Below are 55327 nucleotides of genomic sequence, written 5' to 3'. Positions count from 1 at the left end.
CGCGCGGCCCAGCGGGCTGGTGTCGTCCTCGGCGATGGCGGCGGCCCGGATCATCTCGAACCGTGCAGCCATGGCTGCGTCCCGCTCGGCCTGCTGCGGGGACATCGCGATCCGGTCCGCGCGCATCTCCTCGCCGACGAACTCGGCGAAGAACCGCAGCGGCAACGCCTTCGCCGTCCAGCGCCGCAAGCCCGCCGCCACGAACCGCGAGTCGATCCCGCTTTCGAGCATCGGCACCACCTCGGCGACCAGCCGCGCCACCACCTGCGGCGGCGCCGCGACACCCAGGGTCGCGACCAGCTCGGCCGCCGGGGCCTGCCAGGGCGAGGTCGGCTTACGCGGACGGCCCCGGCCCCGCCGACCAGCACCAGCGGCTGCGGCCGCCGGATTTTTCCGCGCCGTCCCCCCTTTCTCAGAACCCGAGGTAAGTGAAGGTTCTCCAGTCTCCCGCTCCCTACTCCCTTCTCCCTGGGCCTGCGCCGAAGGGTTCGGCGAGGGGTTCGCGGAAGGGTTCGGCGAGCTCAGGGTCGGTGCGGATGCGTCGTCGGCCGGGGCCGGGTCGACGGGCGGCGGGCTCGCGCGTCGCGGCGTGGCCGGCGGGCGGACGGTGCCACGGATACTCATCGCGGCCTTGACGTCCGCGGGCAGCGTGCGCGCTCCGGCCTCCAGCGCGTCGGCGGCGAACGCCGGAGCCGGGCCGGTGATCTCGTCCGGGAGCCTGCGCAGCTCGGCGGCCAGCGCGGCACGCAGCACCGGCGACTCGATCTCGAACGCCGTCCGCAGCGCGGCCGCCAGCACGTTGGGCTGCTTGTACAGCTCGTCGTTGCGGATGAAGCTCCGGACCAGCAGCTCCTCGGTCTCCTGGTCGAGCACCACGAACCGGGCGGCGTCCAGCTCGTCCAGCGCGGCACCTACCTCAGATGTCGCGAGGTCGGGGTGCGGTCCGGCCCAGCGCTTCATCGTCAGGTCCAGGACCCCGGCGTAGGACAGCTTCTCCTGCGACATCAGCTGCAGGTAGAGCATCTTCGCCGGAAGCGACAGCTCCCGGAAGTCCTTGTCATTCCAGATACGCACGTAGATGCGGGCATGATCGCGCGCCACAGAAACCCCCTACAGGCAACAAAAAGACGGGTCGACAATGACCGCCGCGACCAGGCGCGGCGGGAATCACGAAGAGGTAGAAGGGTGACGGCGATGCGTCAGGATGCGGCTGCCGGGCGCGCGGCGGAATGCTCGCGCAGTGCCTCGACGTCCAAGGTGTACACCGGTTGCAGTTTGCCGACGTTGCGGCCCGCCGAGTCGGTGCTATGCACATAGCGACCCGTAGCGACCAGGATACCGGTGGCGCGCAAGCGGTTCACGGCCGCGCCGACCAACGGCGGATGCACCCAGGCCGGGAGCAGCGGGCGCCAACGGTTCGCCGTGGTCTCGCGGAACGGGTCGGCCAGCGCGTCACGGAAGATCACCGTCACGACGGCCAGCACCCCGGCCTCGTTGCGCGGCTCGGCCGTCAGCAGCGCGGCGACCGTCTGCGCGGTCTCGCCGCCGCTCGCGCTGGGGGCGCTGGCCTGAGAGATCATCTCCCGGGCCAGTACCACGAGCGTGCCGAACGGGATGGTCATGGGTTCAACAGGCGGAACGTCCAGACCTCGGAGATGTCGCTGAACTCCTCGAACAGATCCGGGCGCCGCTCCTTGAGCTGCCCCTGATCGAGCGCGATCCGCGTCGAGCTGGCGAACGACACCACCGGCACGCCGCCGACCGTCCCGACCGACGCACCTCGGGCGACCAGCGCGGCCTTGATCAGCGCCTCGTTGTCCTTGCGCTCCTCGGTGAGCTTCGCCTGCGCGCGCTTGATCCGCCGCAGCGCACCTATGACGCTGGCGAACGAGTCGATCGACGCTCTGACGGCGTCGTCCTCCACAACGGCGGGCACAGCGGTGCCCCGGCCGGAATTCGGCATGACAAAAATCGCCTCCTCAGCGAAAGAAATAAATCGGTCGATCGACCGGAAGAAATGCGCGGCGTATCCGCGCTCAGCTAGAGCTGCTGCAGGTGGTGTGGCGTTGGACGTAGGCCTTGATCGACGAGTCGGGCACCCGCGGCAGACCTCGCCCCTGGCCGATTCGGACGATGTTGAGCTCACCGCTCTTGATCAAGCGTCGGACCGTGGGCACGCTGCAGCGCAACTTTGCCGCAGTCTCCGCCACCGTGTTCAAGACCGACTGGTTGACCGGCTTGCTCGGTTCCTTCCCGCTTCTGCCGTTGTTGCTCGCCACAACGCTCCCCTTGATTACCGGCGACCCACAACGACTCTCGTCACAGGTGTGAATGCCCCCCTCGGGCGCTCGCGCTCGGTAATGTCCAACTTGGCTCTCAGCAGTGAGATCGTCAAGGGAATACGTGAAACATGGTCATCTCTGATCACCCGTGATCACTTGTTCCCGACATCCACGTGATCTGCGTCTCTTCTCGGACTGCCCGATCGGCACTGGTCGCCCTCAGTATCGACTCAGTACGCTTCCCGTACACTCCCTTCGCGACTACGCCGAACGGGTGTAAGAGGTGCGGCGAAGTAGCCGCCCGAGACGCCGGGCTGACCATTGGGGGGATGGACGTGTCCGAGGGGAACGGCTCGTCAAGCCGATCGGTCGAGAACGTGGCCGCGCTGATCCGCGGGTACGCCGCTCCGCGCACCGTCGCCGAGGTCGAGCGCGATGCCGGCCTCAAACCCGGCTCACTCGCCAACTACGTGAAGCCCTCGACCGCACCAGCTCGGATGCCGCTCGCACCGGTCATGGAACGCATCGCCGACGCGCTCGGCGCCCCGGTCACCGAGGTCTCCCGTGCCTTCGCCGCAGACTTCGAGCTCCCGGTCTACGACGGCGAGCCGCTGCCGGAAGACGAGACCGAGCTGCTGGCCCAATACCGGATGCTGCCGCCGAACCTGCGACGCTTCGCGCGCAAAACCGTCGCGAGCCTGGTCGCCGAGGTGGGCGCCTCCCGCACCTCTGGCGAAATCGACGAATTCGACGTGAGCCAAGGTTGGCCACCTTCTGAACTCCGGTAACGCCGGCCGCCACACGCCAGATGATCTCTGTTGAGGTTCGGACCACCACCAGGTAGGCCCGAACCACGCGCGGACGACTGGGCGAAAACCAGGCACCCAGCGTCTCAGCGCGACGGCCGCCAGGGAGAGCGACCGCAACGGGGAGGAACCGTCATGCTGCACGCCATCGAATTCGGCTCGGACATCGTCCGACCTTGCGAACTCGAACACGACGACCAACAGCGCCTCGTCCTCCTGGTCCGCGACCGCAAGATCACCCCAGGCATCGCAGGGCTCATCCGCTACATCGGCGTCGCCGAAGACGCCCAGATCACCTGTGTACCTCAGCCTGGCGAGATACCGGTCCCGCGCGACGACAACGACCGCCTTCGTCCGACGCTGGCGCCTGCGAAGTGCACGGGCACCTCGACGCAGTGATCGACACCTCCGGGTTCGTGCCACGCGAGACCCTGGACTTCGGGGTGGGCGACCCCGCCACCGGCTGAAGCCTTGACTGCTACGACGAGTCCTCCGTCGAGTCGCTGGGCCGCATCGTTGTTCTCTCGTCCCGCAGCTGGTTGAAGGCGTCCACGACGAGTGCGCGCGCGGCGGCGCCTTTAACGGACTGTTTGACGAGTTCGTCAAACGCCTTGACATACAGGGCGATCTCTCGCGGCTGCGTGATGGACAACTCTGCGGATATTGTCTCTACCTGCACGAGGCGACTGTCGTACATGATGAACTGATTGGTCGGGACTAAGTACTGTGCGCGAGTGGGGATAATTCCAAAACTGACGCGCGGCATTGACGTGACTGCCAGAAGTCTGTCAAGCTGCCCGATCATCACGTCCGTATTTCCTACGGTCGTGAGCAGTGCCTGATGAGCTATGATGAAATGAAAACGCCTGTCACCACGATATAGGACCTGCTGGCGCTCCATTCGTTCGGCTACGCCCGCGTCGAGATCGTCTGGGATATCGTAGAAGTCGATCACGCGGCGCATGACGGCTTCGGCATATTCGGCCGTGTGCAAAAGGCCCGGAATAAGCTTAGGCTCGTACCAACGCATGAGTCGGGTCTTCGCCTCCAGTGTGCGAGAAGCACGCTGGCGGCGCTTTGTTCCCGTCCCGAGCGTCCGGCGCCATTCCACGTACATCGCTTCGATGTGGCGAGCAGTCGCGATCAAGTCCGGTATCTGCTCGTCTGCCCCGGCATGGTGGCACCATGCGCGTATGTCGTCCTCGGTGGGTGCCTGCTTACCATACTCGATCTTCGAGACTTTGGAGCTGTGCCAACCCGCGAGTGTGGCGAGCCCCCGGCCAGTGAGCCCGGCATCCTTCCGGATGTCGCGCAGACGATGGCCGAGGGCTTCCCGCGCCTGGTGAACCGAGCTTGTCACTGCGTGCGGCTCTACGCAGTGGTGGATTCGTTGTTGTCGACGTACTCCCTGTGAGGGATAGCGGCATGCCATGCTCGATCCCGGGCCGCGCGACAGTGGCCGACGATGACCGGATCGATCGTTACGGCTCCGCCAGCAAATTGACCGCTCGGCTCGAATACGGTGAACGCTACACGCGTGTCGTCGAACAGCCAGAAATCATCCGTAGTCAATTTGTCGGATCCGAGCAGTTGGCGAGGCAGCCAGCGAATATCCTCGCCAGCGTCAATGTTGTGTTCGGCCACAGTGAGACCCCATCGCGTGTAGTCGACGTGAGGCACTGTAACGACCCGCACCCGGCGGATACTCCTACCTGAAGCACTGACCTCTCGGACGAGCTCAAGCCACGGCTGATGCCAGGCGAAGTCGTCGACTTTTCCGCTCAGGAACAGCTGGAAAGGTCCGGTCTCTTCGGAAGTGTGATAGGAGTCTTCCACTTCCAGATGAAAGGCGTCTTGCTCAAAGGTGTGAAACAGGTCGTCGAATGCCTCACCCTGTAGCAGCTCCACCGAACCAAACCTCCCTTTCCTTCGGGACCTCTACGCACGTTTCGTGGCCGGGAATGTCCATGAACGACAAGGCTTCTTCGTCCGTGACCGGCTCGCCCAGCAGTGTGAAGCTGCCACGCCCAGTGTCGACCATCCGTGCGCCTACGTAAGTGCCTGCTTCCACATGCGCGAGAAGGCGGTGAGGGATCTCGACGCTGTCGGGTGCATCGGCCACCTTCCATCCCTGCACGACGTAGGTGTTGCGGTCGGTGGCGAACAGTGTCGGTGAGCCTCCGCCTTGGGTTGCCTTGCCGAGAAACGTTAGCCGCATGATGGACCCTCCTGCTAGCTGCGTGCGTGAGTTTGCTCAAGCAGCTCGATCCTGCATCTAGCAGCGATGATCGGTCAACCAGCCACCTGGCTGAACGAGATCTTCGAGCAAACTCTAGCAAACTTCTGGAGATCGGTAAGCAACCCGCCGTAGCGTCGTGGCAACCCCCAGATGACCCCACGGAGGCTCGTCATGAGCAGCGAGGCACCAACGCCCGTACCGAAGACCGCCATGATCGGGTGGCTCTCCTATCGGATCGGCCTACCGGGTGCGTCTGCTCGGCTGCGGAACGCGCTCGCCGCTTCTTGTACTCCGGCCACCTCTGGGCCGCGTCCGGCGAACTTCGTCGCCGTCGACGCGGTCTCCCCCGCCGAGGTGGCTGGGCCTGACTCACGGCGGGGCCGGGCTGACGACGGCGAATCTGGCGCCCGGTCCCGCCGTGTCCCATCTGCGGCTGCCTCGACGGGCGGCGGGGCCCGATGACGGCATTCGGCCTTGCTCGACGTGTGGTGCCGGAAATGGACGAGCGGCTTCGGGCCTCGGCGGTCGAGTATCCCGCGCACGGGTGGGGTGTCCAGCCCGGGTCAGTCTGGGACGGCGAGCGCTACATCCAGGGACACACGCCGGTGCCCACGGACGGACTGGTGGCGGTGCGGGTGTCGCCCCGGTCGTTGCGGGCCGTGGCCGAAACGTGGTCCTGGTGGTCGGTGGCGCCATATGCGGTGCTGGCTCGCACGGGGGAAGACTTCGATGTGCTGACCGCCCCAGCCGGCATGGTCGAGAAGGCGCTTCACCTGCCAAATTCAGCGCTGCGGTCGTGCCCGATCATGCTGGCGCCGCGTCGGGAATCGGCTCGATTGCTGATCCGCACTGGTTCACGACTGTGGTGGAAGTTGCGCACAGTGCCCGAGGTCGGGCTATTCCCGACTGGTGCACTGATTGCGCTGCCGCCGACCGTGACCAGTGCGGGCGTGTGGTCATGGTGGGTCGCTCCAGCTGACTGCGGTTACAGGCCGGGACTGGCGGACGAGGTCCAAAAGACGCTGGGCGCCGTCTGCGGCCCGACGCCGGGTGGGCGGTGCTGACCATGACCAGGTTGGCGCGGCCGTACATGGCCGGTACGGCACACGAAGTGGTCGGCAAACTCCTACTAGGCAACTGGGTGATCTTCGATCACCAGTGGGGCCGCAGTGGGCCGGACCCTGCCATGTGGCGGGAGATCGTGCAGGCGGCGTGCGAGCAGGAGAACGTGCCGGTCGCATTCATCACGATTCCTCGCCATGACCTCACTGTCGTCGTCAACCCAGCCCGGCAACCGTCATTCGATCAAGTCTGCGAGGCGATCAACGCCATCTTGCACCACCGCTGGACGGACAAACCGATCCCGACTCAAGCGCAGGCTCGGCGCGAAGCCCCCCAGGGCGGGATCGCTCGGGGACGGCACCGGCTCCAACGAGGCTGACCGAGCGGCTACGAGGCGTCCGACTGAAAGAGGTTAGTTCATGCATCAGGTAATCGCCACCCCGTTTCAGGGATCATTCCTTCTCCTGAGTCCTGGCAAACCTCAAGGGTTGAAGATTCCTCAGGTCAAGTTCGATCAGTTGAGCGCCCTGTCGGCGGATGATCCGTGCCCGGAGTGGCTTACTGGCGTCGTGCATCGAACCTGGAAATTGGATGCCAGCGGACGCAAGGCTGCCGACGTGATGATAGTCCGGTCTCCTTCATTCTTGAACTACGGTCGAGCCAGCTATGAGCTGAACCTCGGCTGCAACTACGACTGCAAGCATTGCTACCTGGGCGTAAAGGAGTTTGAGGGACTCCCCTGGAATGACCGCGTAGAAGTGTTGCACGCCTTGCGTGATGCCGGCGTCGTCTGGCTTCAATTGACTGGCGGCGAGCCGATGATCGACAAGCAGTTCGCGGCAACCTACTCATATGCCTTTGCCCTTGGCATGATGATTGAAGTGCTGACCAACGGCTCACGCTTGTTCAACCCGGTCATGCTCGACATGCTAACGCAGAGGCGCCCGCACAAGCTCACGCTCAGCGTGTACGGCGCCACGGAAGAGACCTACGACGGGCTAACGCAGCGACGCGGCGCTCACAAAGCATTTTCGCGCGGGCTCGCCGCGGCACACGAAGCCGGATTGCCTCTGGAGCTAAGTATCATCATCACAAAGGACAACGCTCACGAGGTCGATGCAATGCGCGCACTGGCGGAGAGATATGGGATTCCTTCCGCCGACTTCGCAAATATTTCCCCTACCATCTACGGCGGAGCCGATGTACTGGCCACGCAATCACCCGAGCACCTTACCAAGCGCGCTCAGTTCAACGGGTGCGATGCCGGAAGTACGTTCTTTCATGTTGATCCGCACGGGAATGCAAGTACCTGCAAAGTTGCGCGCGACCCCAAGATCTCGCTGGTGGAAGAAGGCATCCAGGGTTTGCGTCGTCTAGCGGGTATCGCAGACGGACTGCTGGCTCGTCAGGGCGGATGCACAGGCTGCCAGCTCAGCGGTACGTGCGGAACCTGTATGCCCCTGGCCTCGCTGTTCCGCAAGGCGAAGGCACCGCTGGCCAACTACTGCCAGCACACCGAGGAAAGGAAGGTAGCCAACTAATGGCCGCAATTGCACTCACTCTCGAACCGCCGCCCCGGACCGACCCCGAGGAGGTGGACATCCAGATCATTGCTGACCTGGAGGGATTCACCTCGAACACGATCGTCTGCGGCTGCAACGACGACAACCCGTACCGGTAAGTAGCCCGCGCCTCGGGGCTGGCCTCGGTCAGCCCCGAGGCGCCGCCGACCGTAAGGTGCCACCGTGGTCACGACCCGAGTCACCTGGGACTCACTCCCCGACAGCATCCGCCGCGACATCGAAGCGCGAACCGGACCGCTCAGCAGCGTCGAGCCAGTGTCGAGCGGCTTCAACTCCGAGCTCGCCGTAGTGCTCCGCTCGGCGGACGGAGCGACGTTCGTCAAGGGGTTGCGTGCTGATCACCCACGTGTGTGGACTCAAAACCGCGAGAAGGCCGTCAACCCCCATGTCCGGCCCGTCACCGCCGCGCTGCGATGGTCGATCGACAACGACGAGTGGAACCTCCTGGCGTTCGAGCACACACCCGGTCGGCACATCGACTATTCGCCCGGATCACTCGACCTGGCGAAGTTTGTCCAGTCGCTGCGGACGCTCCAAGAGCTACCGTGCCCGGACATCGAGCTCAAGCTCGCCGAGAAGCGGTGGGCGAGCTACACCGACAGTCCGGAGCTGTTCGCGGGTGACTACGTCCTGCACACCGAGTGGAGCCCGAGCAACGTCCTCGTCGGCGACGCGGCGTTGTTCGTCGACTGGGCTTGGGCAACCCGCGGAGCGGCCTGGATCGACCCGGCATGCTGGGTGGTCTGGCTCATCGCGTCGGGCCACTCGCCGCAAGACGCCGAAAGCTGGGCTGCTCAGATCCCGTCATGGAACGACGCGCCGGCGGACGCCGTGGCCGCGTTCGCGGCCGCTCAGGCCGCGATGTGGAGCGCCATCGCCGAGGCCGATCCGGAGCCCTGGATCAAGGACATGGCGGCAGCTGCGCAACGGTGGTCCGAAAGCCGTCGCATCGGAGCCAGGAGTCAGACGGCCCGTTGAGCGCGTGGAGGCACCGGACTGGTGCCTCCACGCTGCCCTAAGGGTCCTGACCAGGCAAAACACCCCTTGTTGCTTGGGTACCTAAGTCGGAACTTGACTTTGGGTGCGTTGGACGCACCGAACGCCACATTGGGGCGCTTGAGAACCCGGGTCAGACCAGCCAGGCGGCCGAATCCGCGGGCAGCTTGCCCTCCACCAGCGGACTGCTCGACAGCAGCACCTCACCCGGCGGCAACGCGATGGGTGAGGCGGAGGTGTTCAACGCACAAACCAGCCCGCCCCCGCGCCGCCGGAACGCGAAACATCCCGCGGGCGCGCCGTACCACTCCAGTTCGTCGCCGCCGAACGCCGGATGCGTCTTCCGCAGCTCGATCGCCTGCCGGTACAGCGAGAGCGTCGATTCCGGGTCCTCGATCTGCTTCTCCACCGTCAGCCCGGCCCACTCCGACGGCATCGGCAGCCACGTGCGCGGGTTCCGCGAAAACCCGAACGGCGGCAGGTCGCCCTCCCACGGCAGCGGGACCCGCGAAACGTCCCGCCCGAACTCCGCCCCGCTCGTCTTCGCCCGCGGGTCGGCCATGTCCGAAGGCGACAGCTCGACGTTGGCCAGGCCCAGTTCCTCGCCGTTGTACAGGTACACCGCCCCCGGCAGAGCCAGCTCCACGAGAGCCATCGCCCGCGCACGGCGCACCCCGGAAATACCGCCGCCGTAGCGGCTGACCTGCCGCCAGACGTCGTGGTTGCCCAGCGTCCACGTCGCCGGGGCACCCGAGCGAGCCGGCACCGTCAGGGAGCGCTCGATGGCCGTGCGCATCGCGTCGGCGTCGAAGTGGGTCAGCACCAGCCGGAAGTTGAACGCCAGGTGCAGCTCGTCGGGCCGCAGGTAGCGCGACAGCCGCTCCTCGTCGGTCACCCAGATCTCGCCGACCGCCATCGCGTCCGGGAACTCGTCGAGCACCTTGCGGATCATCTGGTGGATCTCGTGGACGCCGTCGTGGTCCCACCGCGGGTCGTAGTAGAGGCTCGGCCCCAGCGGGTCCGCGCGCGGGTCCATGTCCGGCAAGCCGGGCGGCTTCGCCATGCCGTGCGCGACGTCGATGCGGAAGCCGTCGACGCCGCGTTCGAGCCAGAACCGCAGCGTCCGCTCCAGATCGGCGGCGACCTCCGGGTTGGTCCAGTTGAGGTCCGGCTGCTGCGGTGCGAACAGGTGCAGGTACCACTGCCCGTCCGGCACCCGCGTCCAGGCCGGGCCGCCGAACGCGCTGATCCAGTTGTTCGGCGGGTCCTCGCCCTTCGGCCCGACGCCGTCGCGGAAGATGTAGCGCTCGCGCTCCGGGCTGCCCGGAGCGGCCGCCATCGCCGACTTGAACCAGGCGTGCTGGTTGCTGGTGTGGTTCGGCACCACGTCGACGGTGACCTTGATGTTCCGCTTGTGGGCCTCGGTGAGCAGCACGTCGAAGTCGCCGAGGGTGCCGAACATCGGGTCGACGTCGCGCGGGTCGGCGATGTCGTAGCCGTGGTCGGCCATGGGGGAGCGGTAGAACGGCGTCAGCCACAGCGCGTCGACGCCCAGCAGCTCCAGGTAACCGAGCCGGGAGTGGATGCCTTCCAGGTCCCCGACGCCGTCACCGTCCGAGTCGGCGAACGAGCGGACGTAGACCTGGTAGAAGACGGCATCGCGCCACCAGGCGGCCGATCTCATCGGGGGCTCCGGGTGGCGGAGCCCCCGGCTCGGGGCGAAGCCCCTGATGTCACAGCCACTAGACGAAGCTGTTCATCATGCTGTGCGCGGCCATCTCCAGGTAGGCCCAGAGCTGCTGCCGGTAGGGCTCTTCGAGGTTCTCCTCGTCGACCGCGATCCGGATGCAGCGCAGCCAGGCGTCCCGCTCGATCGGCCCGATCTTGAACGGCGCGTGCCGCATCCGCAGCCGCGGGTGGCCGCGCTGGTCGGAGTAGGTGTGCGGGCCGCCCCAGTACTGCATGAGGAACAGCCGGAAGCGCTCTTCGGCCGGGCCGAGGTCTTCCTCGGGGTAGAGGGGGCGGAGGATCTCGTCGCGCGCGACCTCTTCGTAGAACCGCCCGACGATCCGGCGGAACGTCGGTTCGCCGCCGATCGCTTCGTAGAGGTTCACCGGTTCGCTCACTGCAGACACGCCTTCCATTTTGCCCTGGGGGTGCGGGTTCCCGATGCCCGGTCCCGTTCCTGCCGGAGGAGTCGCGAACCCGCTTCCCAGCGTAACGACGCCGCCGGTGCTACTTCTCGACCGCCGGGGCCGCGGGCGGGAACAGCCTGCCGAGCGGCGGGTCGAAGCCCGCCACCTCCAGCGCCGCCAGCAGCTGGGCGCGCAGGGCCCGCTGCACGGCCCACTGCTTGCCCGGCCGCACCTTCACCGTCAGGCGCAGCTGGAGACCCTCCGCTGTGACGCTTTCCACACCCAGCATCTCCGGCGGCTCGAGGATGTTGTCCTTCAGCGCGTCACTCTCGGTGGCCGTCGAGGCTGCTTTCGCGAGCACCATGGTGGCGCGCTCGACGTCGGCGGTGTAGCCGAGCGGGACGTCCACGACCGCCACGGCGAAGCCCTGGCTCGAGTTGCCGACGCGCAGCACCTCGCCGTTGCGGACGTACCAGACCGTGCCCTTGAGGTCGCGCAGCGTGGTGATCCGCAGGCCGACGGCCTCGACCGTGCCGGTCGCCTCGCCGATGTCGACGACGTCGCCGACGCCGTACTGGTCCTCGATCATCATGAAGATGCCGGACAGGAAGTCCTTGACGAGGTTCTGCGCGCCGAACCCGATCGCGACGCCGATGATGCCGGCCGACGCGATGATCGGGCCGAGGTCGATGCCGAGCTCGCCCAGCACGAGGATGAACGCGAGGCCGTAGACCAGGAAGGTCGCCACCGACTTCATCACCGAGCCGATGGTCTGCGCGCGCTGGCGCCGCCGTTCGAAGACGGCGGAGCCGAGCACCTCGGGGGCGCGCTCACGCAGCGGACGCAGCAGCGCCGGCAGCTTGCCGCCGGTCTTCGGGAACGTCGTGATGCGGTTGATCATCCGTCTCAACAGCAGCCGCACGACGAAAGCGATCACGATGATCATCAGGATCTTCAGCGGCTTGGTCAGCAACCAGTTCGCCGAGCCCGCCAGCCACTCGTTGTTCGTCACCTTGAACACCTGGTAACAGAACGTGCTGGCATCACCGGTGCACGGTGTCTTGTCGGTGGTGAGCAGGGGAAGCACGGGGTTCGCTGGTCCTTCCGATCGGTCTGTCATCCCAACTCGAAGTGGATGTTGGGTCGCGCGGATGTGACACGTCGTGTAACACACGTGCGCTGGGGGGCTGTTCTGTGGTCGACTATGCCTACGCCCCTGGAGGTGGTCGAGTGCCAGACCGACAACCCAGCCCCCGCGGCGTCTCCGGCCAAGCCATGGCCGACGAGACGCCAGAGGTGGTTCTGCGTGCCTATCCGGGGGGTTCCGCATCCGGCGGAACCGTCCCGGCCGGGCCGGGGACCCGCCCAGGGGGAGTGACCCGCCCGCCCGGACAGCGTAGTAGAGGCCGGGATCCGGCCGCCCCGGCCTGGGGCCGGCGCCGGGTGCTCCTGCTCAACGCCACTTTCGAGCCGCTGACCGCGCTGCCGCTGCGGCGCGCTGTCGTGCTCGTGATGTGTGGCAAGGCCGAAGTGGTCCACGGTGACCCCGGCGGGACCGAACTGCATTCGGCGAAGGTTTCGCTGCCGGTGCCTTCGGTGATCCGCCTCAGCACGTACGTGCGGGTACCCTACCGGGCCAAGGTGCCGCTCACGCGCGCCGGGCTCATGCACCGCGACCGGTACCGCTGCGCCTACTGCGGAGGGCGGGCCGAGACGATCGACCACGTCGTCCCGCGCAGCCGGGGTGGCCCCCACAGCTGGACGAACTGCGTCGCCTGCTGCGCCAAGTGCAACCACCGCAAGGCGGACCGGCTGCTCTCGGAGATCGGCTGGCGGCTGCGCGTCGTCCCGCGGGCCCCGCACGGCCCGCACTGGCGGCTGCTCGCGCACTCCAAGGAGGCCGATCCGCTCTGGCGGCCGTATCTCGGCTCCGCTGCCTAGTCCTTCGGGGGTTCGGGTGGCGGAGCCCCCGGCTCGGGGCGGAGCCCCGGACAACGCCGCCTGGCTCTTCGGGGTCCGGGTGGCGGAGCCCGGACAACGCTGCTTGACGCTCTGACGGCCCGGGCGGCGACCCCCGGACAAGCCGGCGCCCCGGCTGCCTTGCGGCGGCCGGGGCGAGCCGGGTGCTTGCGCGATGTTTTCAGGTAGTGCGCGCGGCCCTGGAGTACGGGGTCAGGCAGCCAGGGCGTAGTCGCTCTGGCAGGTGACGCGGGTGCCCATCGTGACTCGCGTGCCCCGGGTGACCCGAGTGCCTCGCGTGACGCGGATGCCGCAGGTGACCCGTGTCCCCGCCGTCACCCGCGTGCCCATCGTGACCCGCGTGCCACGGGTGACCCGGGTACCGCGCGTGACCCGCGTCCCCGCCGTCACCCGGGTGCCCGCCGTCACCCGCGTGCCTGCCGTGACGCGTGTACCGCGAGTGACACGTGTACCGCGGGTAACCCTTGTGCCCGCCGTCACACGCGTTCCGGGGAGGAATTCGGTTTCGCTGGGTGACGAAAGGGTCGCGGTGATCGCCTGAGCGGGGGTCTGGACGCTGTTCATGGCAAGGCCTCCTGGGACCGATGCGTTACCTGCTGGGGCTGAGGAGCGGGGCGCAAGGCCCGTATAGGTGAAAAAGCTACGAGGATTTCAAGGCGGCGACAAGACGACAGCGGCGGGTGCGGCCGCCTGTACGTTGAGTTGCAACCTTTCGGCCCGACGGTCTTCGCCCCAACGTTCCAGTGCCCGCAAGCCAAGCGGCGGACGGCAGTCGGCTTACGACGAACGGTCGAGTGCGGGCGCGCGCGGTGGCTTCAGTGTCTTCGGAGGTCATCCGATACGCTCAGCGCCGTGAACGTTGTCGAGACGATCGTGGTGTTCGCCGTGATCCCGCTGGCCATCTACGGCCTCGCCGGGCTGCTGACGCTCCGGCGCAGGTCGGGGGCCGCCCCGCGGTACCGGTCCGGCCAGGCCTGGGACTACCCGGCCATGTGGTGGAGCGCCAACCCCGAAGGGGTCGGCGAGGGGCACCGGTACGCCGGCGCCGAAAACGCCGCCCAAAACAGCGCGCCCGAGGGCGCCCCGACCGCGGCGGGAGGCGCTCGTGGCAACTGGTGAGCTGACGAAGCGCGTCGACGAGTCCGAGCTGGGCTACGGCGAGGCCATCACGAACAGCGGCCGCCTGTCGGCCGCGAAGATGTACGAGCCGGCCACGCCCGCCGGGCCGTTCAACACGCGGCAGCTGGCCCGCCTCGACGAGGCGCTGACGTTCGCGAGCCGCGAGACCGGCCTGGACTTCAGCCTCTACCTCGGCGAGCTCGGCGAGGACAGCCGGTCGACGGCGGAGAAGCTGCACTCGACGACGGCCGACCCGGCGAACGCGGTCCTGATCGCGGTGTCCCCGGGCGAGCGGAAGATCGAGATCGTCACGGGCAAGACGGCGTACCTGCGCCTCCCGGACCGTGGCGCCAAGCTGGCGGTGGCCAGCATGGTGGCGTCGTTCAAGGAAGGCGACCTGGTCCGCGGACTGGTCAACGGCCTGGTGAACGCGCTGCGCATGCTGTCCGACCAGGCGGGCCCCGCGCCCCGCTGACCCGAGACGCGAAAGAGCCCCGCACCTGCTCGAGGTGCGGGGCTCCTTCGTGTCCTGAGCCGGTCTCAAGCGCCCCAATGTGGCGTTGGTTGCGTCCAGCGCACCCAATGTGGCGTTCGGTGCGTCAGACGCACCGAACGCCACATTGGGGCGGTCGTCAGGCCTGGGCGTCGAAGTCCCGGGCCGCCAACGCGCGCACGATGCCCGCGCGTCCCTCCGAGACCAGCCGCCTCAAGGCCTGCGGGTGCTCGCCGGCCAGCCAGTCGTCGGACGCCGACACCGTCTCCGGGTCCACCGCCCACGACGGGTACAGCCCGATCGCGATCGGCTGCGCGCGCTCGCTCGAGCGCCGCTGCCACACCTCGTCGATCACCTCGAAGTACTTGGCCACGTACGAACCCAGCAGCGCCTTCTGGCCCGGGTGCGAGAAGCCCGAGATGAGCGAGTCGCTGACCGCGTTCGGCAGCTCGTCGTCGTACACCGCGCGCTGCCACGCGTCGGCCTTGGCCTCCGCCGTCGGGCGCAGCGCCCGGGCGCGTTCCGCCTGGCGGCGGCCCGTGGCCGTGTTGTCGCGGGCCAGCTCGGCGTCGATCTCCGCCGCATCCGCCTTGCCGTGGGCCACCAGCGCGTGCAGCAGGCGCCAGCGCAGGTCCGTGTCGACCGTGAGACCTTCCAAAGGCGCGGACCCGTCGAGCCAGCCGGACAGCACCGACAACGTGGGACCGTCCAGCACCGACCCGGCCAGCGAGTTCACGAACGCCAGCTGGTGGTCCGAACCCGGCTCGGCGTCTCGGACCAGCTCCAGCAGCCGCGCGGTGAACGCCGGCCAGCCGGTCGAGGCCGCCCACTCCTGCTCGGCGTAGGAGTTCAGCGCCGTCTGGGCCTGCAGCAGCAGCCGCTGGACGACGCCGACCTCGCTCTCGGTGTGGATGCCGCGCTGCACCAGCGTGACGAAGTCGCGGGCCTTCAGCTCGGCTTCGCGGGTCATCTCCCACGCCGCCGACCAGCACAGCGTGCGCGGCAGCGGCTCGGTGATGTCGGCGATGCGGTCGATCAGCGTGGTCAGCGACGCCGGGTCGAGCCGCATCGTGCAGTAGGTCAGGTCGTCGTCGTTGACCAGCACCAGCTTGCCCGCCGGCTGCCCGACCAGGTCCGGCACCTCGGTGCGCTCGCCGTCGACGTCCAGCTCGACGCGGTGCTTCCGGACGATCTTCCCGGACGAGTCCTCGTCGTAGACGCCGACCGCGACGCGGTGCGTGCGCAGCTCACCCGCGCCCGGCTTCGCGCCGGACTGCACGACGGCGAACGACGTGAACGTCCCGTCCGCGCCGATTTCGTAGCGCGGGCTCAGCGAGTTCAGCCCGGTGGTCTCCAGCCACTGCGCGCTCCACCACGACAGGTCGCGGCCGGACGCCTCCTCCAGCGCGCCCAGCAGGTCGGCCAGGGTGGCGTTGCCCCAGGCGTGCTTGCCGAAGTACACCTTCAGGCCGTCGAGGAAGTGGTCCAGCCCGACGTAGGCGACGAGCTGCTTGAGCACGCTCGCGCCCTTGGCGTAGGTGATGCCGTCGAAGTTGACCTCGACCGCGTGCAGGTCGACGATGTCGGCCGCGATCGGGTGCGTCGAAGGCAGCTGGTCCTGCCGGTAGGCCCACGACTTCTCGATGTTCGCGAAGCTGGTCCACGCGTTCTTGTACTCGGTGGCCTCGGCCTGGGCCAGCACGCTCGCGAAGGTCGCGAACGACTCGTTCAGCCACAGGTCGTCCCACCAGCGCATGGTGACCAGGTCGCCGAACCACATGTGCGCCATCTCGTGCAGCAGCGTCTCGGCGCGCCGCTCGTAGGCGTAGCGGGTGACGCGGCTGCGGAAGACGTAGTCCTCCAGGAACGTCACCGCGCCGGCGTTCTCCATCGCGCCCGCGTTGAACTCCGGCACGAACAGCTGGTCGTACTTGGAGAACGGGTAGGGCGTGCCGAACTTCTCGTGGTAGAAGCCGAAGCCCTGCTTGGTCTCGGTGAACAGCCGGTCGGCGTCCATGTGCTCGGCCAGCGACGCGCGGCAGTAGATGCCGAGCGGGATGGTCTTGTGGGCGTCGGTGTACTCGTCGCGCCACTGGGCGTACGGGCCGGCGATCAGCGCGACCAGGTAGGTCGACAGCCGCTCGGACTCCTTGAACACCGTCCGGACGGCGCCTTCCGGCGTCTCCCCGGATGCTTCCACCATCGTGTTCGAGACGACTTTCCAGTCCTTCGGCGCGACGACGGTGAGCCGGTAGACCGACTTCAGGTCGGGCTGGTCGAAGCAGGCGAACATCCGCTTGGCGTCCGCCGTCTCGAACTGGGTGTACAGGTAGACGCCGTCGTCGACCGGGTCGACGAACCGGTGCAGGCCTTCGCCGGTGTTCATGTACCGGCAGTCGGCGGTCACGGTGAGCTCGTTCGCCTCGGCCAGCCCGGCCAGCGCGATGCCCTTGTCCTCGACGTACGCGGTGACGTCGACGTCCGCGCCGTTCAGGGTGGCCGAGTGCACGCGGTCGGCGACGATGTCGACCCACGTCGATTCGCCGGCCCGGGCGCTGGAGAACCGGACGGTCGTCTTCGACGCGAAGGTCTTCTCCCCGGGTCCGCCGTGGCCGTCGGTCAGATCGAGCTCGATGTCGTAAGCGGTGACTTCGAGCAGATCCGCGCGCAGCTTGGCTTGGTCGCGGGTCAGGTTGGGGGCGGGCACAGGCACCTCTGGTCGTTGGTATCGGTTTTCAACTCCCCGCATCCAATCATGGGGACGGGGTGGGGGGCGATAAGGGAACAACCCCGCGTTTCCCGGTGTTGGCCCGTCGTGTGGGGGTGTGCCCCATCTCGAGACGTGACCCAGGAGTGCCCCGATGACCGCAGCCGAGCAGCCCACGAAGGTCGACTTCTACTTCGACCCGATCTGCCCGTTCGCGTGGATCACCTCCCGCTGGATCCTGGAGGTGGAGAAGCACCGCAACCTCGACCTGCGCTTCCGGATCATGAGCCTGTCGGTGCTGAACGAAGGCCGGGACGAGCTGCCCGAGCAGTACAAGGAACTGCTGTCCCAGGGCTGGGGCCCGGTGCGCGTGGCCGTGGCGCTGTCGCAGCTCAAGGGCGAGGAGATGCTGCGCGAGTACTACACCGAGTTCGGCACCCGCTACCACAACCAGGGCAACAAGGACCGCGACCAGGTCATCAAGGAGGCGCTGGCCGCGATCGGCGCCCCCGCCGAGCTCTTCGACGCCGCGGACTCCACGGAGTACGACGAGGCGCTGAAGAAGAGCCACCACGAGGGCATGGACCCGGTCGGCCAGGACGTCGGCACGCCGACGATCCACATCGACGGCGTGGCGTTCTTCGGCCCGGTGCTGAGCTCGATCCCGCGTGGCGAAGACGCGCTGAAGGTGTTCGACGGCGCGGTGGCGCTGGCGAGCTACCCGGACTTCTTCGAGCTCAAGCGCACCCGGACGGGTGAGCTGAACTTCGGCTGAGCCGTCTTCAGGGGGTCGCGAGGGCGGCCAGGGTGACGTCGCTGGGGTAGCGGGAGGCTGCCACGGCGGCCACCTCGGTCGTCTCGCCGCGGCCCACGCCCGCCTTGAGCGAGATCAGCTCGTGCAAGCCGTCGCGGTGGTGGCGGACGAAGGCCGCGTCGACCGGGTCGCCGTGGCCGGGCACGACGACGCGCGGCTCCAGCGCGAGGATCGCGTCGAGGGCGTCCGGCCAGGCGGTCAGGTCGGTCTCCTCGCTGAAGGAAAACGCGCTGAACCCGGCTTCGGCGTGCTCGACGACGTCGCCGGCGAAGACGACCCCCGCGTCCGGGACGTGCACGACCACGTCGTGGTCGGTGTGCGCGCGGCCGGGGTGCAGCAGGACGGCCGTGCGGCCGCCGAGGTCGAGTTCGACGCGTCCGGTGAACGTGTGGTCCGGGGCCGTGATGGTCGTGCGTGAGATCGCCTCGGCGATCTCCGGCTTGCCTTCGCCGCGGTAGTGGGCCATCCATCTGGCGCGGGCGGCCTCGGTGTCCCCGGTCAGGTCGGCGGCACAGCGCTCGTGCGCCCAGACCTCGCACGGCAGGAACGACTCGGTGCCCCAGGCGTGGTCGAAGTGCGCGTGCGTGCAGACCACGGCCCACGGCAGCGGGGTGATCTCGCGGACGGCGGCGGCCAGCTCGGTGCCCTGCTCGACGTCGCCGCGGGTGTCGACGACCAGGCAGCGCCCGGCGCCCACGACCAGCCCGACCGTCAGGTCCAGCTCCTCGTAGCGGCGCGCGTGCACGCCGTCGGCGACCTCGGTCCAGCGGCCGGTCATGCCTCGGCTCCTTCGCTCGTGATCGTCCCCGGCAGGGACGTGGGTCACACCGGGGAGGCGGGCACCCGCCCGGATCCCCACCCGGAGCATGCCCGAAACCGGGCGTGATGGCAGACTCCCAGCCGTGCGTGTCTACTTGGGATCCGACCATGCCGGTTTCGAGCTGAAGAACCACCTGGTGGCTCACCTGGAGAAGCAGGGCCACGAGGTCACCGACATCGGCCCGCACGTCTACGACGCGGCCGACGACTACCCGGCGTTCTGCGTCGAGACGGCGCTGCGCGTGGTGGCCGACGAAGGCAGCCGCGGCATCGTCGTCGGCGGCTCCGGCAACGGTGAGCAGATCGCCGCGAACAAGGTCCCGGGCGCGCGCTGCGGCCTGGCCTGGAGCGTCGAGACCGCCCAGCTGTGCCGGGAGCACAACCACGCCCAGCTGATCGGCGTCGGCGCCCGGATGCACACCGCCGAGGACGCCACCGAAATCGTCGAAGCGTTCCTGGCGACGGAGGTCTCGCAGGAGGAGCGGCACGCGCGCCGGGTCCAGCAGCTGCTGGACTACGAGCGCACCGGCACCCCGCCGGCGCTGCCGGAGGCCTGATGCCCGAGGGGCACACGCTCCACCGGCTCGCGCGGTTGCACAAGCGCCGGTTCGCCGGCGCCCCGGTGGCGGTCAGCAGCCCGCAGGGCCGGTTCGCCGCCGAAGCGTCCCGTTTGGACGGTCAGGTGTTCGTCGGCGCCGAGGCGCACGGCAAGCACCTGTTCCACGACTACGGCCCGCACGGGATCGTGCACATCCACCTGGGTCTCTACGGCACCTTCGGCGAAGCCCCGCTGCCCGCGTCCGAGCCGGTGGGCCAGGTCCGGCTGCGGCTGGCCGGCCGGACACATTGGACGGACCTGCGCGGGCCCACGAAGTGCGAGCTGCTCGACCCCGCGCAGGCCGACGCGATCAAGGCCCGGCTCGGTCCCGACCCGCTGCGGCGTGACGCGAAACCCGAGCTGGCCTGGGCGCGCGTTTCGCGGTCCAAGACGTCGATCGCCGCGTTGCTGATGGATCAGGCGGTCCTCGCGGGCGTCGGCAACGTCTACCGCGCCGAGGTGCTGTTCCGCCACGGCGTCGCCCCGCTCACGCCGGGGCGGGCGCTGGACCGCACGCTGTGGGACGACCTGTGGGCGGACCTGGTGACCCTGATGCGGGACGGCGTCCGCGTCGGCCGCATCGACACGGTCCGCCCGGAACACCTGCCGGAGGCGATGGGGCGCGCGGCCCGGGTCGACCGCCACGGCGGCGAGGTCTACGTCTACCGCCGCGCCGGCGAACCGTGCCTGGTGTGCGGGACGCCGGTGGCGCACTCGGAACTGGTCGGGCGGAACCTCTACTGGTGCCCGAAGTGCCAGCCCTGACCGGCGCGCCTCAGAAGTCCATCGGCGGCTCCGGTGCCGCCGTCGCGCCGGTTTCGGGCTTGTCGGTGACGACCGCCTCCGTGGTGAGGAACAGCGCCGCGATGGACGCCGCGTTCTGCAGTGCCGAGCGCGTGACCTTCGCCGGGTCGAGGATCCCCGCGGCGATCAGGTCGACGTAGGCGCCGCTCGCCGCGTCGAGCCCGTGCCCGGCCGGCAGGCCGCGGACCTTCTCCGCGACGACGCCGCCCTCAAGCCCGGCGTTGACGGCGATCTGCTTGAGCGGAGCCTCCAGCGCCACCTTGACGATGTTCGCGCCGGTGGCTTCGTCGCCGGTGAGGCCGAGCCCGGCGAACACGCCGCCGGCCTGGGCGAGCGCGACGCCGCCCCCGGCGACGATGCCCTCCTCGACGGCCGCCTTCGCGTTCCGGACGGCGTCCTCGATGCGGTGCTTGCGCTCCTTGAGCTCGACCTCGGTGGCCGCGCCCGCCTTGATCACCGCGACCCCGCCGGACAGCCTGGCCAGCCGCTCCTGCAGCTTCTCCCGGTCGTAGTCCGATTCGCTGCGCTCGATCTCGGACCGGATCTGCGCGGCCCGCCCGGCGATCCGCTCCGGGTCGCCGCCGCCGTCGACGATCGTGGTGTCGTCCTTGGTCACGACCACCCGCCGCGCCCGGCCGAGCACCGGCAGCCCGGCGGTTTCGAGCTTCAGGCCGACCTTTTCGGAGACGACCTCGCCGCCGGTGAGCACGGCCATGTCGGCCAGCATCGCCTCGCGGCGGTCGCCGAACCCGGGTGCCTTGACCGCGACCGAGGAGAACGTGCCCTTGAGCTTGTTGAGGATCAGCGTCGCCAGTGCCTCGCCCTCGACGTCCTCGGCGACGATCACCAGCGGCCTGCTCTGGCGCATGACCTCGTCCAGGATCGGCAGCAGCTCCTTGACCGACCCGATCTTCGCCGCCACGAACAGCAGGTAGGGGTCGTCGAACACCGTCTCCATCCGCTCGGTGTCGGTGGCGAAGTGCGGCGCCAGGTAACCCTTGTCGAACCGCATGCCCTCGGTCAGCTCCAGCTCGAGGCCGAAGGTGTTCGACTCCTCGACCGTGATCACGCCCTCCTTGCCGACCTTGTCCATCGCCTCCGCGATCAGCTCGCCGATGGCCGGGTCGGCGGCGGAGATCGACGCCGTGGCCGCGATCTGCTCCCGGGTTTCGACCTCCTGGGCACCCTTCAGCAGGTGCTGCGCGACGGCGTCGACGGCCTTTTCGATGCCGCGCTTGAGTTCCAGCGGGTTCGCGCCGGCCGCGACGTTGCGCAGGCCTTCGCGGACGAGGGCCTGGGCGAGCACGGTGGCGGTGGTGGTGCCGTCCCCGGCGACGTCGTCGGTCTTCTTGGCGACCTCCTTGACCAGCTCCGCGCCGATCTTCTCCCACGGGTCGTCCAGCTCGATCTCCTTGGCGATCGAGACCCCGTCGTTGGTGATGGTCGGCGCGCCCCACTTCTTGTCGAGCACGACGTTGCGGCCCCGCGGGCCCAGCGTCACCTTCACGGCGTCGGCCAGGGTGTTCATGCCCCGTTCGAGCCCGCGCCGCGCCTGTTCGTCGAAAGCGATCATCTTCGCCATGGCTGTTCCTCTTCCTGGGTCGGCTGGCACTCGTGCCTCCCGAGTGCCAGACCGGAGCATACACAAAAGTGCGTGCACGCAAAATTGCGCACGCGCAAGAAAGCGGTAAGGTGGGGCCATGAGCGAGAACGGTGGGTTGCGTGAGCGCAAGAAGGCCGCGACGCGCGAGGCGCTCAGCGCCGCGGCACTGCGGCTGGCGCTGGAGCGCGGGCCGGAGAACCTGCGGGTCGACGAGATAGCCGAGGCGGCAGGCGTGTCGCCGCGGACCTACAACAACTACTTTTCCAGCCGGGAACAGGCGATCGTGGCCGCGATCGCGGCCGAACGCGCCCTGCGGATCGGTGCGGCGCTGCGGGCCCGGCCGGCCGATGAGCCGCTGGCCGACGCCGTCGTCGAAGCGGTGGCCGGGCAGTACGGGGCCGAACCGCCAGGGGAGGCGCTGGCGCTGTTGAGGGCCGCGCCGAACCTGCGGGCCGAGTTCGTCGACACGATCGGCGGGATCGAAGACCCCCTGGCCGTGGCCATCGCGGACCGCACCGGCCACGACGACCTGACGAACGCCGTGCTCGCGGCGATGGTCTCGGCGGCCGCCCGGGTCGCGGTCAAGCGCTGGATCGAGCCCGTCGGCCAGGGGCTGCTCGTCGTGCCGCGGGGCTCACTGGACGAGCACCTGCGCGAGGCGCTGGCCCACGTCAAACCGGCGCTGCGGGCGGCGGATCCCCGCTCCTGACGCGAAACGGCGGCGGTTTCCGGGAAACCGCCGCCGCCGGGAGTTCAGAAGTCGAAGCCGCCCCCGTCGAAGCCCCCGCCGTCGAACCCGCCGCCGTCGAAGCCGCCGAAGTCGCCGCCGCCGAAGTCCTGGCCGCCGCCGTCTCCGCCGAAGTCGCCTCCGCCGTCGCCACCCATGTCGCCTCCGCCGTCGCCGCCCATGTCACCGGACTCGAGCGCGTCCTGCTGGCCCGCGTCGTAACCGGACTCCCAGGCCGAGGCGCTCGCGATGCCGCCCATGCCGGAGAACATCGCGCTGAACAGGAACATCGACCCGAGACCCCAGGCGCCGGCGACGAGCGCGGGCTTCCACCACGGCTCGCTGTACCAGCCCTGCGGGACCGGACGGCCCGCGACGCGGCCGCCGGGGTAGTAGTACGGCGTGTCCTGGCCCGCGTCGGGGGAGGCGGCGTAGTGCTGGCCCTCGACGTCGACCTCGCGGCGCTCGGTGACCTTGCCGGCGCGCTCGCGCTCGGCCTCCTCCGGCAGCTGCGGGCCGGGGTCCATGCCCATCGCGGTGCGCGCCGCGCGGACGTAGTACAGGCCCTCGATGGCGGTCTCCTTGACCAGCCGGGCCTGCTCGATCGTGCGGGCCTGCTCCATCTGCGAGCCGGCCGCGTTGTAGCGCTCGGCGGCGTCGGCCATCGCCTGCTGCGACGCGGTGTCCGTGCCGTTCAGGTTGAGCACCTGGCCGCCGAGCCGCTCGACGAGGCGCCGGGCGTCGGCCTTGGCGTCGTCGAGCTCGCGCTGCCGGGCCGCGGCGCGCTGCCGCGAGAAGTAGAGGCCGCCACCGACGATCACGACGACGAGCACGATCAGGAAGATCGCGGTGCCCATGGACAACTCCCAGGAAGTTCGCGGCTCGGTGACGAATGGTCACCTTTGATTCGGACAACGCGGACGCTACGCGGTGGGTTCCCGGCGGGTGATCAGGGCCACCGGAAGACCTGGCCGAAAAAACTAGAACACGTTATAGTTCGTCCTCATGAAGTTCACCCTGTCGATCGCGATGAACCCCCTCGATCAGCTGGGCGAGCTCGCCCGGGCCGCCGAAGAGGCCGGCTTCGCCTCCATTGCCCTGCCCGACTCGCTCTTCTACGCCGAGACGGTGGACACGGACTACCCGTACACGCCCGACGGCAGCCGGTTCTGGACCGCGGAGACGCCCTGGGTGGACCCGCTCGTCGCGACGGCGGCGATGGGCGCGGTCACCAGCCGGATCCGCTTCTACACGTCGGTGCTCAAGCTCGGCTCGCGCAACCCGGTGCTGCTGGCGCGTCAGGTCGGCTCGGCCGCGGTGCTCACCGGCGGCCGGTTCGGCCTCGGGCTCGGCGTCGGCTGGCTGCCGCAGGAGTTCGAGTACTGCGGCGTGCCGTTCGAGCGGCGTGGCAAGCGCGTCGACGAGGCGATCGAGGTGCTGCGGCTGATCCTCGGTGGCGGCATGGTCGAGTTCCACGGCGAGTTCTACGACTTCGACAAGATCCAGATGAGCCCCGCGCCGCCGACGCGGGTGCCGTTCTACATCGGTGGCCACACCGAAGTCGCGCTGAAGCGCGCCGCGCGGGTCGCCGACGGCTGGTCGTCGGCGATGATGAAGCTCGACGAGCTGCGCGACACCATCGCCCGGCTCAAGGAGCTGCTGGCCGAGCACGGCCGCGCCGGCGACCCGTTCGAGTACCAGGCCGTCTGCATCGACAAGTTCGGCCTCGACGGCTACCGCGAGCAGGCCGAAGCCGGCGTCACGGACGTCATCACCATGCCGTGGGTGTTCGACGGCGTCGGGTTCGACGCGCCGGTCGGGCCGAAGCTCGAAGCGATCCGCAAGTTCGGGGCCGAAATCATCGCCAAGTTCGAGGAGTGACTTCCATGGGCGTGCAGGTCAGCTGGGACACCACGGCGGAGCAGCCGCCGGCGCGGCGGGCGGCGTTCGCCTCGATGACCGCGGCGACGGCGGGGGACAAGGAGGCCTGGCTGGCGCTCTTCGCGCCCGACGGGGTGGTGGAGGACCCGGTCGGGCCGTCGATGTTCGACGCCGAGGGCAAGGGGCACCACGGCCGCGAGGGGCTCAGCGCGTTCTGGGACATGACCATCGCCAACGTGGAGCGCTTCGAGTTCGTCATCCGCGACTCGCACGCGGCGGGCGACGAGGTGGCCAACGTCGGCACGATCACGACGTACCTGCCGGGCGGCTACCGCGTCGACACCGACGGGGTCTTCGTCTACCGCGTCCGCGAAGACGGCCTGGTGACGTCGATGCGGGCGTTCTGGGAGACCGAACGCGCGATGGCCACGGCCCGGAAGGTGACGGAGTAGGCGTCCCGGCCAGCGGAAACCCGATTTCATATCTGATACATCGTCTCTTGACTCCCGGTTAGGCAGGACTCTTTACTAACTGGTGAAGACCTCTGATGTCTCCACCTCCGGGAGTGCGCATGTCCTTATTTCGACGCATCGCGAGCGCGGCCGCCACGCTCGCGATCGCGGCAAGTGGTCTCGTCGTGTGCCAATCCGAGGCGCTCGCCCTCGAAAACGGCCTGCTGCGCACGCCACCGATGGGCTTCAACAACTGGAACTCCACGCAGTGCCGCGCGGAGTTCAACGAGGCGATGATCAAGGGCATCGCGGACATCTTCGTCTCGAAGGGCCTCAAGGACGCGGGCTACACCTACGTCAACATCGACGACTGCTGGGCGCTGCCGTCGCGCAACTCGGCGGGCAACCTGGTGCCCGACCCGGCACGCTTTCCCAACGGCATCAAGGCACTCGCCGACTACGTGCACGGCAAGGGCCTGAAGTTCGGCATCTACACCAGCGCCGGCACGAAGACCTGCAACAAGGCGGGTTTCCCCGGCGCGCTGGACCACGAGCAGCAGGACGCGAACCTGTTCGCCTCCTGGGGTGTCGACTACCTGAAGTACGACAACTGCAACAACCAGGGCGTCGACGCGCAGCAGCGGTACAAGGCGATGCGGGACGCGCTGGCGAAGTCCGGCCGCGCCATCGCGTACTCGATCTGCGAGTGGGGCCAGAACAAGCCGTGGACCTGGGCCGCGCCGGTCGGCAACCTGTGGCGCACCACCGGCGACATCTCCGACAAGTGGTCGAGCATGATCGGCAAGGCGCAGACCAACCGCGGCCTCGCGCAGTACGCCGGACCCGGGCACTGGAACGACCCGGACATGCTCGAGGTCGGCAACGGCGGGATGACCGCGGCGGAGTACCGCACGCACTTCAGCCTCTGGGCCATGATGGCGGCGCCGCTGCTGATCGGCAGTGACCTGCGGAAGGTGTCGGACGACAACTTCGCGATCCTGAAGAACACCGACGTCATCGCGCTCGACCAGGACACGCTGGGCAAGCAGGCGACCGTGCTGAGCGCGAACTCCGGCCTGGTCGTCTACAGCAAGGTTCTCTCCAACGGCGACCGCGCGGTGGCGCTGTCCAACGAGACGTCCGCGACGGCGACGATCAGCACTTCGGCTTCGGCGACGGGGATCGGCAGCGCGTCCTCTTACACGCTGAAAGACCTGTGGAGCAAGGCGACTCGGACGACCACGGGCACCATCAGCGCCTCGGTGCCTTCGCACGCGACCGTGCTGTACCGCGTGTCCCGTGCCGGTGGCTCGACCCGCTACGAAGCCGAATCCGCTTCCCTGTCGACCGGCGGCACGATCGACGCGAACCACGCGGGTTTCTCGGGAACCGGCTTCGCGAACGGCGCCAACGCCGTCGGCAGCTACGTCGAGTGGCAGGTGAACGGGCCGGCGTCGGCGCTGGCGTTCGGCTACGCGAACGGCACGGCGGCGGCCCGTCCGGTGGACATCTCGGTCGACGGCACGGTGGTGGCCACCGGCGTGCCGTTCCCGGCGACCGGCGCCTGGACGACGTGGAGCACGGTCACCCAGCCGGTGAACCTGGCCGCCGGAACGCACACGGTCCGGCTGACCGCGACGACGGCCGACGGCCCGGCGAACCTCGACTACGTGGACGTGTCGGGCTAGCCGGCTCGGCCGGGGCGGCGTTCGCGGGCGTCGTAGTCCGCGCGCGCCGCCTCGACCCGGCCGAGGTTGGGCGACCACTCGGCGAGGCCGGCGAACAACGGGCCGAGGCTGCGGCCCAGTTCGCTGATCTCGTACTCCACCCGCGGCGGAACCTCGGCGTGGTAGGTGCGCACGACGAGGCCGTCGCGCTCCAGCTGCCGCAGCCGCTGGGTGAGCACCTTCGGCGTGATCGTGGCGATGCGGCGTTCCAGCTCCACGAACCGCTGCCGCCCGAACTCGTTGAGCGTCCACAGGATCGGCGTCGTCCAGCGGCTGAAGACGATGTCGACGACCGGGGCGATCGGGCAGGCCAGCTCGGGTGTGGTCTCGGTCACTTTCGGGGCCTCCAGCCAATACTTTCCTCTAGGTACCTACTATACCCAGGAAGGTAACGTCGTTCCCATGATCATGGTGATGGGAGCGACGGGAAACGTCGGGCAGCCGCTGGTGCGAATCTTGGCCGCGGCAGGAGAAGAAGTGACGGCGGTGTCCCGCCGGATCGAGGAAGTGCCGGCGGGAGTCCTTGCCCGCCAAGGAGATCTGGCCGACCCTTCGACGCTGCCTTTCGAAGGCGTGTCGGCGGTCTTCCTGATGGTGCCGGGAGACTTCCGGGGGACGCTGGAGCCGGTGCTGGCGCGGGCGCGCGCCGCCGGCGTGACGCGGGTGGTGCTGCTGTCGACGCAGGGCGTCGGAACCGGACGGTTCCCGGCGGTGTTCGAGGACGCGGTGCGGGCATCCGGTCTGAAGTGGACAGCGCTGCGCCCGGCGGGCTTCGCGTCGAACGCCTTCCAGTGGGCGGAAAGCGTGCGCACCCGCCGGGAGGTCGCGGCGCCGTTCGGCGAGGTCGCGTTGCCGGTGATCGACCCGGAGGACATCGCCTCGGTGGCGGCGGCCGCGTTGCGCGACGCGTCGCACGAGGGAAAGACATATGTGCTGACGGGCCCGTCCCCGGTGACGCCCCGCGACCAGGCGGAGGCCATCGGCGAGGCCGTGGGCGAGCCGGTGCGGTTCGTGCCTCAGACGCGGGAAGAAGCGCGGTCGGTGCTGCTGGGCTTCATGCCGCCGCACGTGGCGGACGCGACGCTGGACATCCTCGGCACGCCGACGCCCGAGGAACAGCAGGTGAGCCCGGACGTCGAGCGGGTACTGGGTCGCCCGCCGAAGCCGTTCACCGACTGGGCGGCGCGGTTCGCGGGAGCGTTCAAGTGACAGTCCTGGCCTACCGTGAGCAGGGCACCGGCGCACCGGTGGTGTTCCTGCACGGCAACCCGACGTCGTCTTATTTGTGGCGCAACGTGATGCCGTCCCTGCCGGGGCGGCGGCTGGCGCCGGACCTGATCGGCATGGGTGACTCGCCCAAGCCCGGCATCGCGTACACGTTCGAGGACCACGCGCGCTACCTGGACGAGTGGTTCGACGCGCTCGCGCTGGAGGACGTCGTCCTGGTCGGCCACGACTGGGGCGGCGCGCTGGCGGCGGACTGGGCGTCGCGGCACCCGTCGCGTGTGCGGGGCTTGGCGTTCACCGAAGCGGTCTTGAAGCCGATGACGTGGGAGGAGTTCCCGCCGGCGGGCGCGGAGGTGTTCCGCGCGATCAAGACGTCCGGCGAGTCTCTCATCGGGGACTTCCTGTCCGGGCTCCCGCCGGAGTACGCGCGCCCGTATCCGACTCCGGAATCGCGGATCCCGCTGCTGCAGTGGGCGCGTTCACTGCCCCTGGGCGGCGAGCCGGCGTCGGTGGTGGCCCGGATCGAGGCGTTCGGCCAGTGGCTGGGTGTCACCCCGGAGATCCCGAAGCTGCTGGTCACGTTCGAGCCGGGCCCGGACGCGATGTTGACGCCGCCGATGGTGGAGTGGATGGCCGGGACGTTCGCGTCGCTGAAGGTGGTGCACCACCCGGTGGTGGCGGGCCACCACACGCCGGAGGACCAGCCGGAGCTGCTGGCCGGGACGCTGGCCGCCTGGCTGCCCTGAGGTCAGCAATCGGGGACAACCGGCCGCCGGGGCGCGCTCGTACGCTCGATGTCGGCCGGTTTTCCTCCGAGGCAAGGACTCCGCATGGAAGAAGCACGGATGTGGGCCGGAGTGGAGCGTGCCCGGTTGCGGCTGGCGGACCTCCTCGAGAATCTCCCCGAACAGGACTGGGAGCGGCCGTCGTTGTGCACCGGCTGGCGGATCCGCGACGTGGCCGCGCACTTGGCGGGCAACGCCCAGTTCGGCGCGGGGGACTGGTTCCGCGAGGCGCTCCGCGCGAGGGGCAGGTTCAACCGCATGATCAGCGAATCGGCCCGGCGCCTGGCCGCCCAGCCGCCGGGCCCGCTGGTGGCCCAGTTGCGCGACCACGCGGCCTCGCGCAGAGTGCCACCGGCCCCGGGTGCAGGCCCGGATTCGACGATCATGGACGTGCTGACGCATACGCAGGACATCGCGCTGGCCTTGGGCCGCGAGCCGGAGGTGCCCCCGGAGGACGCGGTGGCGGGCCTGGGCAGCCTGTGGAAGCTGCGGTTCCCGTTCAACCCGCGTAAACAATTGGCGGGGTTGCGCTTGATCGCCTCGGACGCGGATTGGGCGGTGGGCACAGGCCCGGAGGTGAGAGGCCCGGCGGCAGGCTTCTTGCTTTTGCTGACCGGCCGCCCGGCGGCGTACGAGCGTTTGAGTGGCCCGGGGCTGGACCTGGCCCGCGCAAAGCAGGCGGCGTAGCGCGCTGACGGCTGACCGGGGCGGCGCGGTGATGCCCGGCTTCTCGGTGCGTTTTGAACCCGCACTACGGCGGGCGAATGACCACGGACAACGGAACCACCGCTCGCAGGGGCGGCACCGTGGGCCTGGGGCTCGGCCCCCGCGATACAACCCGGATTCCGCGAGGGGCCCGGGCGTTCCCTGGGCATGCTTCACCCAAGGAATCTGGTCGGTGATTCAGCACCTCGCTCTGCCGTACGCGGACCGCTCCGGCTACCGCAACGTGTGGCGGTCGTGACCTGCGTCAACTTGCGGCAGTCGAACATGTGTTCTACGCTCGGCCAGGCGTCGGGCAGGTAGGGGAAGTACCTGCCCGACGCCTCGCACGAGGAGCGCGTCATGGTCACGAAGGCGATGAAGTTCGAACCCAAACCCACCCGATATCGCCGGCGGTAGCACGCACATGGATAAGCCCGATCTCACCGAGGCGACCACGTACGTCGTCGCCGGCCAGTCCGGCGCCGTCGACCGCTGGCACGTCCTGCCCGACATGACCGTGATCTACGAGCGTCGACCCGGTGAGTTCGAGGAAGCACGCGTGCTCACGGCGAGCACGCTTCGCGACCGGCCGTCATGGGTTGAAGTCTCGGCTGGTCAGGCTGACGACGGTCGCCTAGGCCGTCTGTAGTCGAAGGTTCGCCGTGCATCCTAAGGATGCGTGTCCGGGGACGACGAGGGACTAATCCGGGCGCCGGCCCCCTGGCGGGCGGGTGGTCGGCGGACCCCGACGACGATGTCAAACCAGTCGAGGAACTCGGCCACGGTGCCGATTTGTCGTACTCGATCATGCATACGTCGAGGAAAGCCGCGGTTACCAGCGCGGCACGGCGACTCGTCCCCGTCAGGCGACCGACGGTCAATCAAGATCAACAGTACCGTCCGCGAAGCACTTCCCGAGCAGGATGAGCGGTCCGCCGAGCGGCATGGCCTGCTTACCTTGGCTAGTCAGATCCTGACCAGCACCGCTCATACCTGCAGGGCAGTGGTCATTTTCGGGGCGCTTGCTGGGCTGGCAGCCGGCACGGTGCTGCTCACCGGAGTTTCCCGCGTCGACCTCGGTCCGATCCACATCACCATTCGCGAGGCGTCCGCAGACGGCGAGCACCGCTAGCGGTCGCGAGGATCCGGGCGATGCTCGGGTTCACGCAGTCGTAGGGGCGGTCGGAACGTGGACCTCGGTTCACGTTCCGGTCCACCAAATGCTGATCGCTCGAGCTAAGTTGCACTGTTCGCGGCCACCTGTGCAGCCTGACGCCCAGGTCGCCGACTATCCACAGGTCGATGCGAAACTAGGGATCAGAAGGTCGTTGCGGTCTGTCATCGTTTTACCCGGGCGCGTACGGCGAGGGCAGCCAGGGCGAGCAGGATCGGGCCGACGAAACGAGCCACCATGACCGTCCAGATTCCTGCTGTTGTCAGTTTCTGGCCGGCGTCGCGGAACACGACCGCTCCCAGCGCGACGCGCACCGAAGTATCGACACGGTCCAGGGTCCACCGGGCATTGCCTGGCGGCAGCTGTGGCGCAACGTCTGTGGAGGTAGTAACGGTCTCCTGGCCGCCGCCAGGGGTTACGCGAGTCACTGTCGTTAACTGCGACGTCGGGCCAGCTGCGGGCAGGCCACAGGTGATCAGTACGACAGCCAGTACGGCGACTACCCCGACGAGCGCGGTGACGGCGCGTGATGCGCGCTGCCCGTACCCGGAGATCAGCCAGTAAGCCCAGAGCACCGCCCGCTCGACGGGGGACGTTCCGGCAGCACGTCGGCGGGCCTCTTGCTCACCGAAGTAGAAGTCCCCGGCGTTGGCCTCGTTCTTGCCGTCCTCCAGCGCCTTACGCAACGAGCGATACAACGCCGCCAGCCGGTTCGGCCCAACCTGCTCCACCTGCTCGGTATCGAACGGCTCAGAAGCAAGCCACCCTGACGTCGGCTTCCATCTAGCTCGCCATGGATGCTCCTCGAATATCACCTGCCGTCTGGGATGCCACAAGGCCCGCACTCGCCGCGGCGACTGCGGGAACGGACTGTCGCCCTCGATGCGCAGCTTGTCCAGGTGATGCGCCCCCGCGAAGCGACACCATCGCAGGTCAACGTCGGTCAGTGCCAGTTCTGACACGTCGGTCCCGCGAAGAGACATCAATACCGGACGGTGGTCAATGGAACTGTTCTTCTCACGCCAGCTCTTGACCTGCGCTTCTGTAGCGAGTGCTGTCGCTGACGGGCCGAGGGAGGAGGCAGCGCCAAACAAGACTTCGGCGAGATCGACCCGGCTATGTCGGAAACGCAGTTCCACGCCTCCGGAAAATCGCGCCCGCTGGCAAGAGACCTCGCCGGCTTCGGCCTCGACGACGACCGCGACCCCGAACTGTGCCCCACGGACGTCCAGCCGGTCGGCCGTCAGTGGGCCCAGGCGCTCGCACCGGGGAAAGATTGTCCCCCTGAAGTAGGCGTTGTTGGTGAAGGTTGTGCGGGCGAAGGAGGCGTTCTCGGTGAACGTCGCGCCGTCGAAGTAGGCGTTGTTGGTGAAGGTCGCGCCAACGAAGTGGGCGTTCTTGGTGAAGGTCGTGCTGGTGAAGTGGGCGTTCTTGGTGAAGGTCGTGCTGGTGAAGTGGGCGTTCTTGGTGAAGGTCGCGTCGCGGAAGTAGGCGTTCTTGGTGAAGGTCGCGTCGTCGAAGGAGGCGTGCAGGGCGAAAGTCGTCCTGCTGAAATAGGCGTTCTCGGTGAAGGTCGCGTCGTCGAAGGAGGTGTTCTTAGTGAAGGTCGTGTCGGTGAAGTAGGCGCCTCCGGTGAACGTCGCGCCACGGAAGTCAGCGCGACCAAGTTGCGGCCTTGGAGGTGACTCGGGTGGTGTGACAGCCTGCGTGAGCCGGTTGATCAACTCTGAATCGAGGGTGGTATAGCGAACGTCGAGGTCGGCTCCAGGGGACAGCTCCGAAAGGAAGGTGTCGAGTTGCGTTGGGTCCAGGTGCGCAAGGCAGTGGTCGACGCCGGCGACCTGAACTCCAGGACACCGATTGCCTGGTTCCCCGACGATTATCGCGCATCTGGGGGGCTTGCCCCCGGTGTCGACAGAGTCCGTGGTCGTCATTGTGGACAGGCTCGGTGGGTAGGTGTGAAGCCGATGGGCTGCCGAGACTGTGCCCGGATCAATATTCGCACGTTTGAGAGTCGCTGGACGGCCTCCGGTCGCTACATCGCCTGCACGGCGAGAGGGTCGCCATGAAGTTGATCAATGACGATCACGATGACTGCGAACACCCGTCACGAGGATGCTGTCAAGCCAGCCCAGACACAGCTTGAGCCAGGTCGACCAGTCGTAGCCGTTCCCCGATGGGATAGGCCTGCGCTTTTGCAAGGCGGGGTCAGGGGTTCGATTCCCCTCGGATCCACCCACGAGCGGGCGAGGTATGTCGGCGGAAGGCGTCGACTGCCGCGCCCGTCCGTTCGTCCAAGGCCTCGGGATCGCACGAATTCCCGGCGAAGCGTCACAACTCGCGTTCGCCGTGCGACTGATCCGGCATGATGCGGAAGTGGTGGTGGGTCGTCGGCGCCGTCATGGTCGTTGGGGGGCTTGGGTGGTGGGTCCTGCAGGTGACGCTCCTCGACCCCACTGAACGCGGCAACGCCAGCGGGTACGGGCAGTTCGTCCTCGCCGCCGCTGGGATTCTGCTCACCCTCTGGCAGGTCGGGAACGCGCGTGCCGGCTCCGGGCGGACTCCCGTGCACGACCTCGACGGGCTCACCGACGTCATCGCCACGGCCGTGCGGGTTCAGTGGCAGGACGCCGCCGTCGAACGAGGACTGCTCCAGGCCACGCCGCTGCCCATCCGGTGGCAGCGTTGCGGTGAGCCCGTCGCCGGGCCGCTCGCCGCCGCCACCGGGGGACGGCCAGGGTTCGAGCCCTTGCCCGGCATCGAACGCGTCACCGCGCGGCAGCTGCGCGAAGGGACACACCGCACTCTGCACCGCGTCTACGGCGGCCTCGCGTCCGGACGGCTCATCCTCGCCGGAGGCGCCGGCAGCGGCAAGACCTCGGCGGCCGTCCTGCTGCTCCTGGACGCGCTGCGCTACCGCGAACAGTCCGTCAACCGCGCCGCGATTCCCGTCCCTGTGCTGTTCACCTTGCAGGACTGGGATCCCACGACCACTCCGCTTCAGGAATGGCTCACCACGAAGCTCACCGAGCTGCCTCCGCTAGCCGGCCGCCGGGGCCGGGCCCGGGCGACCGCGCTCCTGAACGCCGAACGCGTCTCGGTGTTCCTCGATGGGCTCGACGAGATGCCACAGGCCGTGCGCTCGGTGGCCCTTCAGGCCCTCAGCAGGCAGGCCACCTCGCGGCTGGTCCTGCTCACCCGCACCGACGAACTCGTCGAAGCGGCCCGCGACCACGTCCTGGCCGGTGCCGTCGCCCTGGAACTCAAACCGCTGACCGCGTCCGACGCCGCCGAACACCTCGTGCAGACGCTCACCGACCCCGCGCCGCCCCACTGGCGGAAGCTGATCGACACGCTGACCGACCAGCCCGGCAGCGTCGTCGCCCAGGCCCTGACCAGCCCGCTGACCATCACCCTCGTCCGCGACGTCTACCCGGTCGCGGCCGCCGGGCACACGCCGGACGAACTCCTCGACACCGTCCGGTTCCCCCGCCCGGACGACATCACCCAGCACCTGCTCGACCAGGCCATCACCGCCGCCTACACCGCCCGTCCGGCGCAGCCGCCGCCCCGGTACTCGCCCGACGTCGCCCACCGCGCGATGACCATGCTCGCCACCCACCTGCGGGACCACGGTTCCCGCGACTTCGTCCGGTGGGACCTCCCGAACTGGATCCCACGCCCGAAACGTATCGTCATCAGCGCACTGTTTGGTGCTGCGGCCGGAGCTGCTCTCGTGGGTACCTTGGCCGTCGTGGGACTCTCACTCAGCTCCAGCTCCAGCTCCAGCTTCGCGGACGCAGCCGTGCACGGGTTTCTCGTTGCCGCGGTGGGAGGGCTCGGTTTCGGCACGCTGTTCGGGGCCGCGGCGGGATGGTTCCCAGGGGTCAGGCCGACGACAGTCGGTAAGGTGTCCAGTTGGCGCACCATGTGGGGCGACTTCGTCTCGACATTCACCCTCGGGGTCATCTTCATCAGGCTTATCGCCATCGTCCTCGTCGACGTCATGGGCGGCGTCGTGATGGCACTCATCTTTTCCGACGTGCTCCGCGGGATCCTCTTCGCCTGCATTACCCTCGCTGGTGCCGTGATTGCGATCATGTCGGACTGGATCGATCCGCCCGCTGCCATGCGGCCGCATGGGCTCTGGCGAGCCGACCTCGCCGTCAAGCTCAGCTTAGGCTTGCTGCTAGGACTGGCAGTTAGTGCGGGCAATAATGGCCATCTTCCTGACATCCTTGCGCGCAGCCTCTATGTGGCGTTCGGGCTCTTGATGGGGCTCTTTTCGACCGAGGCGTGGCTGGTCATCCTGAGCCAGATCTACTTCCGGATCCGCTGGCGCACGCCGCTGCTGCTCGGCCGTTTCCTCGAAGACGCGCGCGCCCGGCACCTCCTACGCACCGTCGGCCCCACCTACCAGTTCCGCCACGTGACACTGCAGGACCGGCTCGCCCCGCCACTCTCCACGGTAGACGCCTAATTTCTGACCCGAGACGCCCGCGCGGGAAGCCACGAACAATCCAAGTCATTGATCGAACGCGTGTTCGAATTGTGCGGGACCGTCGCGCAGTCGTCAAGCGGAACCTTGCGCTGTGGCGACGGTCGCCCTGTGCTGCAATCCGGTCGCTGAGCGAGCCGGGATCTTGGTCCACCTTCTGGTCCACGAACTGCTGTGCACCCGTGCCGATCATGCCCGGTTTGCTGCCACTCGTGCCCCCGATGCCCAGGCCGCCGACTATCCGCAGGTCAGCGCTAAAACTACGGATCAGAAGCTCATTCCGGTCTGTCATCGTTTTACCCGGGCGCGCACGGCGAGCGCGGCCAGAGCGAGCAGGATCGGGCCGACGAAGCGGGCCACCATGACCGCCCAGGTCCCTACTGATGTCAGTTTCTGGCCGGCGTCCCGGAACGCGACCGCCCCCAGGGCGATGCGCACCGAAGTGTCGACGCGGTCAAGGGTCCACCGGGCATCCCCTGGCGGCAGCTGTGGCGCAACGTCCCTGGAGGTAGTGACGGTCTCCTGGCCACCGCCAGGTACTGCGCGAGTCACCGTCGTGGACTGCGACGTCGGCCCAGCCACGGGCAGGCCGCACGTGATCAGTACAACAGCCAGCACGGCGACTATCCCAACAAGCGCGGTAATGGCGCGTGATGCACGCTGCCCGTATCCGGAGATCAACCAGTACGCCCAGAGCACCGCCCGCTCGACGAATGACGTTCCGACGGCACGTCGGCGGGCCTCTTGTTCACCGAAGTAGAAGTCCCCGGCGCCTGCCTCGTTCTTGCCGTCCTCTAGCGCTTTGCGCAACGAGCGATACAGTGCAGCCAGCCGCCCCGGCCCAACCTGCTCCACCTGCTCAGTGTCGAACGGGCCAGAAGCAAGCCACCCTGACTTCGGCATCCGCTGAGCTCGCCATGGATGCTCTTCGAATATCACCTGCCGTCTAGGCCGCCCCAAGGCTCGCACTCGCCGCGGCGGCTGCGGGAACGGACTGTCGCCCTCGATGCGCAGCTTGTCCAGGTGATGCGCCCCCGCGAAGCGACACCATCGCAAATCAACGTCGGTAAGTGCCAGTTCTGACACGTCGGTCCCGCGAAGAGACGTCAGTACCGGACGGTGATCAATGGCGTTGTTCTTCTCACGCCAGCTCTTGACCTTCGCTTCTGTAGCGCGTGCTGACGCTGATGGACCGAGCGACGAAGCTGCTCCGAACAGGACTTCAGCGAGGTCGACCCGGCCATGTCGAACCCGCAGTTCCACGCCTCCGGAGAACCGCGCCCGCTGACAAGAGACCTCGCCAGCCTCGGCCTCGACGACGACGGCGACCCCAAACTGCGTCCCGCAGACGTCGAGCTGTTCAGCCGTTAGCGGACCCAGGCGTTCGCATCTGGAGAAAGTTGCCCCGCTGAAGGAGACCTTCTTGGTGAAAGTCGCCTCGCCAAAGTAGGCGCCCTCAGTGAAGGTCGCGTCGTTGAAGTAGGCGTCCTCGGTGAAGGTCGCGCCTCTGAAGAAGGCGGTCTTAGTGAAGGTTGCGCCGTTGAAGTAGCCGCCCTCAGTGAAGGTCGCGGCTTCGAAGTCGGCGTTCTTAGTGAAGGTCGCACCGGAGAAGGAGGCGTCCTCGGTGAAGGTCGCGCCGGAAAAGGAGATGTTCTTGGTGAAGGTCGCGTGGTCGAAGTACGAGTCCTGGGCGAAGGTCGCGTCTTTGAAGGAAGTGTACTTGGTGAAGGTTGCACCGCTGAAGTAGGCGTCTTGCGTGAAGGTTGCGCCGCTGAAGTAGGCGCCCTCAGCGAAGGTTGCGCCACCGAAGTAGCCGCCTTGGGTGAAGGTTGCGCCACGGAAGTCGGCGCCCTCAGCGAAGTTCGCGCGGCCAAAACCGGCACCCTGGGCGAAGGTCGCGCCGCGGAAGTCAGAGCGACGGAGTTCCGCCCTTGGAGGTGACGAGCTGTGTGTTGTGACAGCCTGCATGAGCTGCCTGAGCAACTGCGAATCGAAAGCGGTACCGCGAACGTCGAGGTCAGCTCCAGGGAAGAGCCCCGAGAGGAAGGTGTTGAGTTCCGTTGGGTCCAGGTGCGCGAGACAGCGGTCGAAGCCGTCGATCTGAACTCCACGACACCGATCGTCTGGCTCCCCGAGGATCTTCACGCATCTTGGCCAGTCCTCGCTGCGTGCCGAGTCCGTAGTCGTCATCGCTGGCAGGCTCGGTGGATAGACGAGATACCGGCGGGCTGTCGAAGCTGACCCTTGATGAATATTCGCACGTGGTGAGAGTAGTTGGGCACCTCCAACTGCTACATCACGGCCAGGGCAAGCTGACCAGCGGTAGCAGATCTCAGTGGCGTGGACGTGCGCTTTTGCGAGGCGGAGCTTGCGCGTTTGGTGTTCCGTGGCGAAGCCGGTCGGGTCGCCGCGGGTGCCCCCACTTGGTTGTCGGCGCTCCGGCCGCGACCGACGTCCCCACGGCTGGAGTGGTCACCGCGTGCTCTGCGCAAATTTTCGCGATTTACCAGCAACACGTTCGACGTGTGAGAATTGGGAAATTGGAGCGAAGAAATGAACTGAGAATTAGTCTCCTCAATCCTTTGGATTTAAAGTACGGTTCTTTGCATGTCGAACACAGAACACCCATCGTTGCATGTGGCGAAAGATGTGAGCCCGGGTCAAGGCTCGACGGGTCCTCGGGAGATGTTGACGGTCGAACAGGCCGCCGACCGGCTCGCAGTCAGCCGTACCACCATGTTCGCGCTCATGAAGGACAAGGTTGTACCCAGCGTCCTGGTCGGTCGCTACAGGCGAGTGCCGGCCGATGAGCTGACCGCCTACATCGAGCGGCTTATCGCTGAAGCGGGGCGGTGCTGACCATGCCGCGCAGGAAACGCATTGAAGGTTCGCGCGCACCGAACGGGGCGAGCAGTATTTACCTCGGTCAGGACGGGAAGTGGCACGGTCGCGTCACGATGGGAGTTCTCGACAATGGGAAGCCGGACCGTCGGCACGTCGAGCGCAAGACCGAGGCTGAAGTGATCGCCGCAGTTCGTGAGCTCGAGCGGCAACGAGACGCCGGCATCGCTCCGAAACCTGGCTCCAGGGCATGGACGGTCGAGCTGTGGCTAACGCACTGGGTCGAGAATGTGGCGGCGCCGTCCGTGCGAGAAACCACGCTCGCCGGCTACCGCGTCGCGGTCTACAAGCACCTGATTCCCGGGCTCGGCGCACACCGCCTGCGCAGGCTGGAGCCGGAGCACCTGGAGAAGCTCTACGCGAAGATGGCCGACGCCGGGGCGAAGCCCGGAACGGCACACCAGGTCCACCGCACAGCGAAGACAGCCTTCGGTGTGGCGGTCGACCGCGGGCACCTGACCAAGAATCCGGCGAAGCTCGCGAAGCCGCCGCGCGTCGACGAGGACGAGATCATCCCGCTGACCGCGGCCGAGGCGAAGCGAGTCCTGGCTGCCGCTCGAGGCCGGCGCAACGGCGCACGATTCGTGATCGCTCTCGCGCTCGGCCTGCGGCGCGGTGAAGCGCTCGGCCTGAAGTGGTCGCGGCTCGATTTGGACGCTGGCCTGCTCCGTACGCCTCGCCAGCTCCAGCGGTACAAGTGGAAGCACGGCTGCGGCGACCCGCATCGGTGTGGTGAGCGGCTTCACAAGGTCGCACCGTGCCCGCCGACGTGCACTCGGCACGCCAGCTGTCCGCCGCGCTGTCCGTCGGACTGTGTACGGCATGCCAGCTCCTGCCCGAAGCGCCGCGGCGGCGGGCTTCGCGAAGTCGACGTGAAGTCGAAGGCCGGGCGCCGCACCGTCGGCATTCCCCGGCCGCTGCTCGGACTACTGCGCAAGCACAAGGCGGCACAGGACGTAGAACGCGAGTTCGCCGGCACCGAGTGGCACGACGGCGGATGGGTGTTCACCCAGCCCACTGGCCGACCGATTGACCCCCGCGCCGACCATGACGAGTGGAAGACGCTGCTGGCCGAGGCCAATGTTCGTGACGCCCGGCTCCACGACGCGCGGCACACCGCGGCGACGATGCTGCTGGTCCTGAAGGTTCCGCTGCCCGCGATCATGGAAGTGATGGGCTGGGGCGACGCGTCGGTCGCGAAACGGTACATGCACGTGCCGACCGAAGTTGTCGCCGAGATTGCTGACCAGGTCGAGAACTTCCTGTGGAGCGACGCGCCGCCGGCACCCTCGCCGACGCCCGTCGTGCAGCCGGACGCCGCTTCGCTGATCGACCAGCTGCAGCGACTGCTGGACGCCGCGAAGACGTCAGCGGACGGCCACGACGACGAGGAGCCGCCCGGCTTGCGTGCGGTGGTTTGAGCCGTATAACGGCTTGTACTGAGACGGAAACTGAGACGGCGGGACTCCTGCGAACGAGGAGTCCCGCCGTTTTCGCTGGTCAAAGCAGTAATACTGGTCGGGATGACAGGATTTGAACCTGCGACCCTCCGCTCCCAAAGCGGATGCGCTACCAAGCTGCGCCACATCCCGGTGCACCCCCAGGGGGGTGTGTGATCAGCCTAGCGGGTCACGCTAAGCTAGCGTTGCACCCGGGTCCTTCCGGGGGCACGCGGGTGTAGCTCAATGGTAGAGCCCTAGTCTTCCAAACTAGCTACGCGGGTTCGATTCCCGTCACCCGCTCCATCGAGGGAAGCGGCGTCCGCCTCCAGGGACGCCGCTATCACGTCCAGCAGCTTGTCCGTGTCCACCGGTTTGGTGATGTAGTCGTCCGCGCCGCTGGCCAGGGTGCGGGCGCGGTCCTCCGCCGTGGCCTTGGCCGTCACCGCGATCACCGGGAGGTCGGCGTTGGCCGCCTCCGCTCGGATGGCTGCGATCGTCGCGTTTCCGTCCAGTTCCGGCATCATCACGTCCATCAGGACCAGTGCCGTGTCCTCGTTGCGCTCCAACGCCCGGATGCCGTCGACGCCCGTCTCCGCGTAGATCACCTCCAGGCCCGCCTGCTCCAGGACCGCGGCCAGGGCGAACACGTTGCGCAAATCGTCGTCGACGATCAGCACCTTCTCGCCGTGGAAGCGCTTCGGGGCGATGTCCGGGGCCGCCACCACGACCGTGCTCGGCACCGCCGGCAGCCGGGGGGTCGACAACGCCGTCACCGGGTCGACCAGGTTGGCCGCCGCCACCGGGAGGTACAGCGTGAACGTGCTGCCCACGCCCGGTTCGCTCACCACGCGCAGCTCGCCGCCCAGCAGCTCCGTCAGCTGCTGGCTGATGTTCAGGCCCAGGCCCGTGCCGCCGTACTTGCGGCTCGTTGTGCCGTCCGCCTGGCGGAACGCCTCGAAGATGACCGCGAGCTTCTCTTCCGGGATCCCTATCCCGGTGTCCTCGACGGCGAACGCGATGATGCCCGGCGCGTTCTTCAGCGATTCCTGCTCCACCTCGGCCGGGTCGGCGGCCCGGATGTGCAGCCGGACGCCGCCCTCGTCGGTGAACTTCGCCGCGTTCGACAGCAGGTTGCGCAAGATCTGCTGGAGGCGGTGCTCGTCGGTGTGGACGCTGCCGGGCACCGGCGGGTCGATGTGGACGGCGAACTCGAGGCCCTTGTCCGCGGTCAGCGGCCGGCACAGCGACTCGACGTAGTCCACCAGCTCCGGCAGCGTGATGTCGGACATCTGCATGTCCAGCCGGCCCGCCTCGACCTTCGCCAGGTCCAGTATGTCGTTGATCAGCTGCTGGAGGTCCGACCCGGCCGCGTAGATCGTCTTCGCGAACTGGATCTGCTTCTCCGTCAGGTTCCCTTCCGGGTTCTCGGACAGCAGCTTCGCCAGGATCAGCGCGCTGTTCAGCGGCGTCCGCAGCTCGTGCGACATGTTCGCCATGAACTCGGTCTTGTACTGCGACGCCACCGTCAGCTGCCCGGCGCGCTCCTCCAGCTCCTGACGCGCCTGCTCGATCTCGCTGTTCTTGACCTCGATGTCGCGGTTCTGCTGCGCGAGCAGCGCGGCCTTCTCGGCGAGCTCGGTGTTGGACCGGCGCAGCTCGCCCTGCTGGGCCTGCAGCTGCTCCGACCGCGCCCGCAGCTCCTGCGCCAGCCGCTGCGACTCCGTCAGCAGCGCTTCGGTCCGCGAGTTCGACAGGATCGTGTTCACGTTGACGCCGATCGTGTGCCGCAGCTGCTCCAGCAGGTCCTGGTGGACCGTGCTGAACTCGTTGACCGACGCCAGCTCCAGCACACCGAGCACCTCGCCCTGGAACAGCACCGGCAGCACGATGAGGTTCACCGGCGCCGCCGAGCCGAGCCCGGACGAGATCAGCGCGTACTCCGGCGGCGCGTTGTGGACGAGGATCGTCCGCTGGTCGACGGCGGCCTGGCCGATCAGCGACTCGCCCATCGCGAACCGCAGCCCCGCGCGCGACTGCGCGAGCCCGTAGGCCGCGATGCACTCCAGCACCGTGCCGTCGCGGTCGTCGTCGCGGGCCAGGAAGAACGCGCCCTGCTGCGCCCGCACCAGCGGGGCCAGCTCGGACAGGATCAGCGCGGCCACCGACGCCAGGTCGCGGTGCCCCTGCATCCGGCCCGACAGCTGCGCGAGGTTCGTCTTCAGCCAGTCCTGCTCGCGGTTGGTCCTCGTCGTCTCCTTGAGGTTCGCGATCATCTGGTTGATGTTGTCCTTGAGTTCGGCGACCTCGCCGGACGCGTCGACCGTGATGTGCCGGGTCAGGTCGCCCGCGGTCACCGCGGTCGCCACCTGCGCGATCGCGCGGACCTGGGTGGTCAGGTTCCCGGCCAGCTGGTTCACGCTCTCGGTGAGCCGTTGCCAGGTGCCCGACACGCCGTCGACCTCGGCCTGGCCACCCAGCTTGCCCTCGGTGCCGACCTCGCGCGCCACGCGGGTGACCTCGGAGGCGAACGCCGAGAGCTGGTCGACCATCGTGTTCATCGTGGTCTTGAGCTCGAGGATCTCGCCGCGGGCGTCGACGTCGATCTTCTTCGTCAGGTCGCCCTTCGCGACCGCGGTGGTCACCTGCGAGATGTTGCGCACCTGGCTGGTCAGGTTGTGCGCCATGAAGTTGACGTTCTCGGTCAGGTCCTTCCAGGTCCCGGCGACACCCGGCACCCGGGCCTGGCCGCCGAGGATGCCTTCGGTGCCGACTTCGCGCGCCACGCGGGTGACCTCGTCGGCGAACGCGCGCAGCGTCTCGACCATCCCGTTCAGCGTCTCGGCCAGGGCCGCGACCTCGCCCTGGGCCTCGATGCGGATCTTCTTCGACAGGTCGCCGTTGGCCACCGCGCTCGCCACGGTGGCGATGTTGCGCACCTGGTCGGTCAGGTTGTCGGCCATGACGTTGACGTTGTCGGTGAGGTCCTTCCACGTGCCCGCGACGCCGCGGACGCGGGCCTGGCCGCCGAGGATGCCTTCGGTGCCGACTTCGCGCGCGACGCGGGTGACCTCGTCGGCGAACGCCGAGAGCTGGTCGACCATCGTGTTCAGCGTCGTCTTCAGCTCGAGGATCTCGCCGCGGGCGTCGACGGTGATCTTCTGCGTCAGGTCGCCCTGCGCGACCGCCGCCGTCACCTGGGCGATGTTCCGGACCTGGTCGGTCAGGTTGTTCGCCATGGAGTTGACGTTGTCGGTCAGGTCCTTCCAGGTCCCGGCGACGCCGGGCACGGTGGCCTGGCCGCCGAGCTTCCCCTCGGTACCGACCTCGCGCGCCACGCGGGTGACCTCGTCCGCGAACGCCGAGAGCTGGTCGACCATCGTGTTCAGCGTGTTCTTGAGCTCCAGGATCTCGCCCCGGGCGTCCACCGCGATCTTCTGCGTCAGGTCGCCGCGCGCGACGGCCGTGGCGACCTGGGCGATGTTGCGCACCTGGGTGGTCAGGTTGTTCGCCATGAAGTTCACCGAGCCGGTGAGGTCGCGCCAGGTGCCGGCGACGCCGGGGACCTGCGCCTGCCCGCCCAGCTGACCCTCGGTGCCGACCTCGCGGGCCACCCGGGTGACTTCGTCGGCGAAGGCGGACAGCTGGTCCACCATGGTGTTCATGGTCGTCTTGAGCTCGAAGAACTCGCCGCGGGCGTCGACAGTGATCTTCTGGGTCAGGTCGCCCTTCGCCACCGCGGTGGTCACGTGCGAGATGTTGCGGACCTGGTCGGTGAGGTTGTCGGCCATCTGGTTGACCGAGTCGGTGAGGCTGCGCCACGTCCCGGCCGCGCCGGCCACCTCGGCCTGCCCGCCCAGCTTGCCCTCGCTGCCGACCTCGCGCGCCACGCGGGTGACTTCGCCGGCGAACGCCGAGAGCTGGTCGACCATCGTGTTCAGGGTGTTCTTCAGCTGCAGGATCTCGCCGCGGGCGTCGACGTCGATCTTCTTCGTCAGGTCGCCGGTGGCCACCGCGGTCGCGACCTGCGAGATCCCGCGGACCTGGTCGGTGAGGTTGTCGGCCATCAGGTTGACCGAGTCGGTGAGGTCGCGCCACGTCCCGGCGACGCCCGGCACCTGCGCCTGGCCGCCGAGCTTGCCGTCCGAACCGACCTCGCGGGAGACGCGGGTGACCTCGTCGGCGAACGCCGAGAGCTGGTCGACCATGGTGTTGATGGTGTTCTTGAGCTCGAGGATCTCGCCGCGGGCGTCGACGTTGATCTTCTGGGTCAGGTCGCCGCGCGCGACGGCGGTGGTGACCTGGGCGATGTTGCGGACCTGCTCGGTGAGGTTGTCGGCCATGAAGTTGACCGAGTCGGTCAGGTCGCGCCAGGTGCCCGACACGCCCGGGACGACCGCCTGGCCGCCGAGACGTCCCTCACCCGCGATCTCGCGGGAGAGCCTCGTCACTTCGGCGGCGAACCGCGACAGCTGGGAGATGAGGCCGTTGACCGTCTTCGCCAACGTGGCGTACGCGCCCTGCAGCGGGCGCCCGTCGAGGGTCAGCGTCATCGGCTGGGACAGGTCGCCGTCGGCGACCCCGCCGAGCACGCGCTCCAGCTCGATCGCCGGCCGGGTGAGGTCATCGACCAGGCCGTTGACGGCGTCGACGGCGGTGGTCCAGCCGCCGGGACCGACCTGGCCCTCGAGCCGCTCGCTGAGCCTGCCTTCCTGCCCGACCGCGCCGCGCACCCGCAGCAGCTCGCTGACCAGCCGCTGGTTGCGTTCGGCGATGTCGTTGAACGCCACCGCGAGCTGCGCCGAGAGGCCGTCGCCGTGCGGGACGAGCCGCCGGCGGAAGTTGCCGTCCCCGAGATCCCGCACCGCGACCAGCACCCGCTCCAGCGCGGCCGCTTCGCTCTGGGATTCCGTTGTCATGTGTGCCGACCCTCTCCACCACGCGTGCGCCAGCCATGGTCGTCGACCCAGCGTGCCATGCTTCGCCCTACACTTCGAGCCAGTCCGCCCGCTCACGCGGTAGCCGTACGACAGCCGTCCGGAGGCAGGAGGTCCGTGCATGGTGTCACGACCGGCCCCGGCGTCGGCGGCCCTGCCGCCGATGACCGGTGACGGCGGGCCGCCGGGCTTCGACGCCTTCGGGCGGGCCGTCCTCGAAGACGTGCGCGACGCGGTGTTCCTGCAGGACACCGAGGGCGCGGTGCGCTGGGCCAACCCGGCGGCGCGAGCGCTGGCCGGGGACGCAGCTCCGCGCTTGCACCCACTGGCGGAGACCTCCGGCCACGTCGAACTGGCCGGACACCGTCGTCCGGCCCGGATCCGCGCCCTGCCCGGCGGCTGGCACGCCTGGACGGTCCCGGCGGAGGAGATCCCGCAGCGGCACGTGGGCGATTTCCTGGCCGAGGCCGGTCCGCGGCTGGCGGTCGCGCGCGGGCGCCACGGCACCGCCCGGGTGATCGCCGAGCTGGCCGCGTCGGCGCTGGCCGAGACCGTCTTCGTGCTGCTGCCGACCACCCGCGGCCGGTGGGAGTGGTGGAGCTGCGAACGCCCCGCCGCGCAGGGCCACGGCCGGATCCGGCGGGTCCCGCCCCAGGTCGCGCCGGTGCTGGCGGCGACGTTCGGCGCCACCGGGCGGCCGCAGTTCGCCCCGGTGCCCGCGGCCGAGGTCGCCACGCTGCCGCCGGTCGTCGCCGACCGGCTCGCCGGCCACGCCGACATCTCGGTCGTTTCGCTCGGCCCGAACGTGGGCGCCGGGGTCACCGGCGCCCTGCTGCTGGGCCGCCGCGCCGACCCCGAGTTCGGTGCCGGGCAGCTCCGCGCGGTCGTCGAGTTCGCCAAGGCGGCCGGGACGGCCCTGGCCAACGCCCAGCGCTACGCCCGTCAGGAGGAGGCGACCCGCGGCCTGGAGACCACGCTGCGCCCGGTCGACCCGCCCGAGCTCGACGGCGCCCGCTTCGAGACCTGGTACGAGCCGGCCGGTGGTGTGCTCGCGGTCGGCGGGGACTTCTTCGACGTCCTCGCCCACGAGGACGGCAGCGCGTTCCTGGTGCTCGGCGACATCTGCGGCAAGGGGCCCGAGGCCGCCGCGCTGACCGGCCGGGTCCGGCACGCGCTGACCGCGCTCGCCATGGTCGAACGCGACGGCCGCACGCTGCTGCGGCTGCTCAACGAGCTGCTCATCGCCGGCGGCAGCAGCCGGTTCGCCACCCTCGTGCTCGGCACGGCCCGCCCGTCGGACGGCGGTGTCGGCCTGACGCTGGCCTCCGGCGGCCACCCGGCGCCGCTGATCGTCCGCCGGTCGGGCGTGGTCGAGGAGGTCACGGTCCCGGGCACGCTGGTCGGCATCTCGCCGCAGGCCCGGTTCGCCGAAGCCGAGGTGCGGCTCGAGCGCGGCGACGTCTGCCTGCTCTACACCGACGGCATCACCGAGGCCCGCAACCGCCACGACCAGACGGAGCTCTTCGGAGACGACCGGCTGCGCTCGGTGCTCGCGGCCGCGGCGGGCGAGCCGGCCCGCGAGGTCGTGCGGCGGCTGCGTCAAGCCGTGCGTGACTGGCTCGGCAGCTCCGCGCATGACGATATCGCCGTGCTCGCCGTGGAATGTGCGGACTAAGCCGTCTTGCGGGGGTCCGGGTGGCGGAGCCCCCGGCCCGGGGCGGAGCCCCGGATGTCATTGCACTGTCCTTTGTGGACTGGGTTTGACGTCATGACGAGGGGGTAATTACCCCCGTGCACCCAGTTTTCCGACGGAGGAGCCCCATGGCGAACGCACTGCAAGGACGCCGGGTCGCGATCCTGGCCGCGGACGGCGTCGAACAGGTCGAGCTGGAAAAGCCGCGCCAGGCCGTCCTCGACGAGGGCGCGACGGTCGAGCTGGTGTCACTGGACACCGGCGAAATCCAGGCGATGAACGGCGACATCGACAAGGGCGACCGGTTCCCGGTGGACCGGAAGGTCGCCGACGTCGAGGTCGGCGACTTCGACGCCCTGCTGCTGCCCGGCGGCACGATGAACCCCGACCACCTGCGCACGGACCCCGCCGCGGTCAAGTTCGCCGGCGACTTCGTGCGCGCCGGCAAGCCGGTCGGCGTGATCTGCCACGGTCCGTGGACGCTCGTCGAAGCGGATGTCGTGCGTGGCCGCACGCTGACGTCGTACCCGAGCATCCGTACCGACATCCGTAACGCGGGCGGCACGGTCGTCGACGAAGAGGTTGTAGTGGACAACGGACTGGTCTCCAGCCGGAACCCGGACGACCTGCCGGCCTTCTGCCGGACAGTCGTGCGGGAGTTCGCGGGCTGATCCGCGTCCTCTGTGGACTGTCACCCTTTCGTGTGTTAAGTCCCGCTTAAATCTGTTGGCTTTCGGCATCCCGGCGGAGGACGCTGAGGGTGTGACGAGGATCGCCCGTGGAGAGGAGGTGGACGCGATGACTGTGCACGCAAGGCGCTACGGCCGCTGGTGCCGTGAACACTTCGACGCGATCGCCGCCGAGGGCGTTCCCGCACCCCGTGGCGGCGAGCCCGCCGGCCAGGCCCTGCCCGAACCCGAGCCGGAGCCGGTCCAACCGGCCGCCGAGCAGCCGCAGCGCTGATCAGAACGTGAAAGAAGGCCTCCCCGACGTCGATGTCGGGGAGGCCTTCTTTCGGCGTCAGCGGTAGCTGCGCCGGTACCAGACGCGCCGGGGGCCGGGCACGCCGATGCGGGTGATGACGTCGGTCAGGATCGCGCCGATGACGAGCCAGATGACGGCGGCGAGACCGTCGTTGAGGAACGTCCGCAGCCCCTCCGAGTCCGGCGTGAAGAGGTTGCGCAGGCCGAGCGACACGCCCGCCGACCACTCCGAGATCAGGTGCGCGAAGCCGTTCGACGAGTTCGCCGAACCCAGCACCAGCACGATGTGCACGGCCAGGACCAGCGCGAACACCGCGCAGACGAGGTGGATGAGGGCGTTGATCGTGCGCACGACCCGGATGCGCGGGTGGGTGCGCTCCACGATCTCTTCGGCCGGCGCGGGCTCGTACGGCGTTCCGTACGGCTCCGGGGGCGGGGGATACGGCATCGTCGGCGTCCTTTCGACTGTCCGATGTGGACGTATCTGGCGAGCGGGAACAACACTGGGGAATACCCGTCACCCGGGTGAGCGAACCGCTTACTCCTCAAACTTCCCTAATGAGTGCGTGATAGGGTAGTTTGAGGAACGCAAGGAGGGTCATGGCGCAGGAAGTCTTCTCCGTCGAACAGGTCGCCGCGAAGCTCGGCCTGCACGTCCGGACCGTCCGGAACTACGTGCGGGACGGCCGGCTCAAGGCGGTCCGGATCGGCAAGCAGTACCGGATCACGGCCGAGGACCTGGCGGCCTTCACCGGGCTGCCGGTCGCGGAGCGGGCGGAGGCGCCGACCGCCGAGCTGTCGGGCGTCGCCGAGATCGGCGGCGTCGACCGGGCCGCGGCCGACCGGATCGCCACCATGGTCGTGGCCTCGGTGAACGGGCCGCGGGACGGCGGCGAACGGCCCCTGCGCGTCGAAACCATCTACGACGGGGAGCGTTCCGCCATGAAGATCATCGTGCTCGGCGACCTCGCCGCCGGCGCCGACCTGCTGCGCTGGGTGGCCTCGGTCACGGAGAACCTGACGTGACCGCGATCTACCGGTCGGCGGCCGGGGCGGCCGCGGTCCGCGAACGCTACGACGCGCTGCTGGACCGCTGGCCCGTGCCGGCCGAGCGCCGCACGCTGGAAACCCGGCTCGGCGGCACCTTCGCCGTGGTGTCCGGCCCGGGGGACGCGCCGCCGGTCGTCGCGCTGCAGGGGTCCGGCGGCACCGCCGCGCACTGGCTGCCGGACATCGCCACGCTCGCCGGCCGGCTGCGGGTGCACGCCGTCGACGCGCCCGGCGAACCGGGCCGGACCGTCGAGGCCCGGCCGCCGCTCGGGTCCCCGGCCTACGCCGAGTGGCTCGACGACGTCCTCGACGCGCTCGAACTGCCGCGCGCGGCCTTCCTCGGCACCTCGCTCGGCGGCTGGTGGGCGCTGGACTACGCGCTCCGCCGGCCCGGGCGGGTCGCCGCGCTGGCGCTGGTCAACCCGGCCGGGATCGGCCGTCGCCGGACCGCGCCGCTGGTCAAGTTCGCCTTTTACAGCCTCTTCGGCGACTGGGGACGGCGCCGGTCGCTCGCCATGGTCGCGGGGGGCGGCCCGGCCGAACCGGGGCGCCGCGCGGTCGGCGAGTTCACCCTGGCGACGTTCGAGCACTTCAAGCCGCGGCTGGAGACGATCCCGGTGGTCCCGGTCGAGCGCCTGCGCGCACTGGAGATGCCGGTGCAGGTCCACCTCGGCGCCCGTGACGTCCTCCTCGACCAGCGTGACGCGGCGGCGAAGCTGCGCGCGGCGCTCCCGGACGCCGACGTCCGGCTGGCCGGCGACGCCGGGCACTTCCTCCCCGGCTGGGCCGAGGCCGTCACCGGGTTCCTGAACGGAGTCCGCGCATGATCGACGTCCGCCACGGCGTGCCGGTCTGGCACGCGCCGGCGCACGGTCCGGAGCTGGCCACCGAGCAGGACGCCGCCGACCTGGTCGGCGCCACCTACGGGCTCGGCGCCGACGTCATCGTCGTGCCGGTCGAGCGGTTCCCGGCGCGGTTCTTCGACATGCGCGCCAAGCTCATCGGGCACTTCTTCTCGAAGATCGTCCAGTACGGCTTCCGGCTGGTCGTGCTCGGCGACGTCCGGCGGCACGTCGAGGCGAGCACCGTGTTCCGCGACGTCGTGCGGGAGTCGAACCGCGGCAAGGACGTCTGGTTCGTGGCCGACCTCGCCGAGCTCGACACCCGGCTGGCCGCGGGCCGCTGAGCCGCGCGGCCGAACCTCGCGCGGGGCGGGCAACCCCGGTCCGCGCGGGACGTCCCCGTGATCATGAGAGCTCCCCGGCGCGCAGCGCTGCTGGTGTCCGTCCTCGCCCTCCTCGCCGCCTTCGCGTCGCCCGCGACCGCGGAAACCGTGGTCCCGCGGGGATTCCAGCCGGCGTCGACGAGCTGGACCGGCCCGGACACCGGCTACGTTCTCGGGTACTCGCCGTGCGCGAAGTCGTGGTGCCCGGCGCTGCTGGGCACCACCGACGCGGGACGGCACTGGCGGCGGCTGGGCGCGCCGCCGATGCCGCTGCCGGACAACCACAACCACGTCGCGCTAAAGGCCTTCGGCGCCCGCCTCGCTTACGTCAACGACGGCGTCCACGTGCGCGTGACCCGCGACGGCGGCGCGACCTGGCAACCGGTCGCCCTGGCCGGGGCGCGGGAGCCGTACTACCTCTCGAAGATCGCCGAGACCGGCGGCCGCGTCTTCGCCGTGCTGACCACCTACGGCGAGGGCCGCGGCTCGACCCGGCTGTACTCGGGGACCGCCGCCTCGCCGGTGCTGGCCCCGGTGCCCGGGTTCGCGGTCACCGGCGGCCTCACCTACGGCGACCTGGCCGTCGGCGGCGGCCTGCAGGTCGCGCTCGGCGGGGACTACGGCACCGAGAAGTACTGGACCTCCCGTGACGGTGTCCGCTTCACGCCGGCCGATCCGCCGTGCCCCGGGGGAACGGTCGCGTCGCTCGCCGGGGTCCGCGAACGGCAGGTCGTGGCGTTGTGCAGCAGCAGCCCCGGCTCGCCGCAGCCCGGTTCGACCGAGCGGGAGCTGCGGCACGCACCACGGCTCGGCGGGGTGTTCGGCGGGAACGACGCGGCGCCGTTCGCCGGCATCAACCAGGGTTTCGACGCGGCCTCGCCGGCGTCCGTGACGGTCGCGGCCGTGGGCGGCGGCGTCGGCTTCCTGCACCACACCGGCGACGGCGGGCGCACCTGGACGACGACCGAACTGCCTGACCGCGGCTTCGCGCTGACCGATCTCGACTTCCCCGGCGCCGGTACCGGAGTGGTCGTCGACGGCCAGCCGGACGCCTACGGCGGCTCCGCCGTGTACCGGACCACTAACGGGGGAAGCACGTGGCAGGAACTCCGATTTGAGTAGTAATCCCTGGCAGGCAAGGCCCTTGTGCCTGGTTCACTTGATGAACCGCATGTCGTAGTCTGAGCACTGTCCGTTGCCGGACACGGTGAGCGCGCCCGGGCAGGGGCGCCGTCCGCCACGCGCAGAGTGGGAGAACAGCCGATGACGCCTGGCGACCTGCGGTCCGGAACCGAAGGGGGCGCGGCCTCCCTCGATTTCAGCAAGGCGAGCCTGGCGAGGTTGTCCGACGCGCTCCTCGGCGGGCACGACCACTACGAGGTCGACCGCGAAGCGATGCGGCGGCTGCTGGCGATCGCACCGGGCGCCCGCGCGATGGCGAAGGAGCACCGCGAGTGGCTGGTGCGCGCGGTGCGGTTCCTCGCCGGCAAACGCGGCATCGACCAGTTCCTCGACCTCGGCTCCGGCATGCCGACCGCGGAAAACACCCACGAGGTGGCGCAGCGGTACAACCCGGACGCGCAGGTCGTGTACGTCGACAACGACCCTGTCGTGCAGGTGCACGGCCGGGCGCTGCTCGAAGAGAACTACCTGACCCACGTGACGGGTGCCGACCTGACGCGGCCGGCCGAGACCCTGGCCGACGAGGTCGTCACGGAGTACCTCGACTTCAGCAGGCCGGTGGCGCTGATCCTGACCTCGATCGTCCACCACATCGACGACTACGACCGGGCGAAGGCGATCGTCGCGGCCTACGTCGACGCCCTCGCGCCCGGGTCGTTCCTGCTGCTCACGCACCACTTCGACCCGGAAGAGGACTCCCCGCGCCAGGAGCTGGCGCGGCTGCTGGAGACCAGTTTCCAGGGCACCGGGCTGGGCAGCGTCCACCGCACGCGGGAGCAGATCCTTTCGTTCTTCGATGGCACGGATCTCCTCCGCCCCGGCCTGGTCTACCTGCACGAATGGTGGCCCGACGGCCCCCGCCTGCACCCGCTGAGCGAGCTGAACTTCCTCACCCTGGGCGGAGTCGCCCGCAAGCCCTGAGGTCCGCCACGACGGGTCAGGCGGCGTTGAACGTGTCCGGGTCCGGGCCGGTGCGCTCGCCGCGGTCCAGCGGCGTCAGCGACTCCATCTCCTCCTCCGCGAGGGTGAACCCGAACAGGTCGAAGTTCTCCTCGATCCGGGACGGCGTGACGGACTTCGGGATCACGACGTTGCCGAGCTGCAGGTGCCAGCGCAGCACGATCTGCGCGGGCGTACGGCCGTGCTTCACCGCGAGGTCCGCGATCACCGGGTCGCCGAGCAGGCTGCCGCCCTTGGCGAGCGGGCTCCACGCCTCCGTCGCGATGCCGTGCTTCGCGTCGAACTCGCGGAGCTCCGGCTGCTGCAGGTACGGGTGCAGTTCGACCTGGTTGACCGCCGGGGCGACGTCGGCGGCGTCGAGCAGGCGCTCGAGGTGCGCGGGCTGGAAGTTGGACACGCCGAGCGCGCGGACCCGGCCGTCGGCGTGGAGCTTCTCGAACGCCTTCCAGGTGTCGAGGTACTTGTCGCGCGCGGGCGTCGGCCAGTGGATCAGGTAGAGGTCCAGCTGCTCCAGGCCGAGCTTGGCCATGCTCTGGTCGAACGCCTTGAGGGTCGAGTCGTAGCCCTGGGCGGAGTTCCACAGCTTGGTGGTGACGAACAGCTCGTCGCGGGCGATGCCGGACTCGGCGATCGCCTGGCCGACGCCCTTCTCGTTGCCGTAGACGGCGGCGGTGTCGATGCTGCGGTAGCCCGCTTCGAGGGCGGCCTTCACGGCGGTGGCGGTCTCGTCGTCCGGGACCTGGAACACGCCGTAGCCGAGTTGCGGCATCCGCACGCCGTTGTTCAGTTCGATGACGGGCACGCTGGTCACGAGGGGTTCCTTTCGATGGGGTTCACCCGGGCGGGTACCCGTTCCCCGGTCACGAAACTAACCGGAGTCCCGCGGGCCGGGTGAAGATCGTTTGGAAACACTCGATCGTGTACAGCGATGTAGTTCGGGTGGGCCTCTGCGCGCCGCCGCCGTCACGCGGGCAGCAGGGGCCGGGCACCGCGTCATGCCGGGGGCGGCCGACGCGGCTGAACTGCGGGATTACTGGAGGAATGATGGGGAAGATCGGTGTCTGGCTGGTCGGCGCCCGCGGATCGGTGGCCACGACGGCCATCGCCGGGGCCGCCGCCATGCGCGCGGGACTGGCCGCGCGCACGGGGTGCGTGACCGAGCTGCCGGACTTCGCCGGGGCTGACCTGCCCGGCCTGGAAGACCTGGTCTTCGCCGGCCACGACGTCGTGGACACGCCGCTGGTCAAGCGGGCCGAGCACCTGGCCGCGGCCGGGGTGCTGCCCTCGACGCTGCCCGCCGCGGTGACGGCCGAGCTGGAGGCGGCCGAGGCCCGCCTGCGCCCGGCCCCCGCCGAGGGCGGCCGGAGCGCGATCGACCGGATCGTCGCGGACCTGACCGCCTTCCGGGCGGGGCTGGACCACGTCGTCGTCGTCAACGTCTCCTCCACCGAGCCGCCGTGCGCGCCGCACCCGGCGCACGAGTCCCTGGCCGCACTCGAGGGTGCGCTGGACACCTTGCCGTCGAGCGCGCAGTACGCCTACGCCGCCTTCCGCGCGGGTTGTGGCTTTGTCGACTTCACGCCGTCGACGGGCGCGCGGCTGCCCGCGCTCGACGAGCTGGCCCGCACCGCGGGGCTGCCGTACGCGGGCCGGGACGGCAAGACCGGCGAGACGCTGCTGCGGTCGGTGCTCGCGCCGATGTTCGCCCAGCGCGCGCTGAACGTCCTGTCCTGGTCGGGCACGAACCTGCTCGGCGGCGGCGACGGCGCGACGCTGGCCGACCCCGGCGCCGCGTCGAGCAAGAACGCGTCCAAGCAGCAGGTGCTTTCGCGGAACCTCGGCCGGGAGGTCGACGGCGAGGTGCACATCGACTACGTGCCCGCCCTCGGCGACTGGAAGACCGCCTGGGACCACGTGCTGTTCGAGGGCTTCCTCGGCACGCGGATGACGCTGCAGCTCACCTGGCAGGGCTGCGACTCCGCGCTCGCCGCGCCGCTGGTGCTCGACCTCGCCCGGCTGACCGGCAAGGCGTGCCGCGAGGGCGTGGCCGGTCCGGTGGCCGAGTTCGGGTTCTTCTTCAAGGACCCGGCCGGCGACGGGCCGCACGACCTCGCGTCGCAGTACGCGGCCCTGCGTGAGTGGGCGCACCGGTGAAGGCGCTCGTCGAACTCGTCCGCGCGCCCGCCGCGCTGACCGTGCCCGGCGACGCCGTCGCCGGGGCCGCCGCCTCCGGCTGGCCGTTCGGCCGCCGCACCCTGGCGCTGACCGGCGCGTCCGTCTGCATCTACTGGGCCGGCATGGCGCTCAACGACTACGCCGACCGCCACCTCGACGCGATCGAGCGGCCGGAGCGGCCGATCCCGTCGGGCCGGGTCAAGCCGGCGACGGCGCTGGGCGTCGCCACCGGGCTCACCGCGGGCGGGCTGGGCATCGCCGCGGCCGCCGGGGGACGGCGTGCGCTGCGCGTCGCCCTCCCGCTGGCCGCGACCGTCTGGGCGTACGACTTCGTGCTCAAGGAGACCGTGTTCGGGCCGGCCGCGATGGCCGCGGCGCGCACCCTCGACGTCCTGCTCGGGGCGGGCGGGGCCCGGGCGGCGGTGCCGGCGGCCCTGACCGTCGGGGCGCACACCTACGCCGTCACGCAGCTTTCGCGGTCCGAAGTGGACGGTGCGAAACCCGCGCTGCCCGCCGCCACCCTGGCCGCGACGGCCGGGGTGCGCGTCGCCGCCGGCCGCGTCGGTCCGCTGGCTTCCGCGTTGCTCGGCACGTACGCGCTGACGACCGGGCGGGCGCAGTACGACGCCGTCCGCGACCCGGCCGCGCCGAAGATCCGCCGGGCGGTGGGCGCCGGGATCCACGGCATGATCCCGTTGCAGGCCGGGCTGATCGCGCGGACCGGCGCGTGGCGCTCGGCGCTGGCCGTGGCGGCCGCGTTCCCGATCGCGCGGGCGCTGAGCCGGAAGGTGTCGCCGACATGAGGTTCGGATACGGCACCAACGGCTTCGCCAACCACCGGCTCGGGGACGCGCTGCGCGTCCTCGCCGACCTGGGGTACGACGGCGTCGCCCTGACCCTGGACCACCAGCACCTCGACCCGTTCGCGCCGGACCTCGCCCGCCGCGTCGCGGACCTCGCCGTCGAACTGGACCGGCTGGGCCTCGCCGTGGTGATCGAGACGGGCGCGCGGTTCCTGCTGGACCCGTGGCGCAAGCACTCGCCGACGTTCCTCGACCCCGACCGCGCCCGCCGGATCGACTTCCTCACCCGGGCGGTCGAAATCGCCGCCGACCTCGGGGCGGAGGCGGTTTCCTTCTGGAGCGGCAACAAACCCGCGGGTTTGTCCACTGAGGACGCCTGGGCGTACCTGGCCGACGGCTGTGCCGACGTGCTCAAGGCCGCCGACGAGCACGACGTCAAGCTGGGTTTCGAACCCGAACCGGGCATGCTCGTCGAAGACCTCGACGGCTACTTCGAGCTGGCGCGCCGGCTCGGTGACCCGGAGCGGTTCGGGTTGACGCTGGACATCGGGCACTGCCGGTGCACCGAGTCCGCGTCCGTGCCCGACTGCGTCCGGCGAGCCCTGCCGCGGCTGGTGAACGTGCAGATCGACGACATGCGCCGTGGCACGCACGAACACCTCGAATTCGGCCGCGGGGAAATCGAATTCCCGCCGGTGCTGGCGGCTCTGGCGCCCTACCCCGGGCTCGTCGCGGTGGAACTGCCCCGGGACAGCCACGCGGC

57 protein-coding genes and 2 tRNA genes (2 of these 59 only partly in view) are annotated in these 55327 nt (G+C 69.2%); 37 read left to right on the top strand and 22 right to left on the bottom strand.

From position 1 onward, the window contains the following. The 4 genes from CF165_RS32705 to CF165_RS53860 all read right to left on the bottom strand — a co-directional run. Window positions 1–1074 carry the 5' portion of a hypothetical protein gene (locus tag CF165_RS32705; protein WP_143268709.1) on the bottom strand. It extends 90 nt beyond the left edge of the window, so the window shows 1074 of its 1164 coding nt (coding positions 1–1074); it begins with the start codon at window positions 1072–1074; its stop codon lies beyond the left edge, outside the window. Between the two features lie 125 nt (window positions 1075–1199). Continuing rightward, a complete protein-coding gene (locus tag CF165_RS32700) occupies window positions 1200–1622 on the bottom strand; it encodes a hypothetical protein (RefSeq protein ID WP_093951430.1) in 423 nt (140 codons plus the stop codon). Then, a complete protein-coding gene (locus CF165_RS32695) occupies window positions 1619–1924 on the bottom strand; it encodes a hypothetical protein (RefSeq protein WP_143268708.1) in 306 nt (101 codons plus the stop codon). The genes CF165_RS32700 and CF165_RS32695 overlap by 4 nt, the downstream gene beginning before the upstream one ends. A gap of 112 nt (window positions 1925–2036) precedes the next feature. Then, on the bottom strand, window positions 2037–2177 hold the full coding sequence (locus CF165_RS53860; protein ID WP_158226864.1) for a helix-turn-helix domain-containing protein: 141 nt from the start codon (window positions 2175–2177) through the stop codon (window positions 2037–2039). On the opposite strand from CF165_RS53860, the gene CF165_RS51355 reads away from it, so the two are divergent. From CF165_RS51355 to CF165_RS32680, 3 genes are all read left to right on the top strand, one after another. Beyond that, window positions 2170–2331 (top strand): hypothetical protein, encoded by a 162-nt coding sequence (locus CF165_RS51355; RefSeq protein ID WP_158226863.1) that lies wholly within the window; start codon window positions 2170–2172, stop codon window positions 2329–2331. The genes CF165_RS53860 and CF165_RS51355 overlap by 8 nt on opposite strands. A 280-nt stretch (window positions 2332–2611) precedes the next feature. Further along, complete coding sequence (locus CF165_RS32685) at window positions 2612–3070, top strand: hypothetical protein (protein ID WP_093951427.1); 459 nt, start codon at window positions 2612–2614, stop codon at window positions 3068–3070. A gap of 153 nt (window positions 3071–3223) precedes the next feature. Continuing rightward, the gene (locus tag CF165_RS32680) at window positions 3224–3487 is read left to right on the top strand and encodes a hypothetical protein (RefSeq protein ID WP_093951426.1); all 264 of its coding nucleotides are present in this window, start codon (window positions 3224–3226) and stop codon (window positions 3485–3487) included. A gap of 79 nt (window positions 3488–3566) precedes the next feature. On the opposite strand, the gene CF165_RS32675 is transcribed toward CF165_RS32680, so the two are convergent. Genes CF165_RS32675 through CF165_RS32665 form a run of 3 tightly spaced genes read right to left on the bottom strand, consistent with a single transcriptional unit; the run spans window position 3567 to window position 5306 of the window. Further along, window positions 3567–4448 (bottom strand): helix-turn-helix domain-containing protein, encoded by an 882-nt coding sequence (locus CF165_RS32675; protein WP_093951425.1) that lies wholly within the window; start codon window positions 4446–4448, stop codon window positions 3567–3569. An 11-nt stretch (window positions 4449–4459) separates the two neighbouring features. Next, a complete protein-coding gene (locus CF165_RS32670; protein ID WP_093951424.1) occupies window positions 4460–4996 on the bottom strand; it encodes a DUF6879 family protein in 537 nt (178 codons plus the stop codon). Further along, window positions 4977–5306 (bottom strand): hypothetical protein, encoded by a 330-nt coding sequence (locus CF165_RS32665; RefSeq protein WP_093951423.1) that lies wholly within the window; start codon window positions 5304–5306, stop codon window positions 4977–4979. Before CF165_RS32665 ends, CF165_RS32670 begins: the two co-directional genes overlap by 20 nt. 518 nt (window positions 5307–5824) lie before the next feature. Between CF165_RS32665 and CF165_RS50470 the strand changes: the two genes are divergently transcribed. From CF165_RS50470 to CF165_RS32650, 5 genes are all read left to right on the top strand, one after another. After that, window positions 5825–6391, top strand: a complete 567-nt coding sequence (locus CF165_RS50470; RefSeq protein ID WP_143268707.1) for a hypothetical protein — start codon at window positions 5825–5827, stop codon at window positions 6389–6391. A 2-nt stretch (window positions 6392–6393) separates the two neighbouring features. Beyond that, window positions 6394–6768, top strand: a complete 375-nt coding sequence (locus CF165_RS32660) for a hypothetical protein (RefSeq protein WP_205661029.1) — start codon at window positions 6394–6396, stop codon at window positions 6766–6768. A 40-nt stretch (window positions 6769–6808) separates the two neighbouring features. Beyond that, entirely contained in the window at window positions 6809–7930 is a 1122-nt protein-coding gene (locus CF165_RS32655) for a radical SAM protein (protein WP_093951422.1), read from the top strand. Then, window positions 7930–8070: a hypothetical protein gene (locus tag CF165_RS51350; protein ID WP_158226862.1), complete on the top strand. Its 141-nt coding sequence runs from the start codon at window positions 7930–7932 to the stop codon at window positions 8068–8070. The genes CF165_RS32655 and CF165_RS51350 overlap by 1 nt, the downstream gene beginning before the upstream one ends. Window positions 8071–8134: 64 nt before the next feature. Then, a complete protein-coding gene (locus CF165_RS32650) occupies window positions 8135–8950 on the top strand; it encodes an aminoglycoside phosphotransferase (protein WP_093951421.1) in 816 nt (271 codons plus the stop codon). 151 nt (window positions 8951–9101) lie between these two features. Here the strand turns inward: CF165_RS32650 and CF165_RS32645 are convergent, their stop codons facing one another. The 3 genes from CF165_RS32645 to CF165_RS32635 form a co-directional block, all read right to left on the bottom strand. Beyond that, window positions 9102–10652, bottom strand: coding sequence for a glycoside hydrolase family 13 protein (locus CF165_RS32645; RefSeq protein ID WP_093951420.1), 1551 nt, complete (start codon window positions 10650–10652; stop codon window positions 9102–9104). Between the two features lie 58 nt (window positions 10653–10710). Beyond that, window positions 10711–11094, bottom strand: a complete 384-nt coding sequence (locus CF165_RS32640; protein ID WP_093951419.1) for a globin — start codon at window positions 11092–11094, stop codon at window positions 10711–10713. Between the two features lie 109 nt (window positions 11095–11203). Beyond that, the gene (locus CF165_RS32635; protein WP_205661027.1) at window positions 11204–12190 is read right to left on the bottom strand and encodes a mechanosensitive ion channel family protein; all 987 of its coding nucleotides are present in this window, start codon (window positions 12188–12190) and stop codon (window positions 11204–11206) included. A gap of 356 nt (window positions 12191–12546) precedes the next feature. On the opposite strand from CF165_RS32635, the gene CF165_RS32630 reads away from it, so the two are divergent. After that, window positions 12547–13044, top strand: coding sequence for an HNH endonuclease (locus CF165_RS32630; protein WP_093951418.1), 498 nt, complete (start codon window positions 12547–12549; stop codon window positions 13042–13044). 231 nt (window positions 13045–13275) lie between these two features. On the opposite strand, the gene CF165_RS32625 is transcribed toward CF165_RS32630, so the two are convergent. Next, the gene (locus CF165_RS32625; RefSeq protein ID WP_093951417.1) at window positions 13276–13647 is read right to left on the bottom strand and encodes a hypothetical protein; all 372 of its coding nucleotides are present in this window, start codon (window positions 13645–13647) and stop codon (window positions 13276–13278) included. Window positions 13648–13935: 288 nt separating this feature from the next. On the opposite strand from CF165_RS32625, the gene ctaJ reads away from it, so the two are divergent. Further along, a complete protein-coding gene (gene ctaJ, locus CF165_RS32620) occupies window positions 13936–14202 on the top strand; it encodes an aa3-type cytochrome oxidase subunit CtaJ (protein WP_093951416.1) in 267 nt (88 codons plus the stop codon). Next, window positions 14189–14677, top strand: coding sequence for a DUF5130 family protein (locus tag CF165_RS32615; RefSeq protein WP_093951415.1), 489 nt, complete (start codon window positions 14189–14191; stop codon window positions 14675–14677). Before ctaJ ends, CF165_RS32615 begins: the two co-directional genes overlap by 14 nt. A gap of 157 nt (window positions 14678–14834) precedes the next feature. Here CF165_RS32615 and pepN read toward each other — a convergent pair whose 3' ends face one another. Continuing rightward, complete coding sequence (pepN, locus tag CF165_RS32610; RefSeq protein WP_093951414.1) at window positions 14835–17402, bottom strand: aminopeptidase N; 2568 nt, start codon at window positions 17400–17402, stop codon at window positions 14835–14837. Window positions 17403–17556: 154 nt separating this feature from the next. Between pepN and CF165_RS32605 the strand changes: the two genes are divergently transcribed. Further along, window positions 17557–18177, top strand: a complete 621-nt coding sequence (locus CF165_RS32605; protein ID WP_093951413.1) for a mycothiol-dependent nitroreductase Rv2466c family protein — start codon at window positions 17557–17559, stop codon at window positions 18175–18177. A 7-nt stretch (window positions 18178–18184) separates the two neighbouring features. On the opposite strand, the gene CF165_RS32600 is transcribed toward CF165_RS32605, so the two are convergent. Next, a complete protein-coding gene (locus CF165_RS32600; RefSeq protein WP_093951412.1) occupies window positions 18185–18994 on the bottom strand; it encodes an MBL fold metallo-hydrolase in 810 nt (269 codons plus the stop codon). Window positions 18995–19118: 124 nt separating this feature from the next. Between CF165_RS32600 and CF165_RS32595 the strand changes: the two genes are divergently transcribed. Further along, on the top strand, window positions 19119–19592 hold the full coding sequence (locus CF165_RS32595) for a ribose-5-phosphate isomerase (protein WP_093951411.1): 474 nt from the start codon (window positions 19119–19121) through the stop codon (window positions 19590–19592). Further along, entirely contained in the window at window positions 19592–20398 is an 807-nt protein-coding gene (locus CF165_RS32590) for an Fpg/Nei family DNA glycosylase (RefSeq protein WP_093951410.1), read from the top strand. The genes CF165_RS32595 and CF165_RS32590 overlap by 1 nt, the downstream gene beginning before the upstream one ends. A gap of 10 nt (window positions 20399–20408) precedes the next feature. On the opposite strand, the gene groL is transcribed toward CF165_RS32590, so the two are convergent. Next, window positions 20409–22019, bottom strand: coding sequence for a chaperonin GroEL (groL, locus tag CF165_RS32585; RefSeq protein WP_093951409.1), 1611 nt, complete (start codon window positions 22017–22019; stop codon window positions 20409–20411). Window positions 22020–22137: 118 nt separating this feature from the next. Here groL and CF165_RS32580 point away from each other — a divergent pair, with 118 nt between their 5' ends. Further along, on the top strand, window positions 22138–22749 hold the full coding sequence (locus tag CF165_RS32580) for a TetR/AcrR family transcriptional regulator (protein WP_093951408.1): 612 nt from the start codon (window positions 22138–22140) through the stop codon (window positions 22747–22749). 44 nt (window positions 22750–22793) lie between these two features. Here CF165_RS32580 and CF165_RS32575 read toward each other — a convergent pair whose 3' ends face one another. Next, window positions 22794–23624 (bottom strand): hypothetical protein, encoded by an 831-nt coding sequence (locus CF165_RS32575; protein ID WP_093951407.1) that lies wholly within the window; start codon window positions 23622–23624, stop codon window positions 22794–22796. Between the two features lie 148 nt (window positions 23625–23772). Between CF165_RS32575 and CF165_RS32570 the strand changes: the two genes are divergently transcribed. The 3 genes from CF165_RS32570 (at window position 23773) to CF165_RS32560 (ending at window position 26788) form a co-directional block, all read left to right on the top strand. Beyond that, on the top strand, window positions 23773–24648 hold the full coding sequence (locus tag CF165_RS32570) for an LLM class F420-dependent oxidoreductase (RefSeq protein ID WP_093951406.1): 876 nt from the start codon (window positions 23773–23775) through the stop codon (window positions 24646–24648). Window positions 24649–24653: 5 nt separating this feature from the next. Further along, the gene (locus tag CF165_RS32565; RefSeq protein WP_093951405.1) at window positions 24654–25100 is read left to right on the top strand and encodes a nuclear transport factor 2 family protein; all 447 of its coding nucleotides are present in this window, start codon (window positions 24654–24656) and stop codon (window positions 25098–25100) included. Between the two features lie 119 nt (window positions 25101–25219). Continuing rightward, complete coding sequence (locus CF165_RS32560) at window positions 25220–26788, top strand: carbohydrate-binding protein (protein ID WP_093951404.1); 1569 nt, start codon at window positions 25220–25222, stop codon at window positions 26786–26788. Here CF165_RS32560 and CF165_RS32555 read toward each other — a convergent pair. Next, window positions 26785–27162, bottom strand: a complete 378-nt coding sequence (locus CF165_RS32555) for a winged helix-turn-helix transcriptional regulator (protein WP_093951403.1) — start codon at window positions 27160–27162, stop codon at window positions 26785–26787. The two genes, CF165_RS32560 and CF165_RS32555, sit on opposite strands and share 4 nt — an antisense overlap. 67 nt (window positions 27163–27229) lie before the next feature. Between CF165_RS32555 and CF165_RS32550 the strand changes: the two genes are divergently transcribed. The 4 genes from CF165_RS32550 (at window position 27230) to CF165_RS32535 (ending at window position 30193) form a co-directional block, all read left to right on the top strand. Beyond that, window positions 27230–28036, top strand: coding sequence for an NAD(P)H-binding protein (locus CF165_RS32550; RefSeq protein ID WP_093951402.1), 807 nt, complete (start codon window positions 27230–27232; stop codon window positions 28034–28036). Next, the gene (locus CF165_RS32545; protein ID WP_093951401.1) at window positions 28033–28800 is read left to right on the top strand and encodes an alpha/beta fold hydrolase; all 768 of its coding nucleotides are present in this window, start codon (window positions 28033–28035) and stop codon (window positions 28798–28800) included. Before CF165_RS32550 ends, CF165_RS32545 begins: the two co-directional genes overlap by 4 nt. 84 nt (window positions 28801–28884) lie before the next feature. Continuing rightward, window positions 28885–29526 carry a maleylpyruvate isomerase family mycothiol-dependent enzyme gene (locus CF165_RS32540; RefSeq protein WP_093951400.1) on the top strand — a complete coding sequence of 214 codons (642 nt, stop codon included), beginning with the start codon at window positions 28885–28887 and terminating at the stop codon, window positions 29524–29526. Between the two features lie 442 nt (window positions 29527–29968). Continuing rightward, on the top strand, window positions 29969–30193 hold the full coding sequence (locus tag CF165_RS32535; RefSeq protein ID WP_093951399.1) for a hypothetical protein: 225 nt from the start codon (window positions 29969–29971) through the stop codon (window positions 30191–30193). Between the two features lie 689 nt (window positions 30194–30882). Here CF165_RS32535 and CF165_RS32530 read toward each other — a convergent pair. After that, window positions 30883–32652: a pentapeptide repeat-containing protein gene (locus CF165_RS32530; RefSeq protein WP_093951398.1), complete on the bottom strand. Its 1770-nt coding sequence runs from the start codon at window positions 32650–32652 to the stop codon at window positions 30883–30885. Window positions 32653–33467: 815 nt separating this feature from the next. Between CF165_RS32530 and CF165_RS32525 the strand changes: the two genes are divergently transcribed. Further along, window positions 33468–35198 carry an NACHT domain-containing protein gene (locus CF165_RS32525; protein ID WP_158226861.1) on the top strand — a complete coding sequence of 577 codons (1731 nt, stop codon included), beginning with the start codon at window positions 33468–33470 and terminating at the stop codon, window positions 35196–35198. 306 nt (window positions 35199–35504) lie between these two features. Here CF165_RS32525 and CF165_RS32520 read toward each other — a convergent pair whose 3' ends face one another. Next, window positions 35505–37361: a pentapeptide repeat-containing protein gene (locus CF165_RS32520; protein ID WP_240521903.1), complete on the bottom strand. Its 1857-nt coding sequence runs from the start codon at window positions 37359–37361 to the stop codon at window positions 35505–35507. 462 nt (window positions 37362–37823) lie between these two features. On the opposite strand from CF165_RS32520, the gene CF165_RS32515 reads away from it, so the two are divergent. Together CF165_RS32515 and CF165_RS32510 are read left to right on the top strand one after the other, a co-directional pair. Next, on the top strand, window positions 37824–38075 hold the full coding sequence (locus CF165_RS32515) for an excisionase family DNA-binding protein (RefSeq protein WP_240521902.1): 252 nt from the start codon (window positions 37824–37826) through the stop codon (window positions 38073–38075). A 2-nt stretch (window positions 38076–38077) separates the two neighbouring features. Then, window positions 38078–39538, top strand: coding sequence for a tyrosine-type recombinase/integrase (locus CF165_RS32510; RefSeq protein ID WP_093951473.1), 1461 nt, complete (start codon window positions 38078–38080; stop codon window positions 39536–39538). Between the two features lie 94 nt (window positions 39539–39632). Here the strand turns inward: CF165_RS32510 and CF165_RS32505 are convergent. After that, window positions 39633–39709: transfer RNA gene (locus CF165_RS32505), tRNA-Pro, on the bottom strand. Between the two features lie 79 nt (window positions 39710–39788). Between CF165_RS32505 and CF165_RS32500 the strand changes: the two genes are divergently transcribed. Further along, window positions 39789–39862 (top strand) — tRNA-Gly (locus CF165_RS32500). Here CF165_RS32500 and CF165_RS32495 read toward each other — a convergent pair. Further along, complete coding sequence (locus CF165_RS32495; RefSeq protein WP_093951472.1) at window positions 39814–44475, bottom strand: HAMP domain-containing protein; 4662 nt, start codon at window positions 44473–44475, stop codon at window positions 39814–39816. The genes CF165_RS32500 and CF165_RS32495 overlap by 49 nt on opposite strands. Before the next feature lie 139 nt (window positions 44476–44614). Here CF165_RS32495 and CF165_RS32490 point away from each other — a divergent pair, with 139 nt between their 5' ends. From CF165_RS32490 to CF165_RS51345, 3 genes are all read left to right on the top strand, one after another. Further along, a complete protein-coding gene (locus tag CF165_RS32490; protein WP_093951394.1) occupies window positions 44615–46168 on the top strand; it encodes a PP2C family protein-serine/threonine phosphatase in 1554 nt (517 codons plus the stop codon). Between the two features lie 146 nt (window positions 46169–46314). Beyond that, window positions 46315–46857: a type 1 glutamine amidotransferase domain-containing protein gene (locus tag CF165_RS32485; RefSeq protein WP_093951393.1), complete on the top strand. Its 543-nt coding sequence runs from the start codon at window positions 46315–46317 to the stop codon at window positions 46855–46857. Window positions 46858–46984: 127 nt separating this feature from the next. After that, window positions 46985–47149, top strand: a complete 165-nt coding sequence (locus tag CF165_RS51345; protein WP_158226860.1) for a hypothetical protein — start codon at window positions 46985–46987, stop codon at window positions 47147–47149. A 57-nt stretch (window positions 47150–47206) separates the two neighbouring features. Here the strand turns inward: CF165_RS51345 and CF165_RS32480 are convergent, their stop codons facing one another. After that, window positions 47207–47617, bottom strand: coding sequence for a hypothetical protein (locus CF165_RS32480; protein ID WP_093951392.1), 411 nt, complete (start codon window positions 47615–47617; stop codon window positions 47207–47209). Between the two features lie 152 nt (window positions 47618–47769). Here CF165_RS32480 and CF165_RS32475 point away from each other — a divergent pair, with 152 nt between their 5' ends. The 5 genes from CF165_RS32475 to CF165_RS32455 all read left to right on the top strand — a co-directional run bounded on the left by CF165_RS32475 (window position 47770) and on the right by CF165_RS32455 (window position 51547). Then, on the top strand, window positions 47770–48195 hold the full coding sequence (locus CF165_RS32475; protein ID WP_093951391.1) for a helix-turn-helix domain-containing protein: 426 nt from the start codon (window positions 47770–47772) through the stop codon (window positions 48193–48195). Beyond that, window positions 48192–49046 carry an alpha/beta fold hydrolase gene (locus tag CF165_RS32470; RefSeq protein ID WP_093951390.1) on the top strand — a complete coding sequence of 285 codons (855 nt, stop codon included), beginning with the start codon at window positions 48192–48194 and terminating at the stop codon, window positions 49044–49046. Before CF165_RS32475 ends, CF165_RS32470 begins: the two co-directional genes overlap by 4 nt. Next, window positions 49043–49405, top strand: a complete 363-nt coding sequence (locus CF165_RS32465; protein WP_093951389.1) for a DUF4180 domain-containing protein — start codon at window positions 49043–49045, stop codon at window positions 49403–49405. The genes CF165_RS32470 and CF165_RS32465 overlap by 4 nt, the downstream gene beginning before the upstream one ends. A gap of 63 nt (window positions 49406–49468) precedes the next feature. Continuing rightward, on the top strand, window positions 49469–50566 hold the full coding sequence (locus tag CF165_RS32460) for a sialidase family protein (RefSeq protein ID WP_205661026.1): 1098 nt from the start codon (window positions 49469–49471) through the stop codon (window positions 50564–50566). A 141-nt stretch (window positions 50567–50707) separates the two neighbouring features. Beyond that, window positions 50708–51547 (top strand): SAM-dependent methyltransferase, encoded by an 840-nt coding sequence (locus CF165_RS32455; protein ID WP_093951387.1) that lies wholly within the window; start codon window positions 50708–50710, stop codon window positions 51545–51547. 16 nt (window positions 51548–51563) lie between these two features. Here CF165_RS32455 and CF165_RS32450 read toward each other — a convergent pair whose 3' ends face one another. Then, a complete protein-coding gene (locus CF165_RS32450; RefSeq protein ID WP_093951386.1) occupies window positions 51564–52397 on the bottom strand; it encodes an aldo/keto reductase in 834 nt (277 codons plus the stop codon). 233 nt (window positions 52398–52630) lie between these two features. Here CF165_RS32450 and CF165_RS32445 point away from each other — a divergent pair, with 233 nt between their 5' ends. The 3 genes in view from CF165_RS32445 to CF165_RS53685 are tightly spaced (each overlapping or abutting the next) and all read left to right on the top strand, a layout consistent with a single transcriptional unit that may run on beyond the window. Further along, on the top strand, window positions 52631–53740 hold the full coding sequence (locus tag CF165_RS32445) for an inositol-3-phosphate synthase (RefSeq protein ID WP_240521901.1): 1110 nt from the start codon (window positions 52631–52633) through the stop codon (window positions 53738–53740). Continuing rightward, window positions 53725–54564, top strand: a complete 840-nt coding sequence (locus CF165_RS32440; RefSeq protein ID WP_093951384.1) for an SCO3242 family prenyltransferase — start codon at window positions 53725–53727, stop codon at window positions 54562–54564. The genes CF165_RS32445 and CF165_RS32440 overlap by 16 nt, the downstream gene beginning before the upstream one ends. Further along, on the top strand, window positions 54561–55327 hold the 5' portion of the coding sequence (locus tag CF165_RS53685; protein WP_093951383.1) for a sugar phosphate isomerase/epimerase family protein. It continues 55 nt past the right edge of the window; only the first 767 of its 822 coding nucleotides appear in the window; its start codon is at window positions 54561–54563; its stop codon lies beyond the right edge, outside the window. Before CF165_RS32440 ends, CF165_RS53685 begins: the two co-directional genes overlap by 4 nt.

The organism is Amycolatopsis vastitatis (assembly GCF_002234595.1).
GTDB lineage: Bacteria > Actinomycetota > Actinomycetes > Mycobacteriales > Pseudonocardiaceae > Amycolatopsis > Amycolatopsis vastitatis.
The sequence above is the reverse complement of the archived record's forward strand: the minus strand, read 5'-3'. Positions and strand labels throughout refer to the sequence as shown.

Bases quoted from the DNA above. Each gene is read 5' to 3' on its own strand.
- CF165_RS32700 (WP_093951430.1), bottom strand. From the start codon at position 1,622: ATGACCATCCCGTTCGGCACGCTCGTGGTACTGGCCCGGGAGATGATC.
- CF165_RS32685 (WP_093951427.1), top strand. From the start codon at position 2,612: ATGGACGTGTCCGAGGGGAACGGCTCGTCAAGCCGATCGGTCGAGAAC.
- CF165_RS32680 (WP_093951426.1), top strand. From the start codon at position 3,224: ATGCTGCACGCCATCGAATTCGGCTCGGACATCGTCCGACCTTGCGAA.
- CF165_RS32665 (WP_093951423.1), bottom strand. From the start codon at position 5,306: ATGCGGCTAACGTTTCTCGGCAAGGCAACCCAAGGCGGAGGCTCACCG.
- CF165_RS50470 (WP_143268707.1), top strand. From the start codon at position 5,825: ATGGACGAGCGGCTTCGGGCCTCGGCGGTCGAGTATCCCGCGCACGGG.
- CF165_RS32660 (WP_205661029.1), top strand. From the start codon at position 6,394: ATGACCAGGTTGGCGCGGCCGTACATGGCCGGTACGGCACACGAAGTG.
- CF165_RS32655 (WP_093951422.1), top strand. From the start codon at position 6,809: ATGCATCAGGTAATCGCCACCCCGTTTCAGGGATCATTCCTTCTCCTG.
- CF165_RS51350 (WP_158226862.1), top strand. From the start codon at position 7,930: ATGGCCGCAATTGCACTCACTCTCGAACCGCCGCCCCGGACCGACCCC.
- CF165_RS32645 (WP_093951420.1), bottom strand. From the start codon at position 10,652: ATGAGATCGGCCGCCTGGTGGCGCGATGCCGTCTTCTACCAGGTCTAC.
- CF165_RS32625 (WP_093951417.1), bottom strand. From the start codon at position 13,647: ATGAACAGCGTCCAGACCCCCGCTCAGGCGATCACCGCGACCCTTTCG.
- CF165_RS32605 (WP_093951413.1), top strand. From the start codon at position 17,557: ATGACCGCAGCCGAGCAGCCCACGAAGGTCGACTTCTACTTCGACCCG.
- CF165_RS32600 (WP_093951412.1), bottom strand. From the start codon at position 18,994: ATGACCGGCCGCTGGACCGAGGTCGCCGACGGCGTGCACGCGCGCCGC.
- CF165_RS32590 (WP_093951410.1), top strand. From the start codon at position 19,592: ATGCCCGAGGGGCACACGCTCCACCGGCTCGCGCGGTTGCACAAGCGC.
- groL (WP_093951409.1), bottom strand. From the start codon at position 22,019: ATGGCGAAGATGATCGCTTTCGACGAACAGGCGCGGCGCGGGCTCGAA.
- CF165_RS32580 (WP_093951408.1), top strand. From the start codon at position 22,138: ATGAGCGAGAACGGTGGGTTGCGTGAGCGCAAGAAGGCCGCGACGCGC.
- CF165_RS32575 (WP_093951407.1), bottom strand. From the start codon at position 23,624: ATGGGCACCGCGATCTTCCTGATCGTGCTCGTCGTCGTGATCGTCGGT.
- CF165_RS32570 (WP_093951406.1), top strand. From the start codon at position 23,773: ATGAAGTTCACCCTGTCGATCGCGATGAACCCCCTCGATCAGCTGGGC.
- CF165_RS32565 (WP_093951405.1), top strand. From the start codon at position 24,654: ATGGGCGTGCAGGTCAGCTGGGACACCACGGCGGAGCAGCCGCCGGCG.
- CF165_RS32560 (WP_093951404.1), top strand. From the start codon at position 25,220: ATGTCCTTATTTCGACGCATCGCGAGCGCGGCCGCCACGCTCGCGATC.
- CF165_RS32550 (WP_093951402.1), top strand. From the start codon at position 27,230: ATGATCATGGTGATGGGAGCGACGGGAAACGTCGGGCAGCCGCTGGTG.
- CF165_RS32540 (WP_093951400.1), top strand. From the start codon at position 28,885: ATGGAAGAAGCACGGATGTGGGCCGGAGTGGAGCGTGCCCGGTTGCGG.
- CF165_RS32535 (WP_093951399.1), top strand. From the start codon at position 29,969: ATGGATAAGCCCGATCTCACCGAGGCGACCACGTACGTCGTCGCCGGC.
- CF165_RS32530 (WP_093951398.1), bottom strand. From the start codon at position 32,652: ATGACGACCACGGACTCTGTCGACACCGGGGGCAAGCCCCCCAGATGC.
- CF165_RS32515 (WP_240521902.1), top strand. From the start codon at position 37,824: ATGTCGAACACAGAACACCCATCGTTGCATGTGGCGAAAGATGTGAGC.
- CF165_RS32510 (WP_093951473.1), top strand. From the start codon at position 38,078: ATGCCGCGCAGGAAACGCATTGAAGGTTCGCGCGCACCGAACGGGGCG.
- CF165_RS32495 (WP_093951472.1), bottom strand. From the start codon at position 44,475: ATGACAACGGAATCCCAGAGCGAAGCGGCCGCGCTGGAGCGGGTGCTG.
- CF165_RS32490 (WP_093951394.1), top strand. From the start codon at position 44,615: ATGGTGTCACGACCGGCCCCGGCGTCGGCGGCCCTGCCGCCGATGACC.
- CF165_RS32485 (WP_093951393.1), top strand. From the start codon at position 46,315: ATGGCGAACGCACTGCAAGGACGCCGGGTCGCGATCCTGGCCGCGGAC.
- CF165_RS51345 (WP_158226860.1), top strand. From the start codon at position 46,985: ATGACTGTGCACGCAAGGCGCTACGGCCGCTGGTGCCGTGAACACTTC.
- CF165_RS32480 (WP_093951392.1), bottom strand. From the start codon at position 47,617: ATGCCGTATCCCCCGCCCCCGGAGCCGTACGGAACGCCGTACGAGCCC.
- CF165_RS32475 (WP_093951391.1), top strand. From the start codon at position 47,770: ATGGCGCAGGAAGTCTTCTCCGTCGAACAGGTCGCCGCGAAGCTCGGC.
- CF165_RS32465 (WP_093951389.1), top strand. From the start codon at position 49,043: ATGATCGACGTCCGCCACGGCGTGCCGGTCTGGCACGCGCCGGCGCAC.
- CF165_RS32460 (WP_205661026.1), top strand. From the start codon at position 49,469: ATGAGAGCTCCCCGGCGCGCAGCGCTGCTGGTGTCCGTCCTCGCCCTC.
- CF165_RS32455 (WP_093951387.1), top strand. From the start codon at position 50,708: ATGACGCCTGGCGACCTGCGGTCCGGAACCGAAGGGGGCGCGGCCTCC.
- CF165_RS32445 (WP_240521901.1), top strand. From the start codon at position 52,631: ATGGGGAAGATCGGTGTCTGGCTGGTCGGCGCCCGCGGATCGGTGGCC.